Source organism: Prolixibacter bellariivorans ATCC BAA-1284, from assembly GCF_000621705.1.
Classification (GTDB): domain Bacteria; phylum Bacteroidota; class Bacteroidia; order Bacteroidales; family Prolixibacteraceae; genus Prolixibacter; species Prolixibacter bellariivorans.
Window position 1 is genome coordinate 288,357 of the sequence record NZ_JHXO01000011.1, and the last position, 57,671, is coordinate 346,027.

Here is a 57,671-nt window from a genome sequence, read left to right on the forward strand (position 1 = left end):
GATGCTTCGAAAACGCACCAATCGTATATCATCAGTGATATTTTCAAATACAAGGGATTTATCGTGGGAAGCGCTGCTTATAACAACGAAATGTTCCCGAGTGTGGAAGCGTTGGTGACCAAAATTGAGCACATGGGCATCAAGGAGCACCTGTTGGGTGTTTTTGGCTCATTCTCCTGGAACGGTGGTGGCGTGAAAAACCTGATGAAGTTTGCCGAGAACATTAAGTGGGATGTGGTTTATGAGCCGGTGGAAGAGAAAGGCGCTTTGAAAGCGGATAAATTCCAGATGTGTATCGATTTGGCGAATGCGATGGCAGACCGCTTGAACGCAGAGTAATTTATTTTGAACCCGATAAAAAAGGCTGTCTTCAGAGATGAGGACAGCCTTTTTCTATGTTCAGGTGTGGCGTTATTAAAGGGTTACGCCCGATTTGAAAATGGCCATTTCGCGAAAACCGCTTTTTTCATGGTTTAGCTTTTCGCCGCTGGCCACGTTGATGATATATTGTACAAATTCGTCAAGTAATTCTTCCATGGTTTGCCCGTTGACTAACTCTCCGGCGTTGAAATCGATCCAATGCTTTTTCTTTTCGTAAATCGGGGTGTTGGTTGAGATTTTCATGGTGGGAATAAAACTGCCGAACGGTGTTCCCCGTCCGGTGGTAAACAGCACCATTTGGCATCCGCTGAAACCAAGTGCCGACGTAGCTACCAAATCGTTTCCGGGAGCAGATAAAAGGTTCAATCCTTTTTTGCTAAGTGGATCACCATATTTCAGCACATCCACGATGTTTGCATTTCCGCCCTTTTGCGTACAGCCCAGCGATTTTTCTTCCAGTGTGGTAATCCCGCCGGCTTTATTTCCCGGCGACGGATTTTCGTATACCGGTTGGTTGTGTGCAGCAAAATAATCTTTGAAATCGTTGATTAGGCTGACGGTCTTACCGAAGATGGCTTCGTTTTCAGCTCGTTCCATGAGTTGCTTCTCGGCACCAAACATCTCGGGTACTTCAGTGAGAATCGTAGTTCCGCCGGAAGCGGTTAGGAAATCGGAGAAAGCGCCCAACAACGGGTTCGCGGTGATGCCGGAAAAACCGTCGGAACCACCGCATTTCAATCCAATGTTTAATTCGGATAGGGGTAGTTCAACGCGTTGGTCACGACGCATAACCTCGTAGAGTTCCTTCAGTATTTTGACGCCTTCCTCAATCTCATCCTCTACTGCCTGGGCTTTCAGAAAGCGGACACGTTCTTCATCGAAATCGCCCAGCGAATCCCGGAAGTCTTCCATCTGTAAATTTTCGCATCCTAGACTCAGGACTAGTACGCCACCGGCATTCGGGTGTTTGGCCATATTTCCCAATACTTTTCGGGTATTGGCATGGTCATCGCCCAACTGCGAACAACCGTAATTGTGCTTGAATACCTGAACGGCATCAATGTCATTCGGGTGAACTTCTGATTTGAAGATGTCGAGAATTTGTTGAGCCTGACCGTTCACGCAGCCAACCGTTGGTATAATCCACAGCTCATTCCTGATTCCGGCTTTTCCGTCCTTTCGTAGGTAACCCTTAAACGTGCGCGAGGGCTCACCTTCGGAAAGCTTTCTGAAATTTGGATGATACGTGTACTCCAGGTTTCCTGATAAGTTTGTCTTCAGGTTATGGGAATGTACATGTTCACCAACTTCAATCGTAGAGGTGGCGTGACCAATGGGTTCGCCGTATTTCAGAATCAATTCGTCCGTTTCAATTTTTTGAATGGCGACTTTGTGGCCGGCCGGAATTTCCTGCAAAACGGTAATCTGCTGGCCGTCGACTTGCAGTTGCTCACCTGAACTGTGCGGTTGGAGGCAGACGACTACATTATCTTTTGGCGAAATGCGAATAAACTTTTCCATCTGTTGTTTTGTAAAGCCGGGAAATACTCCCGGACTTTTTCATTCATCACAGTTAATCAATCATTCAAAACATGTACTCAGGCAACTTTCTTCTTCGGATTTCTTCTGCCCAGTACTGATTTTACAGCTTGCTTCATGCCTGTCTGTTCAATCAGGTAGAGGTAGCCGGCTACCGCTTCGGTGAGTCCGGAAATCTGGTTCAAATCCTGTTTCCAAAGTTGTTTCAGATTCAGTACTTTGGTCGTTAGCTGATGCATTCCTTCCGGAGTTCCATCATAAGCTTCCCATACTTCACCGTAGAAGTCCAGAATCCATTGGTCATCATTCAGTGTATATGCAACTCCCTCAACGCTTCCTTTGTAGTAGGCAATGGTTGCTGCCAGCGAGAAAACCAGCTTTTGCGGTAAGCGACCTTCTTTTTCAAAATAATCGAGCAGTGAAGGCAGATTACGAGTTTCCCATTTCGACATGGAGTTGAGGGCAATGCTCTTCCATTCGTGGCGGATATACGGATTGTAGAAACGTTCCAGAATTTTTGTTGCAAAAGCTTCCAGTTCAGTTCGGTTTCCCTGAATTCCCACCAGAATCTCATCATAAACCATTTCCTTCATGAAGCGGCCGATTTCGAGGTTTTCGATGCTTTCGCGAACGGTTGGCAGGCCATATAGCAGCGACGTAGCGAAACTTCCGGTGTGGCATCCGTTCAGCACACGTACTTTCTGTTCGCGGTAGCGGGTCATGTCTTTTACAAATTTTACCTCCAGACCTGCTTCCTGTGCCGGAAATTCTTTTTGCACCCATTCCGGTCCTTCAATGATCCACAGGTGAAAGTATTCGGCTTCGGTGACTAAATTATCTTCGTAGCCCAGCTCTTGCTGAATTTCCTTAATGTTTTCTTTCGGGAAACCGGGAACAATACGGTCGACCAGTGAATTACAGAATGCGCATGAATTTTCGAGCCATTCGGTAAAGGCCGGTTCGAGCTTCCAGTTTTCAGCATGTTGTAACACGTACTTTTTTAGGAAATCGGCATTCCGGTCTATCAACTCGCAGGCAATGACGATTAGTCCTTTGGCCGGATCGCCTTTAAATGTTTTGAAACGCTGATATAGCAGTGCGGTCATTTTTCCCGGGAAGGATTTCTGAGGTTGCATCTCCAGTCGGTCATTTTCATCGAATACAATGCCCGCTTCTGTCGTATTGGAAATGACAAAACGGAGTTCCGGATTGTCGATTACTTCCCGGTAGGAATCGAATTCGGTGTACGGATTGATTCCCCGATTGATGCAGTCAATCAGTTCGGTTTCTTTTACCGGCTGACCGTTTTTCATTCCTTTCAGGCATACATGATACAAACCGTCCTGTGCATTGAGCATATCCACCATTCCCCGCTCAATGGGTTGAACAACGGTAATTCCTGCGTTGAAACCGGCCGTTTTATTCATTCGGTTCACCATCCAGTCGGTAAATGATCGTAAAAAGTTGCCTTCTCCGAATTGTAGTATCCGTTCGGGATAAATAGGAAGGTCGGCTACATTGCTGCGGTTCAGTTTTTTCATTCTCTCTTTGATTTATTGATTTCGTGTTCGTACACGGAATTGCATTTTAAAAAATCCGTGTGCGAACACGGAGTCAGCTGCTAAAGTATAAATTTATGTTGTTGCTCCATCACTAATGGTGAGAGCGTATTTGTATTTTATTTATTATCAATAGAATAAAAATGATAATTAATGATAAATTAATTTTATCATCTGTCGCAGGATGTTTATTCAAAATGTGAACGCATATTATTTCTAAATTAGGAGTAGAATTATGATGAAATGGTTTATGTTTTGACTGGTGGTCCCGGATTTGGAAAAACCGCGCTTGCAGAGAAGCTTGCGCTGAAAGGATACCAAATCGGTCCTGAAATTGCACGTGTATTGATTGATGAGCAACTAAAAAAGGGGGGAGAGATTTTACCCTGGCGGAATTCCCGGGAGTTCGAACGTCGGGTGATGGAGTCGCGCATTCGTTTTATTCAGCAGATTCCTGATAAAGAGATTGCTTTCGCCGATCGGGGCTTGCCGGACCAGGTCGCTTTTTCACTGTATAAGGGGAAACCAGTTTCGGAGCCATTAGCTGCGGCAGTAAAGAACCATCGGTATGCCGAAACTGTTTTTATTACACCTCCGTGGCGCGAGATATACACGGAAGATGACATCCGGAAGGAAACGTTCGAAGAGGCTTGCCGAATTCATGATTGGATTGTAAAAGCTTACCGGGAAGCAGGCTACCATTTGGTGGAAATCCCGAAAGGCAGTGTTGACGAGCGGGTGAAGTTTATTGCCGATTTTGTTTCATCGGCCATTTGATAAGTGAATTTCCTTTGTATTAAAACATAGTAAACGATAAAAACGAAGCGCATGAAAAGAACCGATCGTCGCGAATTTTTGAAACAGACGGCCATAAGTGCCGGAGCTCTCACTGCCATCCCTGGAATTATTGCGGCTAGCGCGCAATCTGCCAATGCGCAGGTGGAAACAGAGATATTGTCTGAAGTTTTCTTGAAAAAAAATGATGTGATTCTTTTTCAGGGTGACTCCATTACGGATGCCGGAAGAGAAAAGAAAGATCAGCGGCCAAACGATCCATGGGGATTTGGTCCCGGTTATGTTTTCCTGGCAGCATCGCGACTGCTGGATCAGTTTGCCGAAAAAAATCTGACCATTTACAACTGCGGCATTAGCGGAAACAAAGTTTTTCAATTGTCCGATCGTTGGGAGACTGATTGTTTGGAACTAAATCCCAAACTACTTTCTATCCTGATTGGCGTGAACGACTATTGGCACATGCACGATGGTAAATATGACGGTACCATCGAGGTGTACGAAAACGATTACCGCGAACTGCTAAGGCGAACAAAAGCTGCTATGCCTGATGTGAAACTGGTGATTGGTGAGCCTTTTGCCGTTTTGGGATGCCGTGCTGTGGATAACACGTGGTTTCCCGCATTTGATGCCTACCGGAAAGTTGCCCGTAAACTGGCTAAAGAGTTCGATGCGATTTTTATTCCGTATCAATCGGTTTTTGATGAAGCGTCGAAGAGAGTCGAGCCGACATATTGGACGGCAGATGGCGTTCATCCCACAGTAGCCGGTTGTCACCTGATGGCGGCCGCCTGGTTGAAAGCGGTCTTTGGAATGGAATAAGAAATACAAAAAAATCCCCGGCCAAAACAACCGGGGATTTCCATTGGTAACAAGTGCAAGTTATTTTCCAAGGAATGCTTTTACCTGTTTGTATACGTTTTCGCCGTTGAATCCCAATTCTTCATCAAGCACGGAATAAGGTGCAGAGAATCCAAACGAGTTGAGGCCCCAGACAGCGCCATCATCACCAACAAGTCCTTTCAGGGTAACCGGCAAACCAGCTGTCATCCCGAATTTCGGTACATCAGCAGGAATTACTTCTGACTGGTAGGCTTTGTCCTGTGTGCGGAAAAGTCCTTCGGAAGGTACCGAGACTACCCGAACTTTCAAGCTGTCGCGTTCGCGTAATAAAGCTGCACCACTCACGAGCGTAGCTACCTCTGAACCGGAAGCCAGTAAAATAACGTCCGGGTTGGCGTCATTTTCAACAATGTAAGCTCCCTTTTCAGCTTCCAGTGCATCGGTGTAACGATTGCTGTTGGCCGGTAAGTCTTTTATATTCTGACGAGATAGAATCAATGCGGTAGGCGTGTCAGTATTTTCCAGCGCCATTTTCCATGAAACAGTCGTTTCAGGTCCATCGGCCGGACGCAGAACCAGCATGGAATTTTCGCCGTGGTGATTTTTCAATTGTTCGAGCAGACGAATTTGTGCTTCCTGTTCCACCGGCTGGTGAGTTGGACCATCTTCTCCTACACGGAAAGCATCGTGTGTCCATACATATTTTACCGGAAGTTCCATCAGAGCTGCCAAACGAACTGCAGGTTTCATGTAATCGGAGAATACGAAGAAAGTTCCGCAAACCGGAATCACACCACCGTGAAGAGCCAAACCATTCATGACACATGCCATGGTCAATTCCGAAACACCTGACTGCAGGAAGGCTCCGGTGAAATCATTCTTGGTAAACGGATGTGTCTTTTTCAGGAATCCATCGGTTTTATCGGAGTTCGACAAGTCGGCGGAAGCCACAATCATATTTTCGATTTCATCCGCGAAAGCGGCTAAAACGGCACCTGATGCTGCGCGAGTTGCCGTGTTGGCTTTTTGTTCCAATGCGGCAAAATCAAATTCAGGAATATCACCGGAGAGGAAGTTTTCCAGTTTCTCGGCCAGTTCCGGATTGGCTTTTTCCCATTTTTCTTCTTCTGCTTCAAACTCTTTTACCCACTGACGAAGCTCATCCTGACGCTTTTTGTAAAGCTCCTCCACTTCAGGGAAGATTTGGAAAGGCTCTTTCGGATCGCCGCCCAGATTGGCAACGGTTTTGTCGAGTGAAGCGCCTGCTGCGGAAAGTGGTTGTCCGTGAGTCGAAACTTTTCGTTCGAAATTTTCGCCACCTTCGGTAACCGCACCTTTTCCCATAATGGTTTTACCAATGATGAGGGTCGGTTTTTCCGTCTCTTCATTGGCGGCTTTTAGTGCTGCACGGATTTCATCGGCATCGTTGCCTTTGATGGTTATGACCTTCCATCCCCAGGCTTCGTATTTTTTTGCGGTGTCTTCGTGACTAACTTCATTGGTTTCGGAAGAGAGCTGGATGTCGTTGGAGTCGTAAAACATTACCAGATTGCTCAATCCGAGGAAACCGGCCAGGCGACCTGCTCCCTGAGAAACTTCCTCCTGAATACCACCATCAGAGATGAATGTATACGTTTTATGTGCCATCCATTCGCCAAAACGAGCCACGAGGAAGCGCTCGGCAATAGCTGCTCCAACGGCCATGGTATGTCCCTGTCCCAGCGGTCCGGAAGTATTTTCCACACCCCGCTCGGTATCCAGTTCCGGGTGTCCGGGAGTAACCGAACCCCATTGACGGAAATTCTTCAGGTCTTCCATCGAGAATTTTCCCGAAAGGGCGAGCACAGAATAAAGCATCGGAGACATATGACCCGGATCGAGGAAGAAACGATCGCGGAACGGCCAGTTCATGTCGTCCGGGTTATATTTTAGAAATTCAGAATACAAAACGTTGACGTAATCAGCTCCGCCCATGGCACCGCCCGGGTGACCCGATTTTGCTTTGTCGACCATAGCGGCCGATAAAATTCGAATGTTGTCTGCTGCTTTATTGGTTAAATTGTTCTTCATCTGATTGTGGTTAAAATATTTTCGACGTAAAAATAGGAATTTTTGATTATTAAAATGGCAACAATAGGTGTAAATAATACACTTTACTTTTGTCGTTTTTATAGACTGATTTTAATATGCGTCCATATAAAAAAGAAACACCCCAAAACAGTTAAGGTTTGGAGTGTTTCCTATCTAAATCATTAAAGATTGTTATTTCTGTCCGGGAAGAATGCGAACCATGAAGATGCCTTCAATTTCGCGAAGTTTATCACCAACTTCGGGATTCAATTCATTTCGGTCGATATCAATGATGTTGTAAGCAATTCCGTTGCGATTGCGGTTCATCATGTCGGCAATGTTCACACTGTAGCCAGCCAGCAGGGTGGAAATCTGGCTTACCATGTTCGGAACGTTCTTGTTCGCGATAAGGATGCGGGCACCACCGTTACGGTTCATGATTACATCGGGGAAGTTCACCGAATTACGGATATTTCCGTTTTCGAGGTAATCACGTACTTCGCGGACTGCCATTACTGCACAGTTGGTTTCCGATTCTTCAGTGGAAGCACCAAGGTGCGGAATGGCAATCACATTCTTCATGTTAATGACATCTGCATCGGGGAAATCGGTTACATACCAGCCTACTTTTCCACTTTCGAGCGCGGGTTTCAAATCGGCATTCGAAACGAGTCCGCCACGGGCAAAGTTCAGGATGCGTACCCCGTCTTTCATCATGGCAATTTTCTCTGCATCGATGAAATTTTTGGTTTTATCCATCAGTGGAATCTGAAGAGTCACGTAGTCGGCCTGTGCCAGCAGTGCTTCGATGCTTTCGGCACGGGCGATATTCTGGTTCAGTTCCCAGGCATGCTCAACGGAAATATAGGGGTCGAAACCAATTACGTTCATGTCGAGCGCTTCGGCTGCATTGGCAACCATTACTCCAATGGCACCAAGTCCGATGATAGCCAGTGTTTTTCCTTTGATTTCGTTGCCGGCAAAGTTCGATTTTCCTTTCTCTACCAAAGCAGCCACATTGTCTCCTTCACCTTTCAGTGTTTTGGCCCACTCAATTCCGCCGGCAATATTACGGGAAGAAAGAAGCAAACCGGCAATCACCAGTTCTTTTACTGCGTTGGCGTTTGCACCCGGGGTATTGAATACAACAATCCCTTTGTCGGTACATTTGTCTATCGGAATGTTATTGACCCCGGCTCCGGCCCGGGCAATGGCTTTCAACGAGGAAGGAAGTTCCATGTCGTGCATTTTGTAACTGCGCAACACAATGCCTTCCGGATTGGTTACCTCTCCGCCTACTTCGTAAGCATCAGCCGGAAAAAGTTTTAATCCTCTTTCGTCAATTTTGTTCAGTGTCTGAATTTTGTACATGTTGAGTGGTGTTTCGTGGGACGTATTTTACTGTGGAATGACAAAGGTCATAAAAAGTATGGAATCATTTAAGCGAATAAATGATTAATTGTCCATCCTTAAGAATTTTTTTACCTAGACGAAAAAACTCAGACCAAGGCTGAAAATTAATCCCGAAACCGAGATGATGGTCTCCATCACTGTCCATGATTGAAGCGTCTGTTTCTCGTCGATGCCAAAGTACTTCCCTACCAGCCAGAATCCACTGTCATTTACATGTGAAAGGATGGTTGCCCCGGCAGCAATGGATAGGACAATCAATGCCCGGTGAGGTGCCGAAAGATCGAATACTTCCAAAACAGGAGCCATGATGCCGGCGGCCGTAATCATAGCTACAGTAGAACTACCTTGCGTAATACGAACGACTGCGGCCAATAGCCAGGCCAGTAATAACGGAGGAAGAGCTGAATTGGCGATGGAGTTGGCCAGCATTTTCCCGATACCTGAATCGATAAGTACTTGCTTGAATACACCGCCGGCTCCGGTTATCAGGATGATGATACCGGCCGGGCCCAGTGCTTTGGTACTGATGTCCAGCAATTCTTTTCCGGATACCCCTCGTTTGGTACCCAGAAAATAAAGTGAAAGCAGCGTCGCCAATGTTAGGGCTGTAAACGGATGCCCCAAAAAAGCGATAATGTCTGTCGTTGTACTGGCGCTGATGATTTCTTTGCTTACCAGCACGCCGGAAATGGTGTTGGCCAGAATCAACAGCAACGGAACACCAATTAGCGCAGCGATAATGCCAAAACCAGGTAATTGTGTAGTATCAGTTGGTTCTTCCTCTTCATTACTGAAAGCGAGCGGAGAACCGGAAATCCGTTTACTAATATATTTGCCGAATACCGGTCCGGCGATGATGGCTGTGGGTACTCCAATGATAAAACCAAGTAGAATCACCCAACCCAGGTTGGCACCGACAATTTCGGCAACAGCCACCGGTCCGGGGGTCGGTGGAATAAAACTGTGTGTAACGGCAAGTCCCGCCAGTAGCGGTATGCCGTAATACAGTACCGGTTTACCCGTATCGCGCGAAAGCGCATAGACAATGGGTACCAAAATGATGAAACCCACATCGAAGAAAACCGGAATGGCCACGATGAAACCGGTGAGCACCATGGCCCACGGAGCTCGTTCGTATCCGAACTTCCCGACCAGGTAATGAGCGAGCGAACGTGCTCCTCCACTATGTTCGAGCAATGCTCCGAAAATAGCTCCAAGGCCTACCACGGTAGCAACAAAGCCAAGTGTACCGCCCATGCCATTTTGTATGCTCTGAAGCACACTGGCGGGTTTCATGCCGGTGGCCAGACCGACATACATGCTCGTAACAATGAGCGCGATGAAAGCATTGATTTTGAATCGGAGGACGAGAAGTAAGAGGAGGGCAACCGCCGAAATGACAATCGCCAGAAGCATCAACTGGCTCATATGAATTAGTTTATCAGGTTGAAAATCGGTTCTTGTTACCGCCGCCTGGAAAAACGGCTGAACAGAAATACACCTAAAAATAGGAAATATAACAACCCGCCCATAATGGCGAAGATGAATCCAAGCTCATACAGCGAGGGAAGGGCCGCCATGCGCACCAAACAAAACAAGGACAGAAAAAACCAGGTAAGGGAATGGAACCAGCGCAACACAAAGTTCATAAACTTATCGGTCCGGGTTTTGACCGGGAGCGGTCGGGGGGCGTAACGTAAATAGATGATGGCAATTGCCATGCATCCGATGAAGAGCCAGGTCCAATTCATATTGCAGGTTTTTCCCGCTAAGATATAATGGTTTTGGAAATTTTGATGTGTGAGTGGAATTGATTGTCGCCAATGTGAGATGCTTCGGGTATGATTATGGCTGGGGGAAAATTAAGAAATGATGGGAGACAATGCATTGTGAATTCCATTTATGCAGAATGGCTGCATCTTTTATCGATTGACTACTCTCATCTTTGTCTGTTCCGTAATTAATTCGGCCGTGTGGATTCTTGTTCCCGTTTAAATTCTTCTGTCCTCTTAATTTGTTCTTCCAGATTCCATTCAAAGTTGAACCGTTTTTTTAGAAATTCGGCGATGGGACCGAGCCCTATCGCTGCCCTTCGTTTATCGATATTCACGGGATCGTATACGGGCCATACATTGAAGGTTTTCGTTTCGGGGTAATATTTCATCTGCCCTCCATAGATTTGCAGGTCGCCTCGTTCTGTCGCAATTCTGTCTTCTGCTCTGTCCAGGAATCGTGGTTCCAGTTTATGGTCTTTTACCGCTTGTTTCATCAGTGGAAGATACTTCAGCCGGGCAGCATTATCTGAATGTTGAATGACATTACATATGGTCCAATTGTCCTATTCTCCAATCATTTCTTTGGTTGGCCAACCGTATTGATCGAGCATGTTTTTACTATCTGCTCATTTATCTTGTGGTTCTGCTTATAGATCGTCTGATACTTGTGAAACTGTTTTGAATCGGCACCATAAATTCTCATTAATGAATCCCTTAAATGGATGGGAGCTTGTTCTGTCTGCCAAACCTTATCCAGCACAGCCTTGAGATTTTCGGTCGTTTGAAGATTTTGTGCTTTGCTGAAAGTTGAATAGGCCATTGTTAATCCTGGAATGACAATGAATCGTGTTCTCATAAATCTTTTTGTCTTTAGGTTGATAGTGCCCCTGTAGAGATTGCCTCAAACGTCAGGGGTTACGGCGTTTCAATCGACTCCTGTCAAAGAACCGTTGAAGAATAAATAGTAATTAACTTTTCTTCTTCCCTATAATCTTCTGACCGCCTTTATATATGATGAATGAATCAATGTTGCCACTATCATTTTCAATGAACTCTATTTCAGCATCAAAAACTTTAGGAAAGAATTTGGTTTCTGATTCAGGATAAACCTGAAATTTCTGCCGTCCTGTGGCTTGTGTCATTAATTTTCCATTCTCAAAAGTAACACTGATGTTAAATCCAGGTCGTATTTCGTAAACACCAATGTAACGCTTTAATATTTCCGGACTTACTTGTATTTCATTGTGCAACGGAATCGGTTTATCCGTTTTTATTCCCTTTGTCTTATTTATCCGATTGGAGAAACTTGCTTCCATCTGATTTCCTTCTTCCTGAAATTGAATTTTAGACAAACTATTTTCGAAGAAAAAGGTATTTCTCTTTATTGGATATAATCTCTTTTTACTACTTCCGGTTCTTTGACTGTACAGATTATTATCATGTAGCGTTATAATTCTGGTTGTGTGGTCTTCAAACTCATACACACCAACTAATTTTTTAAGATATTCATTGTCAACAGCTATTGCATCTTTCTGGGTGGGATATGGTTTATTAATGGCAAGTGCTGCCATCCTGGTTGAAACCTGCCCTGGATCATGACAATCACAATTTGAAAAGACTGCAACAAATACATCTTCATTTGGAAGATAGATTGAGTTGGTAGCGTAGCCGAAAATCCCACCACTATGTTCAATGGTTGGACTCCCATTAATGTCATTCAGGCCCCAGCCATAACCATAATTTATTTTCTTACCGTTGTTTAATTCATAATTGGTGAACGCTAAATCTATTGATTCCTTTTTTACCAGTTTGTTGGAGCGAATTGCCCGGTTCCAAATAAGGAGATCTTCGACCGTTGACATCAGGGCGCCAGCAGCATACGGTTGTGTAAAGCTCAGGTAGTCGGCATTCTTATAGTCTCCCCGTTTTTGGTAACCATAAGCTCTGTTTTTAATGATCTTGGAATGACTGCCGTAGAAAGTGTGGTGCATTCCAAGTGGTTCGAAAATATTAGACTTGACAAATTGTTCATAGGTTTGCCCTGATACCTTTTCAATAATGTAGCCAAGAATAAAATAGGCGGAATTATTATATCTCCATTCCTCCCCGGGAGCAAAATCCATGGGCTCATTCTTGAAAAAATCGATGAACTCTTTTGGTTTAAAGTCTTTTCTCCAAACTGAAAACCAGTTCTTCATCGATGTATAACTTTTTATTCCGGAGGTGTGCGTTAGTAAATGATGAATACTAATGTGATAACCATGAGTAGGGTAGTCCTTGATGAATTTGGTGATGTCATCATCCAGATTCAGTTTTCCCTGCTCCATCAACATTAATATGGAGACAGCAGTAAACTGTTTTGTTATCGACCCTATTTCATACACCATCTCCGGCTCTGTTTTAACGCCTAATTCTAAATTGGCCATACCAAAGGCCTTTTGATAGATGATTTTGCCATGAATTGCTACTAATGCCGTTGCTCCAGGCCCCGATGGCGGGAACTCCTTTTCGAGCATTTTATCAAATTGTTTTTCGAGTTTTTGAGCATGAGCTGTAGTTGACAATCCAGAGAAAAGAATAAGTATGTATAGTGTTTTTTTCAGGTAGTTCATTGTTTTTTATTGTGTGTAGCGGATAAGCTGGTGATTTTAATTACGATTCAAATTATATGTCTGGCTTGTTGGTGAACACCACGTTTTATCACAAAAAAGAGGCTCCAATGAATCAGCCGGTGGCATTTGGCGTAGTCCATTGGAGGCTATATGATTGTTGGTCGTTCTTATGGCCTACTTCTTTTCAGCAGTCGGCCAATCGATATTAAACCGTTCCTTTAGATAGGGTTTCAAAGGACCTAATCCAATTTCGGCTCTGCGCTTGTCCACCTTTTCAGGCTCCTTTATGGGGTAAGGTTTCCGCACCATATTATCGAATTTCATTTGCGTACCATACAATTGTTCTTTTCCCTCTTCTACCAGCAACCGGTCGCACATTTTGGCATATCGGAGCGGTTGTGCTTCTCCATTTTTAAAGGCCTTTTCCAGCATCGGAAAGTATTTGGCCCGGAGCTCGTGACTGGCATGGTTGATGATAAGCGCTGCTCCTGCTGCGGCAACCTCTGTCACCGCTGATGCTGTTGGCCAGCCGTATTGGTCCAGAAGTTTCAACAATTGCTCTTCGTTTTCCTTTTTGTTCTTCTCTTCCATAGCGAGAACAGGAAAAATGGCCGGTGTACTAAAATACCCTCCGTTCTTCATGTACTTCCTTCGTTCAATATTTCCTGCGTACATCATCCCCTGGTCTTTGATGATCATTCGGAACAATTCCCGGGCAAATGGCTCATTTTTGATGGGACCGTTTTTCGCTTCATATTTTTTGAACTGCGCATCTTCAACTTTCTCCCATCTCGGGTCATCAATGACGCTTAAAAAATCGGGGTTGTATAATGGTTCCAGTGAGGAGTCGTTTTGAAGTGCGATGTTTAGGAAATAGAAAGTGGTGTCTCTCATTTGGGAGGTCCATAAAAGCGCGGTTGTTGACGCAATCTTATACGACATTTCTGTTGAAGGATGCTGCGCCATTGCTTCGCCGTACTTCATTAAAGCGGGCATTAAAAGTCCTTCATTTTTCAGGCTGTCCGCCGTACTTGTGTTGTTTTGTCCAAAGGCTGCCTGAAAAAAGAGCAGCGTTAACGAAAGTGCGATTAGTTTTTTCATTGTCAATTTTATTTATGTTTTGTGACAATGATAAAGTGTTTGGGTAGTTGAAAAATAAAAAATCGGCAAATTGCAGGTTTAGCTATGGATTCGACGATTTTACAACTTTGAGTATAAAATCAGCTTTTGTCCATTTGTCTTTTCCGGCTGTTTTGTGAGTTGCCGTTTTCATTACAGAAACAACACGCAACGAACTACCCGGATTTATCCTGATTATTTCATTGACATGTGAAGATGTGTTATCAGGTATTCATTCCATCCCGTTTGCGTCTAACGAACCACTTTTAGTCACCTGAATGGCTTCACCCGCATCTGGCGGAGCACGCTGAATGACTGAAAGTGGCTCAACAGATGGTGACGAAGCGCCTTTAGTAACCGGGATCACTTTGTCAAATCGTGATGAATTACCTCTGGCAACTCAGGCGCTTCATTTCAATCGAATGAAGCACTCGTATCTGTCCAGACTGTTCGTGCACGCTGCATGAAGTGCTCGTATTTGTACAAGACGTTTGTGCACGCTGCACGGAATGCTGGTATGTGTACGGGACGCTCATGCGCACCGCTTGAAGTGCTCATATTGATGCAGGCTGTTCATGCACGCGGGATGAAGTGTCTTTATGTATCCAGACTGTTCTTGCACGCTGCATGAAGCGATCGTATTTGTACAAGACGTTTGTATGCGCTGCACGGAATGCTGGTATGTGTACGGGACGCTCATGCACGCTGCTGAAGTGCGTCAGTTTCGGGAAGATACTTGTCACGCAGCAACGGATACCTCCCGGAAAGCCAGGTACTTTATCTGATGACGGTGGAGTATCTCTGTGGGCTGTAAGGATGTCATCCCCCCGAGGGATGACATCCTTTAATCAGTATTGGTAAAATCTTACAATTGTAGCGGATTAATCCTTTATAGGGTGACCCTAAGCCCGATATGGAAGCTTCTCCCCGGTTCGTAGTAGAGATTTCCGGTTTCGGCTCCCCTGTTTTTATAGGCCCGGCTCAGGTGTTCCACATAGTTTACATCGAAAATATTGGTGACCGAAGCGTTGATGCTGACTGCTTTTACAGGGCTGTACGAAAAATCCCAGTCGAATACCGAGAAGCCGGGCGTTGTGCTTTCGGCAAAGGTTTTCGAAACCCGGTTTTGGTCGGCAGCAAAGCGACCATGGAGGCGCGTTTGCACTTTTTTAGTTTCGAAAGCGATAAAGCTGTTGACCGTAAACGGCGGTATCTCCGGAAGTGGCTCGTTAAGCGTACTGTTCTGCGCATAGGTGTAAGCAGCCGACAAGGAATAGGTAAAATTGTTCAGGAACCTCACTTCAGCTCCGGCTTCGAAACCGGTCATAAAAGCCTTATCGATATTGGTAAACACTTTGGTCCCGTAAGGCGGGTTGCACGCCATAAACTTTTTATGAATCGAAGTGTCCAGCTTCGCGCTGATGTAGTTGGTTAAATATGAATAAAAGGCATCGCCGTAGACCTTCAGATTATCGCTCTTGTATTCGAGACGCACATCGCTCTGGTGATTGGTTTCCGCTTTCAGATTGGGATTTCCAAGGTATTCGTAGGCATCGGTCCCAATACTGAGGTGGTTGATGAACACTTCGCTCAAATCGGGTGCCCGCTGCGCAATGGCAATGGCCCATTGAAAACTCCAGTCGCGGTTGATGTACCAGTTGAGCCTGCTACTGACCGAAGGAAGGATCTTGGCTTCAGGCTGAACGTCGTTGTTGTATTGTGCTTTGAAATCGTCGGCCGGATCGTTGATTTGGTAAGAAGCCCTGTCTGCACGTAATCCGGATATCCATGAAACACTTTTGCTGATTTCAAATCGGTTTTCAGCAAACAAACCTACATTGTCCTTTTTGCTGTCTTGCCAGATTTTATCAACGGCGTTCATCGGAGATGGCAACGTGACTCCTGTACACGGATTGATGATTACCTTGCGGTTCCGATTGCCCTGTTTGGCAATTTCTTTGAAGTCGGCTCCGGCGTAGAGCGTATTCCGGCTTCCGGTGGTCAGTTTAAATTCGGTTCTTCCGCCATAAACCTGTGCCTTCAGGGGCGACACCGCTTCCACCATTTTCCAGGAAGGCCGCCTTCGTGTTGACATTTGGTGGTCAACCAGTGAAGTGTACAGTTTTACCTTTAAGTTTTTGACGACTTTCGATACATCTGCCAGGTTATAATCCAGCGAGCCGATGGTGCTTTTGTCGAAATCGGCATCCATGGGCAGGCCTGCATATAACACATCGCTGGCTTTACCTTGTCGGAATGCAAGCTGCAGCCTTTGCTTGGCGCTGATGTTCCATCCGGCTTTCAAAGTGTAATCCCACCGGCTGAAAGATGAAGGGATAACAGTTCCGTTGCCGCTTTTGTAGCTTCCGTAATCTTTGTACCCGGCATTCATCAGGAAGTCGAACTTTTTTCCTGCATAAAGCGAATTGATATTCCCGTAGTAATTGTTCCCGTTCGACTGGTAGCCAAGGTCGATTTTCGTATCAACTGGTCTATTGGGATGGTATACCGGTCGCTTGCTGACAATATTGATCAGTCCCCCGAACGACTGGTACCTCATGTCGTAAGGGCCTTTTACCACCTCTATTTTTTCAATATCCTCGGGTGAGATTTGAGAAATCGCCGGGTCCATGCGGTTGGGGCAGGCATTAGCCGAATTCACACCGCCGTCGAATTGAACATTTAGTTGGCTGTATTTGAACCCCCGGAGAACCGGGTCCATTCCGTAATTCCCCTTTTTAATAATTCCAAATCCACTCTGGTTTCTGAAAATCGCCCCTACATCGTGAGGACTTTCAATTTGAATGGATTTTAAGTCGATATCGGTTCCCTTTAGGTTTTGCTGAGAGACAACAAGGACTTCTTCAATGGCAATGGTGTCAGGTTGGGTTTGAGCGTGGATAGTTGCAATACCAATAAGCAGAAATACTGCAACCAGGTACATTTTTTTCATAAGAATAATTGATGAATAATATTAGTTGAAAAATCAGGGTAACTTTGATGCCCTAGTAATGTCATTTGGCGCCAAAATGTTCATGACGTTGCGTGAAATTTCTGTATATCGGCAAATCGTTCACGTCAGGGATTGAAATGGTGAGGTTGTTTCGACCGCAATAGCGTTGTGATTCATCAGGGGAGAACAACAGAAACTCTTTTAACGATAGAAACAACAGAAACCGTAAATCCATCCTGAAACCAGTCTAATGTCTCTCATCTAGTATCTAACATTTTCCCACAAAAAAATCCCGGAAAGAGACTTCTTCCCGGGATGAATATGTTTGATTATCGTGTTTTACACGTTGTAAGTCGACGATGCAGTGTCGCCACCGTGACCAGTCCAGTTGGTGTGGAAGAACTCGCCACGTGGTTTGTCAACACGCTCGTAGGTGTGTGCTCCGAAGTAGTCGCGTTGTGCCTGCAACAGGTTGGCGGGCAAACGCTCACTGCGGAAACCGTCGAAATAGTTCAGGGCAGTGGTCATAGCCGGGGCGGGTACGCCGTTCATCACAGCGGTTGCTACCACACGGCGCCATCCTTCCTGGGCGGCTTCAATTTTTCCTTTGAAGAAGTCGTCGAGCAGGAGGTTCTCCAAATCACCGTTCTTGTCGTATGCTTTCTTGATATCGCCCAGGAATTTCGACCGGATGATACATCCACCGCGCCACATCAGGGCAATGCCTCCGTAGTTGAGGTTCCAGTTGTGCTCTTTGGCTGCCTCGCGCATCAGGTCATAACCTTGTGCATAGGAGATGATTTTGGCTCCGTACAACGCATCTTTCAAATCTTTCAGGAACTGCTCACGGTCGCCTTCAAAGTTGGCTTTCGGTCCGCTCAGCGCTTTCGATGCGGTGACACGCAAATCTTTTTGTGCCGAGAGGCAGCGGGCAAATACAGCCTCGCCAATCAAAGTCAACGGAATGCCTAAATCGAGTGCCGAAATTCCGGTCCATTTTCCGGTACCTTTCTGTCCGGCGGTATCGAGAATTTTCTCTACCAGCGGATCTCCCTGCTCATCGCGGTAGCCGAGAATATCGCGGGTAATTTCGATGAGGTAACTGTCCAGATCGCCTTTGTTCCACTCGGCAAATACGTCGTGCATTTCGTCGTAGTTCATGCCCAGCAGGTCTTTCATAATCTGGTACGCCTCGGTAATGATCTGCATGTCGCCGTATTCAATACCGTTGTGCACCATTTTCACAAAGTGACCGGCACCATTTTCACCTACCCAGTCACAGCAAGGCGTTCCGTCTTCTACCTTGGCGGCAATCGACTGGAAAATGTTCTTCACAAACGGCCATGCTTCGGGCGTTCCACCGGGCATCATCGACGGGCCGTGCAGGGCACCTTCTTCGCCGCCGGAAACGCCTGTTCCAATGTAGCGCAATCCTTTGCTTTCGACATATTCGGTGCGACGCATGGTGTCGGGGAAGTGCGAGTTACCACCATCGATGATGATGTCACCTTCTTCCAGGTGTGGAATGATTTGCTCAATTAATGCATCAACCGGATTACCTGCTTTTACCAGCATCATCACCTTGCGCGGGCGCTCCAGGTTGGCTGTCAACTCTTCGATGGTGTGGCAGCCGATGAAATTTTTCCCGGCGCCGCGGCCATTCATGAATTTATCTACTTTTTCGGTGGTACGGTTATATACAGCAACAGTAAAACCTTTGCTTTCCATATTGAGCACGAGGTTTTCGCCCATTACTGCGAGGCCGATGAGGCCAATGTCTGCTTTTTCTTTCATGTGTTTTTATGTTTTGAATACGATTAAAGTGCTTTTATTTATGTCGTTTTAAAACCGAACGTTTTAAGTTGTTCCATTGTTTCCGGCGAACTGTTAAGAAGCGTTATCTGGTATACCGGGAATTCGCGGCGGACCGGATAGTCGCCCCGTTGTTTCTCAAAGCTTTCCGGCGAAAGCCGCAACCGTTTATCATCCTCGTGAATGTCATAAGTTTTCAAAACAGCTTCTTTCAAAACTTCTTCGGTACTTTTACCAGATTCCTCGATGGTGATTTCGGTCGATGCCGGAAGCTCCACATTTTGGCAGGTCCAGTCGTCAATGCCTAGACCGAAAATGCGGCTAACAGCCTGTACACTCATGGCGGTACCGTTGGCTTTCCCGTCTTTGGAATAACCAGCGATGTGCGGTGTGGCGATGTCAACCCTATCGAGCAATTCGCGGTCGATGTCGGGTTCATTCTCCCAGCAGTCGATTACCGCACCGGCTATTTGGTCAGCTTGAAATGCTTTTTTCAGCGCTTCAGTTTCCACTACTTCGCCGCGGCACGAGTTGATGACGAATGGTTTCTTTTTCGCTTTCGCGAAGAAGGCGTCATCGGCCAGGTGAAAAGTTTTGTCTTCACCGGTCATGTTTAGCGGTACATGCAGTGTGATGATATCGCTTTGTTCCAGAATCTCGTCCAGCGATACGAAGTCCCCTTTTCCTTCCGCTCGTTCGCGGGGCGGGTCGTTCAGCAAAATCTTCATGCCGTACGCTTCAGCAATGCGGGTCACTTTCTTGCCGACATTTCCGACGCCGACAATGCCAATGGTTTTTCCGCTTAGCGAAAAGTTGTGTTTGTGACTAAGAACTGCCAACGCTGAACTAATGTACTGTTCCACCGAGCCCGAGTTACAGCCCGGGGCGTTGGTCCATTTAATGCCAGCCTCGCGGCAGTATTCAGTATCGATGTGGTCGAACCCGATGGTTGCCGTGGCAATAAATTTTACGTTGGAACCTTCCAGCAGTTGCCGGTTGCATTTGGTGCGTGTCCGGGTAATCAGCGCATCGGCATCTTTCACTACTTCCGGAGTTGTTTGGCTTCCCGGCAGGTAAACCACTTCGGCAAATGGTTCCAGTGCCCCTTTGATATAGGGTATCTTATCGTCAATTATAATTTTCATCGTTGCTTCACTTTTGTGTGAATAACAGGTTAATCGGGTTACGGGTTCGCTGGTTATTTGCCGGAATAAAAGTTGCTGACCATTTTGTCCATAGCGCGACTGGTTCGTGCAGCGCTTTCTCCAGTCGACGCTGCTTTTCCGCTACCGCGAAGTTCGTCCACAATGGTTTGTAGCAAATTTTGCTGAACGTGATCCGGGGCAGGGAAAGGGAATTCTTGCTTCCCGGATGCCGTCTCGATGATAACCGGCGTAAACTCAAAAGTCGACAACCGGATGTTTCCGGTACTGCCGATAATTTCGATTTCGTCGAGCGTCTTCTGCTCTGAAGTGGTGAAGCACCACGTTCCGGTTCCGGCCACACCTGTTTCGTGCAACCAGTTGCCCAGGACCATATCTTCTGCGGGATAGGCTTTAGCCTGGTTGAATGCTTGTCCGCGTACATCGCGGATAGGACCAAACCAATCGTCGAGAATATCAAGTTGATGCGCTGCTAAATCGAGGAACAAACCTCCGCCGGCTATTTCAGGGATGACTCGCCACGGCAGATTTCCCTCGCTGTATTCTTCTTCGTGAAAAGTCCGGTAAAAGCGAATGTTGACTAACCGCACATCGCCAATGGCTTTGGCCTCCAACAATTCTTTCACTTTCAGAAATCCGGGTAACCGGCGACGATAATAGGCAACAAATAGCGGCATTCCGGTCTCCTTCGAAACGTGGTTCATCTCTTCACATTCCTGAAAGTTGAGGGCCATCGGCTTTTCTACATAAACCGGTTTTCCGGCTTTCATGGCCTGTATGGCATATTTAGCATGCGTCTCGGGCGGAGTTGCCACATAAACGGCATTCACTTCCGGATCATTGATGAGTGCATCCGCATCGCTATACCATTTGGGCACATTATGTCGCTTCGCATAATCTTCCGCCTTTTCGGCCGAACGGCGCATCACTGCGACCAACCTGGAGTGCTCAATCTTTTGCAGTGCCGGACCACTTTTGACTTCCGTCACTTTTCCGCATCCGATAATTCCCCACTTGATTTCTTCCATGACTGTTTTTGCTTGGCAATTTGTAATTAATCCTTGAACCGGTCTTTGTAAGCCCATAGTCCCAGCGCCGGGTTCGAGATGTAAAAAATTTCTTCGCCGTTAGGCAACTGGTTCCATCCGTCTTTTAACTGATGAGGATCGTATATCTGAATCATTTCATCCAGATCTTTGTATTGGAATCCCACACTTTCAATCTCTTCGCGGGTCAGGTTTTCCTGGTTATTTCCCGGGCAGTAGGTAATGGTGAATCTGCCTTCGGAACTACCGTGAATGAGGTGTGCTGCGGCACTGAGGTTCTTTCGTAGCTCAGAGTTTTTCTCAACCATTTCCAGGGTGTGTGGAGTGCCGTGATAACCGTATTTCCTAATCAGTTTGTCAATTTCCGGGTCTTCGCCGAATTCTTTCAGGGCTGGAGCCAGAACGACTAACTCGGCATCGTCGGCCAATGCCATCCGGGTACGGTAAACCGCTTTATTGCCCAACCATGTCGATTTGAATTCGGTAGGGTCTAGATAAACAACTGCTTTTTTGATGGGCTTGTCGAGCATCTCGAAATTGACTTTCACCGAAAGGGCTGCGGCTTTGTCGAAGGCTTCAAAATCGTCGCCAATGAACAGGCCGCGAACTTTCAGCTTACCATCGCCGTCGGCTTCCACCACAGTTAAAACGTAGAGGATGGGCAATTCGGATGCGACTTTTTCGCTGGCGTAGTTAAACACGCGGCGTACCGGTGTGTCAGAGCGTCCCATCATTTTTTCCATGCCGTAAACGGCCCCGAGGAAATGGCTCTTGTTGATTCCTTCTGCTCCTCCGGTTCCAACAAAAATATTCTTGTTGTAGTTGGCCATACCGACTACTTCATGAGGAACGACCTGTCCAACGGAGAGAATCAAATCGTGGCCGCCGTCGCGCAGTAATTTGTTCACCTGCACCGGCCACGCATAATCAATGGCTCCTTTGGACACTTCCTTCACATATTCACCGGGAACTTCGCCTAAGGTAACCACGTCGTTTCGCCAGTCGTGCTCACGAAACAGTTCCATCGGAGTGCGGCCGAACATGTGACTGATTTGCTTTTCAGTCATGGGACTGTGCGTGCCCAAAGCCGGAAGTATATCGGTGAGTTTGTCACCGTAATATTGCCAGGCAAATTCGGTCAACTCACCGGCGTGTGACGGATATCGGGTATAGTCTGGCGGAATGGCCAGCACTTTACCGACATCCCCGATTTTATCAAGCGCCGTAAACAGGCCTTCCTGCAGGTCAACTGCACTCAATTCCTGTTCGGGCGATCCTGTTTCGTAGTAAATCATGTTTTTTATTTAAGGCTCAGGCGAAGGCAGAGGCACAGCACAGTACCAGACCTAAGCAGATTATTTTTCATGAGAATAAATCGAGTCATCTCTTAACTCTCGCATTCCCTTCCCAAATACTCCAAACCATCTCTTCATCGGCAGGCTGAGCGTAATCCGTCAGGAATGTCGTGGCTAATGCACCGGTAGCCCATCCAAACTGCGGCCATTTTTCGGCTTCCCAACCTTTCAGGATACCATATAACAGACCACCAACAAAACCGTCGCCACCGCCAATACGGTCGAGTACGTTGATTTTTCGTGGCTCGATGATTTGCCATTCGTTGCCGGCCAGCATGACAGCTCCCCACAGGTGTTCGTTCGTGCTGACTACCTGACGGAGAGTTGTAGCGAATACCGATGCATTCGGGAATGATTTTTTTACATTCGAAATCAAACCTTTGAAGCCTTCAATTTCAGCTTCGATTCCCTGACCGCCGGCTTCCGGACCTTCGATACCAAAGCAGAGCTGAAAATCTTCTTCATTCCCGATGAGGATATCGGCTACAGAGGCAATTTCTGTAAAGTTTTTACGCAACTCTTCGGCCCGGCCTTTCCAGAAGGAAGCTCGGTAATTTAAATCGAAAGAGATGCGGGTTCCGTGTTTTTTTGCAGCACGGGCAATCTCCAGACAGAAAGCGCTGGTTTCGGGTGAAAGGGCGGCAATTAATCCCGATAGGTGAACGATTTGAACACCTTCCTCACCAAAAATGCGTTCCAAATCAAAATCCTTTACATTCAGGGTACGGCCTACTTCACCGGACCGATCGTTCTGAACACGTGGTCCGCGGGAACCGTAACCGCTGTCGGCAATGTTAAACTGGTGACGGTATCCCCATGGATCGCCCTGAGCTACTTCCGGCCCTTCGTAATCCATGTGCCGGCTTTTCAGGTTGCTTTTAATGAATTTGGCAATCGGACTTCCTTTTACGAACGTGGTTAGGACTTTTACGGGTAATCCCAGGTATGAAGCAATGCTGGCCACATTGGTTTCGGCGCTGGTAGCCTGCATTTCGAACAGGTGACTACTATGTACCGGTTGTCCGTTTACCGGCGTAATGCGCACGCCCATGCTGGTTGGAACCAGCAATGAATATTGACAATTTTGTTTTAGTTGAAGATCCATTACGTGTGGTTCGTTTTGGGATGATTGGTTGTTTATCATCCAATCATCAGTCATTCATAATTTAATTTTCTTATACGCCGCTGTACGCGTTAAATCCTCCATCAACGGGAATAACGACTCCTGTTACGAAGGAAGAGAGTTCCGAAAGCAGGAACAATACAGTACCCTGAAGATCTTCCGGTTCACCGAATTTTCCCATGGGGGTGTTGGTGACAATCTTTTGCCCGCGTTGTGAATAATCACCGGTTTTTTCATCCAGTACCAGGAAGCGGTTTTGGTTGGTGATGAAAAAGCCAGGAGCTACTGCATTCACCCGGATGCCCATTTTTGCCAAATGAACTGCGAGCCATTCGGTAAAGTTATTTACTGAAGCTTTGGCTGCCGAGTAGGCTGGTATTTTCGTTAAGGGGTGATAGGCATTCATCGACGAGATATTCAGCACTACGCCTGATTTTTTCTGTAGCATATCGCGTGTGAAAACCATGGTAGGTAACACCGTTCCCTTGAAGTTGAGTGAAAATACCTTGTCGAATCCTTCCATTTCGAGTCCGTAAAAGGTATTTTTCAGATTATCCAGGTCAGTATCCTGCATTTGTTCCACGCTGGTAGTTGCCTGCGGAGAATTTCCACCGGCACCGTTGATCAAAATATCGATGGGGCCCAGTTTCTCAATAATGACTTCTCTAGCTGATTCCAATTCCGATTTATCGAGCACATTGGCTTTCACACCAATAATTGTTGCGCCGGTATTTGCAGCCACGTCACTGGCGACCTCTTTTGCTCGTTCTTCATTATAATCGACAATGGCAACTTTTACCCCAACCGATGCCAGTGCGTAAACAATGACATTTCCAATTACACCGGCTCCACCTGTGATGGCACACACTTTCCCGTGAAGGTCGTCGAACGTAAAATTTTTCATGAATTTATATTTCTTGGTTAGTAGCACCTTCATTTGAAATCATTATCGGTGCCCGGTTACATATAAATATTCTGCTTCTTAGGAGAATTGTTGCGGATTAAACCGCGCTGTAATACTGCAGATTCTCCCGGGTAATGATATCGATGGAAGTGAAATTCTCCTTTTCCACCGGCTGTTTTCTCAGCACATTGTCAAACAAAGCATTTAGTGCCCGGTATCCCTGTTCTTCCGGATTCTGACAAAGGAGGAAATCGATGGCTTCTTTTTCCAGCATTTTCACATTGGGCGGAATCAGGTCGTAGCCCACAATCCGCGGATGCAAATTCAGCGAGGCAAAATAACCGGCAATCAAGTGTACCCGCGAATTGGTTACATAAATGCAATCAACTTTTTCGGGGCATAAGCTTTTGGCAGCCATTTGCTCTTTCAACTCTGTTTCACTTTCCTGAATCTCTATTTTGATAATATTCTGTTGAATCGATTTCTCGTTGAAAAAGTCATAAAATCCTTGCTCGCGCTGGTGCAGATGATTCTGGTTGTCCAGCTCGCGACCTATGTGAACCAACAAAAATATTCTCTCTTCCGGCAAACCATAATTGAGTAACTTTGCAGCTAAATGCCCACTTTGAAAGGAGTTTTGTCCTATGAAACTCACCGGGTTGGTGTCCTTGAGATTGGAATCGATATATACATAGGGAATTCCCAATGCATCGAGTTTCGATGTGAATGATTTGGCTTCGCGGCTTATCCAGGGAGCGAGCAATACACCAGCCGGCGGATTTTCCAGGATTTTGGCGGTATTTTCAGTAAACGATGCAGCTCCCTCGGTATCGAAAAGAAAGAGTTCCAATTTCACGCCAAATTGAGTTAGCTCGTCGGCAGAGCGTTTAATGCCTGACATCGGCCGCGTCCAATATGAATCTCCCGATGGCGCTTTGGGTACCAAAACTGCAAATACGGTCTCTTTTTTTGATGCCAGGGTGCTGGCCAAAAAATTAGGACGATAATCCAAATCATTAACAATGGCCAGAATCTTTTCTTTGGTAGCGGCCGAAACTTCACCACGGTTGTGTAATACCCGGTCAACTGTACCAATAGATACACCTGCTTTTTCCGCAATGTCTTTTATGCGGATTATTTTTCGTTCCTGTTTGATAAGGCAAAAATTTTAAGGTTCAATGTTCAGTTCAACAAACAAATCTATGAAAAAAAAGATTTATCGTGTACGATAACGGATTAAAACTATTTTAAAACATAAAAAGGCGATCTAATCGGGTTTTAAATTTTGAGTTCGAAAAAAAGTTACTACTTTCGTGAACGAACACGGAAAATACATCCTGTTTAATATATTTGAAAACTAGCTGATTATGAAATTGGGAAAATATAGCTTTGGTATTGGTGATCGGTTCGCCAAAGAGGGTGAAGCTCAGCTTCGGGCCATCCTGAAAGCGCAAAATGCGGGCATCGATATTAGCCCGGTTTGGAATAAGTCCAATCGAGAGCATTCCATCGTTCATTCAAAACCGGAAGACACCCGGAAAGAAGCTGACGCAGCTGTGGCAGCTTTGGGTTATCAGGGAGCGTATTTTGTCGATGCTGACCATATTGGACTGGGAAACGTTGAGGGATTTCTTGAATCGTCCAACTTTTTCACACTGGATGTGGCTGCTTTTATTGGCAAGGCCTCTTCCGCTGATGATGTGGATGATTTCCTGGATGCCTGCGAAAAGTACAAAGGGGAATGGCAAATTCCCGGCATTGATTCTCCGTTCAAAGTGGATGAAGAGTTTTTGAGGGAAATGGCCGACCGTTTCCTTGCAGCCATTGCTGAAGCAGGAAATATTTACCGGTTCATTAAAGCGCGTAAAAAGGGCAATGACTTTATTACCGAAATTTCGATGGATGAGGTGGAAGCTCCGCAAACACCTATCGAGATGTTCTTCATCCTGAAAATAATTGCTGACGAAGGTATTCCTGTGCAAACGATTGCCCCTAAGTTTACAGGGCGTTTTAATAAAGGTGTCGATTATGTGGGCGATGTGAAACAGTTTGCCCGCGAGTTTGAAGAAGATGTTCTGGTGATCGACTTTGCTGTGAAAGAATTCGGTCTTCCTGAAACCTTGAAATTGAGTGTGCATTCTGGCTCCGACAAGTTCTCTATCTATCCGGTGATGGCTGAAATCATCAGGAAATATGATAAGGGATTACATGTAAAAACTGCCGGAACTACCTGGTTAGAAGAGGTGATTGGTCTGGCGCTGGCTGGCGGAGAAGCATTGGTACTGGCAAAGAACATTTATAAAAAAGCCTTGGAGCGCAAGGATGAGTTGTGTGCACCTTATGCCGATGTGATCGACATTGATGAAAAGTTGCTGCCATCGGTATCCGAAGTGGACAACTGGAGCAGCGAGCAATATGCTAACGCGTTGAGACATATCCCCGGTCACGCTGAATATAACCCGGGATTTCGCCAGTTGATACATGTTGGATACAAAGTTGCGGCTGAATATGGTGAGACCTATACAGGCCTTATCGAGAAGCATAAAGAACTGGTGGGGAGTTGTGTCGAGGAAAACCTGTTCGAACGCCACCTGAAAAGACTGTTTAATTTGTAAAGAGAGTATTGTATGAAACCTTTTCTTGGGGACGATTTTTTGTTACAAACCGATACTGCAAGACAATTATATCACGAACATGCGGCTAAAATGCCCATCTTCGATTACCACTGTCATATTTCTCCAAAGGAAATTGCTGAGAATAAATCATTTCGTAACCTAACGGAAATCTGGTTGGCAGGCGATCATTATAAATGGCGTGCCATGCGCACCAATGGTGTAGATGAGCGTTTCTGCACGGGTGACGCAACCGATGAGGAAAAATTTATGAAGTGGGCGGAGACCGTGCCGCATACTTTACGTAATCCACTATATCATTGGACGCATTTGGAATTGAAAAAGCCTTTCGGGATTAATAAAATTCTGAATCCGAATACGGCGCAGGAAATCTGGGACGAAGCCAATGATAAGCTGAATACGCCGGACTTTTCCTGTCGTGGAATTATCCGGAAAGCCAATGTGCACACCATTTGCACGACGGACGATCCGGTTGATTCATTGGAATATCACCGGCAAATCAAAGAAGATGGTTTTGAGGTGAATGTGTTGCCGGCCTGGCGCCCGGATAAGGCAATGGCTATCGAAAATTCTGAAGCTTTCAATGCATATATCGATCAACTTTCGGCGGTTGCCGGAATGGATGTCTCAACCTTCGACCAGTTGATGGAAGCGCTGGATAAACGTCATGCTTTCTTCCATGAAAATGGATGTCGCTTATCGGATCATGGACTGGAAACGCTCTACGCTGAGCCATATACAAACGCCGAAATTGCGGCAATTTTCAGCAAAGTACGCGGAGGTGGAAAAGTCAACCAGGAAGAGCTGCTGAAATTCCGTTCGTCCATGTTGTATGAATTTGCTGCTATGGATCACAAGCGTGGTTGGACGCAACAATACCATTTGGGCGCAATGCGTAACAATAACCGCCGTTTGTTTGAGAATTTGGGACCAGATACTGGCTTCGATTCCATCGGCGATTATTCGCTGGCAACTCCCATGTCTCGCTTCTTTGATCGCCTCGATTATGAAGGAAAACTCACGCAAACCATTCTGTATAATTTAAATCCACGCGATAACGAGGTTATAGCTACCATGCTGGGAAATTTTCAGGACGGTTCTGTACCCGGAAAATTCCAATTTGGTTCGGGATGGTGGTTCCTCGACCAGAAAGACGGTATGACCAAACAAATGAATGCTTTGTCGAATCTTGGATTACTGAGCCGTTTTGTCGGTATGTTAACTGATTCCAGGAGCTTTCTGTCGTACAGCCGGCACGAATATTTCCGTCGCATCTTGTGTAACCTGCTCGGAAATGATGTGGAAAACGGTGAAATGCCGGCTGATATGGAATTGCTTGGGCAGATGGTGGAGAATATTAGTTTTAACAACGCAGTGAATTATTTCCGCTTTTAGCAAGAAAATACAAACCAAAAAATATTAACCAATACAAGAATAAAAGTTGCTTAACGATGGATAATAAAGTGGTCACTTTTGGTGAGATCATGTTGAGATTGGCTACTCCCGGATATCTGCGGTTTAGCCAGGCGAAGGAGTTTACGGCCACCTTTGGAGGGGGCGAGGCAAACGTAGCTGTTTCGCTGGCAAACTACGGCATCTCGGTTGATTTTGTGAGTCGCTTGCCCAAAAACGATATTGGGAAAGCGTGCCTGATGGATTTGCAGAAATATGGCGTTGGCGTCAACAAAATGATTTGGGGAGGAGAGCGTCTGGGAATATACTTCCTCGAAACAGGTGCTGTTAGCCGCGCTTCGAAAGTGGTTTATGACCGGGCACATTCGGCCATTTCTGAAATTGAGCCGGGAATGATCAATTGGGAAGAAGTGCTGAAAGATGCACGATGGTTTCACTGGACCGGGATTACGCCGGCTATCTCGCAGGGAGCTGCCGATGTGTTAGCCGAAGGAATTGCGAAAGCCAACGAAATGGGTGTAACCGTTTCGTGTGATTTGAACTACCGGAAAAATCTCTGGAAATACGGAAAAACAGCCGGGGAAGTGATGCCGGATTTGGTGGCAGGTACTGATGTTGTTCTGGGAAATGAAGAGGACGCTGAAATGGTTTTGGGGCTCAAACCCGAAGGTGTTGATGTAACCGGAGGTCATGTTTCCGGAGCAGCTTACGAATCGGTGTCCAAACAAATCATGGCACAATTTCCGCGAGTGAAAAAGGTGATTACCACGCTGCGCGGTTCTGTTAGCGCGAATCATAACAGTTGGTCGGGAGTGCTATGGAATGGGAAAGAGCTATTCGAAGCACCAACCTACCAGATAACACACATTGTCGACCGTGTTGGTGGTGGTGATTCATTCATGGGAGGCTTGATTTATGGCCTGCTGACCTGGCCGGAAGATGAACAAAAAGTATTGAACTTCGCGGTAGCTGCTTCTTGCCTGAAGCATACGATTTATGGCGATTATAACCAGGTGACCGTTGAGGAAGTGATGAAGCTGATGTCGGGTGATGCTTCAGGTCGTGTATCCCGGTAGGAATTAGAAATACAAGGAAATTAAAAGATAGAAATGGCTAGATTTTCAAGGATTGAAGTTGCGCTGAAAATGAAGGAAACTGGAATTATTCCGGTTTTTTTCCATTCGGATGCGGGCGTGTGTAAACATGTATTGAAGGCTTGTTACGATGGTGGCGTACGGGTTTTTGAATTTACCAACCGCGGTGATTTTGCACACGAAGTATTTGCTGAACTGAATCATTGGGCCGCTGCAGAAATGCCCGATATGATATTGGGCGTTGGTTCCGTTGTGGATGCAGGAACAGCTTCCCTCTACATTCAGCTGGGAGCTAGTTTTATTGTGTCTCCTATTCTGAATCACGATATGGCGAAGGTGTGTAACCGCCGGAAAATTCTCTGGTCTCCGGGTTGTGGATCGTTAACCGAAATCAACCAGGCGGAGGAATATGGTGCTGAAATCTGTAAGATTTTCCCGGGTGCACAGGTGGGCGGCCCCTCGTTTGTGAAGGCGATAAAAGGCCCGTGCCCATGGACAAGCCTGATGCCGACAGGTGGTGTTGAGCCTACCGAAGAAAGCCTGAAAGCCTGGTTTGGTGCCGGTGTCACTTGCGTGGGAATGGGATCGCAACTGATAACGAAAGAAATTATTCACAAAGGAAATTATTCGGAATTAACGAATAAAGTAAAGCAGGTATTTGAAATACTGGATGAAATCAGGGAGTGAGGCACCGGCTTTTTTTCTTTTGAAAACCAATAATCATGATAAAATCCAAACCAATATTTTCCTTTCTGCTGCTGATAGGATTATTCATTTTTTCGTCGTGCCAGCAACATCAGAAAGTGACAGTACTGAAACTGGGGCACAGTTTAGCTCCGACGAATTCGGTACATAAAGCGATGGTTTACATGGATAAGCGGTTGCAGAAGTTATCCGGCGGCACCATGAAAATCGAAATCTATCCTTCCAGTCAGTTGGGAGGAGAGAGCCAGTGTCTGGAGCTTTTGCAGATTGGCTCACTGGCGATGACCAAAGTTTCGGCTGCCGCACTCGAAGGTTTTGCGCCGGAATTTCAGATACTTAGTCTTCCATACATTTTTAGGGATAAGGTACATGCATTCAAGGTCCTTGATGGTCCGATTGGAAAGGGAATGTTGAAGCAGGCCCAGAAGTTTTGGCTGCGTGGCTTGTGCTATTATGATGCCGGAAGTCGTTCCTTTTACACGAAGAATACCCCGATTTATTCTCCCGCTGATTTGAAGGGGCTAAAAATCAGGGTGATGAAAAGTAATACGGCGGTGGAGATGGTGAAGCGTCTGGGCGGTTCTCCCACACCTATTTCGTTTGGAGAATTATACACGGCCTTGCAGGGCGGTGTGGTGGATGGGGCAGAGAACAATCCACCCAGTTTCTATCTCTCGCATCACTACGATGTATGTAAATATTACTCGCTTGACGAGCATACCATGGTTCCCGATGTACTGCTTATCAGTACAATTGTATGGAATAAACTGACACCTCAACAGCAAAAATGGCTGCAGGAAGCGGCGAATGAATCGGTTCCTGTTCAGCGTAAGCTTTGGGCCGAATCGGTAAAGAAGAGCCTGGAAGCGGTAAAAAAAGCCGGGGTGAAAATTATCCATCCGGATAAACAGCCTTTTATAGATAAAGTGAAAGGTATGTACGAAGATTATCGCAACGATTCAACTTTGTATTCACTGATTAAGCGGATTCAGGCTGTTGATAAAATGGATTTATCAGGAACTGATAATGGAAAATAGTTTTTCCGGCAGTAGATATTTCATGACTAAATGTACTCGAAATGAAATTGCGAAGAATTATAGATAAAATGCTGGAACGGGCAGTAATCATCCTAATGGGAATACTTGTATTGGATGTGCTCTGGCAAGTGGCCAGCCGTTATGTTTTTCAAAATCCCAGTTCTTTTACCGATGAACTTGCCGGATTCCTGCTTATTTGGGTTGGATTGCTTGGCGCTGCCTGGGCCGCAGGAATGAAGCACCATCTGGCAATCGATTTGCTCGCTCAGAAATTTTCCCCTGCCCGTAGACGGTATCTCGATATTTTGATTAATCTGCTAGTGATGCTATTTGCCCTTTCGGTGATGGTAATTGGAGGAATATGGCTGGTATACACTCGTTTCTATCTAGGACAAACATCAGCTGCCATGCAGATTCCTATAGGGTATGTATACATGGTTGTACCGTTGAGTGGATTCCTCATCAGTTACTTTAGCATAGATGAGATTGTCCGGCTGATTAAAAATCCTAACGCTGATAATATTTGATTCATGGAAACATTAGGAATATTCGTTCTGGTTATCTCATTCATCATTTTTCTGGCTATTGGTGTGCCGATTGCCTTCAGCATTGGATTGGCAGCCTTGCTTACTCTTCTTCTCAGCGTTGGCGCGTTGCCCGCAGTAACTACTCTTGCTCAGCAGATGGCTACCGGGCTGGATAGTTTTGCCTTGCTGGCGATACCGTTTTTTATATTGGCGGGGCAGCTTATGAACCGGGGAGGAATTGCGATACGATTAATTTCTTTTGCCAAGGTACTGGTTGGACGACTTCCCGGCGGACTTGCATTTGTAAATGTGTTGGCGAATATGCTTTTCGGAGCTATTTCCGGCTCGGCTGCTGCTTCGGCTTCGGCTATTGGTAGTATCATGGGCCCTGAAATGGAAAAATCGGGATATGACAAAAACTTCAGTGCAGCTATTAATATTACCAGTGCCACAACGGGGTTGAGTATTCCGCCAAGCAACATATTGATTGTCTATTCACTGGCTTCGGGAGGAGCCTCGATTACGGCACTCTTCCTTGCGGGATATATACCCGGAATTCTTACCGGGGTAGCGCTCATGATTGTTGGTGCCGTTTTCGCGGTCCGGAAAAAATATCCGCTTTGCGAAAAATATACTTTTCGCCAGAGCGTGAAGATATTCATTCAGGCCATTCCAAGTTTGATGTTGTTGGTGGTTGTGATTGGTGGAATTATCGCTGGCGTTTTTACCGCGACTGAAGCTTCGGCTGTAGCAGTGTTGTACTGTTTTATTTTGGCCATGGCTTACAAGGAAATAAGCCTAAGCGATTTGCCCGGAATTCTGCTGAAATCGGTAGGAACAACAGCGATTGTTCTTTTGTTGGTGGCGACTTCGATGGGACTTTCCTGGGTGATGTCGTATCAGAATATCCCGCAGGGAGTAAGTAACGCGCTGCTTAGTGTTTCGGGTAATCCCATGATTATTTTGCTCATCATCAACTTTATTCTGTTGTTCGTTGGAGTGTTCATGGATATGACACCGGCCGTGTTGATTTTCACACCGATTTTTCTGCCGGTAGTTACCTCGCAGTTGGGAATGGACCCGATTCACTTCGGAATCATTATGGTAATGAACCTTTCGGTAGGACTCTGCACGCCACCTGTTGGTTCGGTACTGTTTATCGGTTGTAGTGTGGCGAATACGAAAATAGAGAATGTTATCAAGCCTTTATTGCCCATGTTTGTCGTGATGATTATCACATTGTTACTCGTTACTTATGTACCGGAATTGAGTTTGTGGTTACCTCACGCATTTGGATTTTAAGATACAGATGATAGATTGATTCATAGAAGGAAAGGGAGGAGCGTAAAAATTGGCTTCTCTCTTTTTCTTTCTGGAAAAATGAAGTCGTCTTTCAGAGTTTGCGAGCCAGTTCTTTTATCCAGATTTTCAGGTTTTCGCCTATGTCTTCCTGCTCCATGCCAAAGAGGACATTGGTTTTAATAAATTCGAGTTTGTCTCCGATATCGAAAAGCTCTCCCTGCAACTTTACGCCAAAGATTTTTTCATTTTGCAGAAGTGCCTGCATGGCATCGGTGATTTGAATCTCATTGTTTTTTCCAGGTGGCGTTTTTTCCAGGTAACTGAAAATTTCGGGCATAAAAATATAGCGGCTGGCGATGGCCAGATTGGAAGGTGCTTCCTGAACCGCAGGTTTTTCAATGAGTTGCTTTGCCTGCCAAATATTGTTCTGTAGATGGGTGCCATCGAAAATGCCGTAACGACTCACCAAATTCCTTTCAACTTCTTCGAGTCCAACCACCGAACTGTTATATTTTTCTGCTACCTCGACAAGTTGGCGGGTAACCGGTATTTTACTGCGAAAAATGGTGTCTCCCAGCAAAACAGCGAAAGGTTCATTACCCACGTGATCGCGGGCGTGCAGAATGGCGTCTCCCAGTCCATTCATCTCTTTTTGCCAGACAAAGTGAATGTTGGCCATGTCGGTGATGCGGCGAATGGCATCGAGCTCTTTGAACTTTTTCTTTTGCTCCAGTAAATGCTCCAGCTCGAACGAACGGTCGAAATGCTCTTCCACGGCCCGTTTTCCACGGCCGATAATCATCAAAATGTCTGTAATTCCTGAAGCGACAGCTTCTTCAACTACATATTGAATAACCGGTGTATCAACTATCGGAATCATCTCTTTGGGCTGCGCTTTGGTGATGGGCAGGAAGCGGGTTCCAAATCCGGCAGCTGGTATAACGGCTTTTCGTATCATGATTCTAATGCTTTTCCGGTTTTATAAATAGAAGGTATCCGGAATAGTTCAAATTTAGGTTGACCTATTCCGGATACGAGTTGGTTGCCTACAGCGTTCCGTTCCATTTGGCGACGGCCTCCATATTCATCGGATTGATGATATTCCGGGCTTCGGCTGTGTAGAGAAATTCCAGCTCTTTACTAAAGTATTCAGTGATTTTTCCACGAACCATTTTCATCGTGCTGTTCATTAAATGATTTTGCTCGGTAAAGGCTTCCGGAAGAACGGCGATGGTTGTCGGAAGCCATCGTTCAGGAAATTCACCTTCGTATTTTCCACCTTTGCGGTATGCATCCACTTCCTGTTTAATAATCTCCAGCGTTTTCTGGTTGCCTTCTTCCGTTCCGGGTTCGATGTTCATTTTTTGCAGTTTCCGGTTAATGGCAGCAATATTGGGCACTAACATTCCGGAAGTATAAGGATTCTGATTATTGTAGAGCATGGCCTGATCGATGAATTCCGACTGGTCAACCAGCGCTTCTTCAATACCTTCAGGACTGAATTTTTCACCGTCATTACCAATTAGCAGGCTCTTGAAACGTCCGAGAACATACAAAAACCCATCCTTGCTCATGTATCCCATATCGCCGGTATGCAGCCAGCCATCTTTTAAGGTTTCGGCTGATGCTTTTGGATTTTTCCAGTAACCAACCATGACATTATCGCCTTTGATGACGATTTCGCCTTTTTCGCCAATTGGTACTTCTTTTCCTTCATCATCGCTGATTTTCAGTTCCAGGTCTTTCACCAGTCGTCCGGAGGAACCGAATTTAATGGCATGCAGTGCATTCGAAGAGATAACCGGAGAAGCTTCGGAGAGTCCGTAGCCTTGACAAACGGGTACCCCGATGGCTGCAAAAAAGCGCTGAAGTTCAATATCGAGTAGAGCACCTCCACCAACGAAGAATTTCAATTCGCCTCCAAAGGCTTCCCTGATTTTGGAAAACAGAATTTTGTCGTAAAAAGCAACTGCTGGTTTCATAAATGCACGCCAGCCTTTGCCTTTGTTCCAGCCATCACCATTATAGGCATAAGCAACTTTTAGTCCTTGTTTGAAAAGCTTTTCCGCTGTTTTTCCTTTTGCCTGAATATTTTTTTCGATGTTTTTCCGGAAATTCTTCGAAAGCGCCGGAACACTCATCATAATGTTTGGTCTCAGCTCTTTGATGTTGTTCGGAACATTTCGCAACGTTTCCATTGGCGAACGGCCTATTTGCACTGAACCAATACTGGCACCATTGACCATGAAACTGTAGAGACAGGCAGTGTGTGCAAATGAGTGGTCCCAGGGAAGAATGGCTAATGTCCTGAAACTCTCATCGATGTCCATTAATGAATTGGATTGTGCCACATTTGCTGCGTAGTTCAGGTGTGACAACATAATGCCTTTTGGATCGGCAGTCGTTCCGGAAGTGTAGGAGATATTGGCCAAATCATCGGGTTGGATGCCTTGCCAGATGAGGTCAAATGTTGCTTTCTTTTCCGGATCGTTGAGATAAGCTTTTCCTTCTTTAATTAGATCGTCATAACTGAGGTCATTCGGTCCCTGATTTTCTTTTCCGTCGATGTAAATAACTTTTTCAAGAGACGGAACCTCCTGGCGAATGCTCTCGATTTTCTCTGCTTGTTGTCCCGAAACAATGACCATTTTAGCACCGGAATGTTCCAGCCTGAATTTAAGTTCGGAGGGTTCCAGCTTTACCGACAATGGAACGTTGATAGCGTTGCAGTATAAGATGCCCAATTCGCTTACCAGCCAGGCATTTCGACCTTCGGATAAAAGTCCGACCCGATCACCCATTTCGAGCCCTTTGGAAAGTAGTCCGGCTCCGAATTGATGAACTTGTTCCTGAATTTCACGGTAAGTGGAAGGTTGGTATTTGTCTTTCGTTTTTTCCCAAAGAAAGGGATTGTTAGGAAATTTAGCGACGCTTTGCTCAAAGAGCTCAATCAGTGTCTTCATAGGTTGTTTGTTTTTTCCATCGGTGAAAACCGGAGTAAAGGAATTTTTTTGTTAAGCAAGATCCAAAACTATGGAAATTTCCGGTAATCAGAAAACTGTTTTAAAGCCTGAAATAAACGTGAAACTGCCTGAATGTGATGTATTCAGGCAGTTGCTTGTGAGGATGTTATTTATTTCGTTCCGAAGCGATAGACGGTTTTCGAATGGAATTGTTCACCGGGTCGTAACTCGGTGGAGGGAAAATCAGGGTGATTGGGGGAATCAGGATAGTGCTGTGTTTCCAGCGCAACACCGGCATATTGACCAAATTGTTCACCGTTTTTTCCTTTTATGTTTGGGATGTAATAACCGGTGTAAAGCTGGATCCCCGGCTCGGTTGTCAGTACCTCAAGGGTTCGTCCGGTCGATTCTTCCGACAGTGCAGCTGCTTTTTTCAACTTTTCCCCATCACTATCCAGAACGAAGTTCAGATCGTAACCATCTTTCAGCTCCTTAATTTTTGAGCCCAGTTCGTGTTCTTTAGTGAAATCGAATGGTGTTCCGGTCACGTTATTTATTTTCCCGGTAGGGATGAGTGTTTCATCCGTCTCTGTATATTTATCGGTATAGAGTTTCAGATTGTGGTGCAGAATATTTTCCCGGTTTCCAGTCAGATTGAAGTAGGTATGGTTTGTCAGGTTAACCACGGTTGGATGGTCGGTCTCAGCTTTGTACTCAATACTGAGCTCATTTTTGTGGTTCAGAGTATAGATAACGGTTACATCCAGGTTACCCGGATAGCCTTCTTCCATGTGAACACTTCTGTATTTTAGTTCAACACCAACCAGGTCGGGTTTTTCAATTTTGTGTGGAGCCCACACTACTTTGTCAAAACCGGTTAGTCCGCCATGCAGGTGATTGGGACCATTATTTACAGCTAACGTGTGTTCCTGTCCGCCGAGGGTAAATCTGCCTTTAGCAATCCGGTTGGCATAGCGGCCGGCAATGCAACCAAAAAATGGACATTCGGTTCGATATACCTCACTCAGATAATCTTCAAGTGCCGAAAAACCGAGTGCAATATTCGCGGTATTTCCGTCTTGGTCGGGTGTTTCGATGGAGGTGATAATGCCTCCGTAATTAGTTATTTTAATGGTTATTCCATTATCGTTTCTTAATTTGTATAGAAATACTTTTTCTCCTTTCGGGGTTGTTCCAAATACTTCTCTTTTTAATTCCATAGGTATTTCGGATTTGATTTTTGAAATTCCTTATAAAAATAAACATACCAGTGGGGACCAGTAGTGTTTTTGATGAATTTTTTGAACTTTGTAATTTATAAATTTATCTGCTTAATCCATGAATCAAGTGAAATTGAAGCACATATTCCAGATTGATGAAACGGCTGGAATTCCCAAATACAGACAAATCATTAGTTCGGTTTATAAGGCAATTGAACAGGGAAACCTGAAAAAGGGTGACAAAATTCCCTCGCTGAATGAAATATGTCAATCGTTCGACTTGTCGCGTGACACCGTGATGGTTGCGCTAAATGAGTTGAAAGCCAGGGGTGTTGTATCTTCGGTTCCTGGTAAGGGATATTATATCGACAGTACGGTCCTCGATTATGAGAAGCGGATATTTGTCCTTTTCGACGAACTAAATGTCTTTAAAGAAGATTTGTACAATTCGTTTACCAGCCAGCTGGACAACAAAACCAGCGTTGATATATACTTTCATCACTTTAATTTCAACCTGTTTGAAAAATTGGTAACGGAAGCGACCGGAAAATACAGCGCCTATGTTATCATGCCGGCCACCTTCGATAACACGAATCAAGTAATTCGCCATCTTCCAAACGATAAGGTTTATATTCTCGATCGGGAAAAAGCTGATCTGAAAGGATACCCTGTAATTTATCAAGACTTTGAACAAGATGTTGTTGATGCACTGCAGGATGGCAAAGATTTGCTGAAAAAATACGATCGGCTGGTGATGCATTTTCCAGGAGGGAAGGAACCGGAGGGTAGAGTAGATGGTTTCAAGCGCTTTTGTGAAGAAAACGAAATTGAATACGAGGTGATTTACTCGCTTAGCAACCGGAAAGTTAAAAAGGGAGAAGCCTACTTTGTGATGTCGGATCGGAACCTGGTGAGAATGGTTAAGAAAGCAGCCGAAGCGAAATTGGAATTGGGTGAAGATTTGGGGTTGGTTTCTTTTAATGACACGGTTTTGAAGGAAGTTGTTGCTGGTGGAATCACGACGATATCTACTGATTTTAAGTTGATGGGGGAAACATTGGCTGAACTTGTGGAGCGGAAGAAATCGGGTAAACTGCGAAATCCGTCAGCTCTTATTCGTCGAAAATCATTATAAGTTAATACCTGACTAATTTCTCAGGCAAAACATTTTGCCATGTGAGGAAGAATTGATAGTTTTACCAACCGGTACCTACCAGTATGAATTAATTAGGTTTAACTCGAATGAATATTGAAGAACTAAAGAAGCAATTTGTCAGTAAATACGGTGCGGGGGAAGTATCTGTATATTTTTCTCCGGGGCGTGTAAATCTTATAGGAGAGCATACCGATTACAACGGAGGTTTTGTATTTCCTTGCGCTCTCACTTTCGGAACTTATTGCCTTATCAGGAAAAACGATAAAAAGAGCTTTCACTTTGCTTCATTGAATGTAGAGAATGAAACGGATATCACCTTCGATAAACTAACTCAACCAATCGGAAACGAGTGGTTCAACTATCCACTGGGCGTTATTGCCCAGTTTGTGAAAAAAGGAAAAACGCCTGATACAGGTGCCGATTTGCTCTTTTGGGGAAATGTTCCTAATGGTGCCGGACTTTCCTCCTCAGCTGCACTCGAAATGGTGACCGGAGTTGCCATCAACGATGTGTATAGTTACGACGAAGAGCGGGTGGAACTGGTCAAAATGGGACAGATGGCAGAGCACGAATTTGCTGGTGTGCATTGCGGAATTATGGATCAGTTTGCTTCCGGAATGGCACATAAAGATCATGCTCTTTTCCTGAACTGCGATACTCTGGATTATGAACAGGTGCCGGTCAAATTGGATGGAGTGAAGATTGTCATCGGTAATACGAATAGTCCACACAAGCTGGATTCAGGGATGTACAATAAACGGGTGGCTGAATGCAAAGCTGCGGTGGAATCGATAAAACCTTTCAAGCCGATTAAACAATTGGGAGAATTATCCTGGGATGATTTTCTGGGACTTCAGGATAAAATTGATGATGAGGTGGTTCGCAAACGGGCTCGCCACGTCATCTCTGAGATTAAACGCACCCGTGATGCGGTAGATGCATTGAAAGCCGGAAAGCTGGAAGAGTTCGGTCACTTGATGAATGGCTCACATGACTCGCTTCGAGACGACTATGAAGTCACCGGAAATGAGCTGGATACCATGGTGGAGGAAGCCCGAAAAATTGAAGGAGTGATTGGTTCCCGCATGACGGGGGGAGGATTTGGCGGCAGTACGGTTTCGCTGGTGAAAGATGAAGCGGTGGATGCCTTTATTGAACAGGTTGGCCGGAATTACGAGGCACGTACTGGTTTGAAACCAGAATTTTATGTTGCTGAGGTTGGAGAAGGAAGTCACAAGATTTGCTAACGTAAAAATCAAGGTGAAAAATGTCTAATTTTAATTTAACCGATCATCCGCATCGAAGATATAATGCTCTGACTGGTGAATGGGTTCTGGTGTCACCACATAGGGCCAAGCGTCCGTGGCAGGGACAGGTGGAAAAGATCCAGGAAGAGACCCGGCCGCAATATGATCCAACCTGTTATTTGTGTGCGGGTAACGAACGTGCAGGAGGTGAGAAAAATCCGGATTACGAATCCACTTATGTGTTCAGAAACGATTTCAGTGCGTTGCTGGAAGGTACCCCGGAAGGAATCGTGGAAGAGGGGGAACTGTTTCGGGCGGAAAGTGAGCGTGGCGTTTGCAAAGTCATCTGTTTCAGCCCGCGACACGATTTGACCATCCCGGAGATGGAGGTCGAAGAAATTGCCAAAGTCGTTGATGTGTGGCAGAACGAATACAATGAGTTGGGTGCAAAAGATTTTATCAATTATGTCCAGATTTTTGAGAATAAGGGGAGTGTGATGGGATGTTCGAATCCTCATCCGCACGGACAAATCTGGTCATCCACCTCCATTCCGAACGAGCCGGCCAAAGAACAGATGGCACAACTTCAGTATTACAATAATCACCGGCGAACGTTACTTGGCGATTATCTGAAGAGTGAGCTGGAAAAGAAAGAACGCATCCTGGTCGAGAACGAGCACTTTGTAGCATTGGTTCCGTACTGGGCAGTCTGGCCATTCGAAAGCATGATTATCAGTCGCAGAGCAATCCAACATCTTGGACAATTTACTTCGGAAGAGAAATTGGCTCTGGCCGATATTTATAAACGACTGACGGTAATGTATGATAATCTGTTCGAGGTATCTTTCCCTTATTCTGCAGGCATACATCAAAGTCCGACCGATGAGGAACCTCACCCGGAATGGCATTTTCACATGCATTTTTATCCTCCGCTGTTGCGTTCAGCTACAGTGAAGAAGTTCATGGTCGGATACGAAATGCTGGCCACGCCTCAACGGGATATTACGGCAGAAACCAGCGCAGAGCGTTTACGGTCACTGTCGGCCGTTCATTATAAAATGAGATAGAAAATCATAAATCGATACTAAATCCAATTCATATGTTTACATTTTGGGATTATATGGCTTTCATTCTCTATGCCGTCGTGATTTTAGGTGTAGGGCTCTGGGTTTCGAAAGAAAAGAAAGGCCATAAAAAGAATGCCGAAGACTACTTTTTGGCAAGTAAAGGATTACCCTGGTGGGCCATCGGTGCATCGGTGATTGCTGCCAATATTTCGGCTGAGCAATTTATCGGGATGTCCGGTTCGGGATTTGCCATTGGTCTGGGAATTGCCTCCTACGAGTGGATGGGAGCTGCAACGTTAATAATCGTTGGAAAATATTTCCTTCCTATTTTTCTCGATAAGGGAATTTACACCATGCCGCAGTTCCTCGAAGTGCGTTATGATAGTCGCGTGCGCCTGGCACTCGCTATTTTCTGGTTACTGGTTTACGTATTTGTGAACCTTACTTCAGTGATGTACCTCGGAGCACTCGCTTTAGAAACCATCATGGGCGTGCCGTTGCTATACGGAATCATTGCCCTGGCGCTTTTTGCCGCACTCTATTCTATTTATGGTGGGTTGAAAGCCGTAGCCTGGACGGATGTTATTCAAGTTGTATTTCTGGTTGCCGGTGGGTTGATTACGACCTGGATGGCGCTGGATGCCGTTGCAGACAAGTTTGGTGTCGATGGTCCGTTGAATGGATTTGTAGAATTAATGAAGCAAGCCCCGGAAAAATTCAATATGATTATTCACCGTGGAGAATTGCTGGTTCCGGATGGCAGTACCGGAGGGACACGCGATGCTTTTCAGGACCTCCCCGGAATTTCCGTATTGGTTGGTGGATTGTGGGTCGCTAATTTGGCCTATTTCGGTTTTAACCAGTACATTATTCAACGCGGACTGGCAGCCAAAAGTGTAGACGAAGCCCAGAAAGGGATGATCTTCGCAGGTTTTCTGAAGATTCTAACGCCACTAATTGTTGTGATTCCGGGCATTGCTGCCTTTGTTCTGACACAGAATACCAATATTGTAATTGAGCCTTCCGATAAGGCGTATCCCTGGCTGCTCCATACATTTATTCCTACCGGGATTAAGGGATTGACTTTTGCAGCTTTGGCAGCGGCAATTGTATCGTCACTGGCGTCGATGCTTAACTCAACTTCGACCATCTTTACGATGGATATTTACAAAAAATATCTGCGTCCGGAGGCTTCACAAACGCATTTGGTAACCATTGGTCGTATTACCTCTTTTACTGCGTTGGTAATTGCTGTTTTTGTCGCACGGCCTTTACTTGGCGGACTCGATCAGGCGTTCCAGTTTATTCAGGATTTCACCGGAATGATTACCCCTGGCGTGCTGGCGATTTTCGGACTGGGAATGTTCTGGAAGAAAGCGCGCGCAAATGGGGCGCTGATTACAGCTATTCTTACCATTCCGATGGGATTTGCCTTCAAAGCATTGATGCCGAATCTTCCGTTTATGAACCGGATGGGTATTGTATTTCTGATTCTGGCTGGCATTTTGATTTTAGTGAGCTTGCTCGAATCGAGAGCAGATGATCCGAATGGATTAGCCATGAAAAAAGATTACTTCAAAACATCGAAAGGATTTAATATCGGGGCTATCATCATCAGCCTCATTCTGATTGTTTTCTATACCGTTTGGTGGTAGTAAACCGAATGACGGGCTTAAAGTTAGGCAGCTTCGTATTTCGGGGCTGCTTTTTTATTTCCAATACCAATAATTTTTAAATTTACTGCCCATGAAGGATACAACTCCACTCTACGATATTATTGGTGATGTACATGGCCACGCAGAACTGTTGAAGAAGTTGCTCAGTAAACTCAACTATGAGCAAATTGACGGGATTTGGCAGCATAAGAAACGTATGGCTGTGTTTGTGGGAGATTTTATCAACCGCGGACCAGAGATCAGGGAAACCCTGGAAATTATCAGGGGAATGGTCGAAGCCGGAACAGCTCACGCTATTTTGGGAAACCATGAATATGCGGCCATTTTGTATCATATAAAGGATTCCGGAGGCACGTACCTGGGACGGCATATCTCGGGCAATCGGAACCAGATTATTAAAACACTGGGCCAGTTTAAGAATGACAAAGAGCTTTGGAAAGACCATCTCAGATGGCTTCGTACGCTGCCGCTTTTCCTTGAGCTCGGTGAGATAAGAGTGGCTCATGCTTACTGGAATGATGCCGAAATTGGTTACCTGAAAGAGATTCTTCCACAGGATAAGCTGAGGAAGCGTTTATTGCGCGAAATACATGAGAATGGACATCCGGCAGCCGAAGTGATTTATCGCCTGTTAAAAGGCCTGGAATACCGTACCCCGGCTGATTTAATATTGAAAGATACGCGTGGCATGGCCCGCCGGACTTTCCGTATGAACTGGTGGGAATCGCCAGCCGGGAAAACCTTCCGAAGCCTGTCTTTCGGCAATAAGTTTGTTTTGCCTGATTATTCCATTCCTCAGGAAATTATGCCTCGGTTTGAACCCTACCCCGAAGACCAACCACCTGTATTCTTCGGGCACTATTGCCTTTCCGGTTGCTGTGCTATTCCACAATCTAATTTATGCTGCGTGGATAGCTGTGTGGCAACAACCGGAAAATTGACTGCCTATCGGTGGAAGGGCGAGAAGAAATTAACAGAGGAGCATTTGATTTCTGTTCAGGATTGATGGACTGCTCCGGTTCACTTACATCTTCTGTGAATTGTTGAATGGAATGGGAGCGGATTTCTGAAAAAGAGATATGTAGGAATTTATAAAAACAAAAGCCCCGGAACAACTCCGAGGCTTTCGCGGTCTGGACGGGACTCGAACCCGCGACCCCATGCGTGACAGGCATGTATTCTAACCAACTGAACTACCAGACCAATAAGTTTCTTTCTATTTTATTGGCGGTCCGGACGGGACTCGAACCCGCGACCCCATGCGTGACAGGCATGTATTCTAACCAACTGAACTACCGGACCAAAATCGTTTTCCTTTATTTTTTTATGGCGGTCTGGACGGGACTCGAACCCGCGACCCCATGCGTGACAGGCATGTATTCTAACCAACTGAACTACCAGACCAGGTATTTTCAGGAAAACGTTCACAAAATATGAAAGAACCGGGCATTGCGCCCTGCCTTATTTTTAAAGGCGATGCAAATATATAGCTTGTTTCTTTAACTGCAAATCTATCCCCCAATTTTTTTACCAATATTTTCAGGAAATAAAACGGGAAACGATTTGGTGAAGATACTCAATCTTTTCCTTGTGAAAACATTGAAAAATGAACACTTCCGTATTTACGCAGTTCTGAAAATTGAGGATGCGACTCAAAACTGTTCGTTTTTCCGTGTTCGAGGATGAAAATTCCATCGGGTGTCAGCAACTCATGCTGGAATATGAGCTCGGGTAAGGTTTCCAGGTTGGGAAGAGCATAGGGCGGATCGGCAAATATCAAATCATATTTTCCTGCACTCTTTTCAAGGAAACGAAATACATCGCCTTTTATCAGGTGAACTGCCTTCTCAACACCGAGTGTTTTAACCGTTGCCTGGATAAACGAAAAGTGACGGTAGTTTTTTTCAACGCAGGTAACTTTTCCGCATCCGCGTGAAACGAACTCCAGCGTGATGCTCCCCGTTCCTCCAAACAAATCGAGAACGGAAATTTCGTCCAAATCTATTCGGTGAATCAGAATATTGAAGAGGTTTTCCTTGGCAAAATCAGTGGTTGGTCTTGCTTTAAAGCTGGAACCAGGGCTGAAATGCCTTCCTTTGAATTCTCCGCCGATTATTCGCATCGATATAAACTTAACAGGGGTGCGTAATAGTGTTCGGGAATTTCGTTAAAGGTGTAGCTGTATTGATAGGTCGTATCGAGTTTGGCAAAGGCCACCTTTCTGATGTACTTCTTCAGTAAATGGTAATGTGGTGCCATCCGCGAAATATATCCCGAAATAATCACATTTGCTTTCTCCGGATTTAATTTGAGTTGCTCAAATATGTACATCACATAGTACAGCACATCATTTTCATCCCGGTAGGAAAAATTGTTATATAATCTGAGTTTCGGCCCTTCGATGACCATTAAATCGAAATCGTGCCGGAAAAAATTAAGATGAACCTCGACCCGGTCAGTCTGCGATTTGTTGCGTTTTAAAGCACTTTCAATAATCGGGTAGAGATGATGCCTGATTGTTGCTTTGGGAAACTTCGAGAGGAGGAATTCGCGGAAGTTGACCGGAATTTCATAAAGTGACCAGGCTTCTGCCTTGTGCAGATGCGTCTTTTCTATGGCAAAATTATTTTCCAGCGGATGATTGAAAGCGAAAAATTTCTCGGCGGTTCCCCGCGAGTACATGCCTTCAGGAACCAACGTCGATTTACGGGTCGAATAAATGATATCGATGCTTTTATATTCGAGGCCGAAAAGCTCTTCTTCTTCAATCACATCCCTCAGCCGGTTTAATAAAAGACGCGGCCTTTTCAGGAAAACAGGGTGGTTGCGTAGCAGGACATATTTTCCCTTAGGAATATCGAGTATACAAAAAGAAAATCCATCCAGACTGATCTGGATGGATAAATGATATAGTAAAGTTTGGGTACTATCAAATGTTTTGTCGATAAAACGAATATCTCGCATTAGCTAAACATTATTCCCAGTTTCCTGCATTGTTGTTTGCTTCGGTAAGTGAACCAACTTTTAAGCCGGGGTACTTTCCGTCAACCCTGCTTTTTTCATTCAGATTGATGATCTCCTGTCCGTACTCTTTTTCCAACTGATTCAGAATAATATTGTTGTGTGCACGTGCTTCAAAAACAGCAACGTCAACACCTGAACCCGTTTTTACGCGAGTGGCGCCCAGGAAGAACTTTTTGCCATTGGTGTATGGAATAATCGGTAATTTGTCGATTGGATAACTCTTTCCGAAAACCGAATCCAATACAGCAACCTTTACGGTATCACGGATGATTTTGCCTTCTCTCAATGCTTTGTCTTCTGTCCAGCCCGCGTCAATCATCGAGTCCGTTAACGAACCAATTTTACGTACCAACGGCAATGAATCATGTTTCACAAATGTGAGCAGCGTATCCCAACTGCCGGTGAATTTATTATTCACATCTTTGTAAGCCAGTTCTGCCTTACGAATGTCTTTCAGCTTATCTACAACTGCTGCATAGCGTTTATCTTTCTCTTTCTTGAAATCAATCGGCCGGCGAACAGTATCGTAAATCAAATAAGTCAGCACTATCGCTAAGATGATAAGAACAACTTGTAGTAATGTTTTCTTCATTTTTTTCCGAATGAATTTGTTGGTTTGCCTGCAAATTTAAAAAAAAAAATAAATCTTGAGCCGTGGAACTGGCTTAATTTCTGTGATATGTTAAAAAACCACGTTAAGAATTCAATATACGAAGTATTAGGTTTTGAACCAACTGAAAGCCAGCGGAAAATGATTGATCTGCTTTCCGGTTACATTACTTCGCCGCATGCCGATCTGGTTTTCCTGCTAAAGGGTTACGCGGGTACCGGAAAGACTTCTGTTGTCAGCGCGTTGGTAAAGGTTTTGGGCGGAATGAAGATTCGTACCGTGCTATTGGCACCTACCGGAAGAGCTGCAAAAGTACTGTCACATTACGCGCACACAACAGCATTAACGATCCATAAAAAAATATACCGTCAACAATCGACTACTGATGGTACCGGACGTTTTTTGCTGGACCGAAATCTTCACAAAGACACTGTTTTTATTGTTGATGAGGCTTCGATGATTTCCAATCTGGGGCAGGAGAATTCGATTTTCGGTTCAGGCCATCTGCTTGACGATTTGGTAGAGTATGTGTATTCAGGTAAAAATTGCCGGTTAATTCTGGTGGGCGATGTGGCGCAGTTGCCTCCGGTGGGATTGGATATGAGTCCGGCACTTTATTCGCAAGAGCTTGAATATTACAATCTGGAAGTGTTGATGAGTGAGCTTTCCGATGTGGTGAGACAGGAGGCCGATTCCGGAATTCTTCACAACGCTACGAAAATCAGGAATCAGCTGGACCAGGACGATGAATATGGATTCTGGTCCATTGAAACGGAAGGATTCGACGATATTATCCGGTTGAGTGGGGATGAACTGATAGAGGAAATTTCTTCGTGTTATGGTAAATACGGAATGGAAGAAACCATGATTGTTACCCGCTCCAACAAACGGGCCAACAAGTTTAACGAAGGCATCCGCCGAACCGTTCTTTACCGTGAAGAAGAGCTTTCTACCGGGGATTTGCTGATGGTGGTAAAGAACAATTATTACTGGGCAAAGGAGATTGAAGAACTGGATTTTATTGCCAACGGCGATATTGCTGAAATCATCCGGATACGAAAATATGAGGAATTGTATGGCTTCCGCTTTGCGAACGTAACACTGCGGTTTATTGATTACAAAGACGTGGAAATTGATTGCAAAATTTTTCTGGATACGTTAATGCACGACGGAGCGTCGTTTACATCGGCTGAAAATAAGAAGTTGTTTGAAGGGGTTGCGCAAGATTATTTAGACATCCGGAATAAGCGGCAACGGTGGGAAAAGATTCGGGAGAATGAGTATTTCAATGCGTTACAGGTGAAGTTTGCGTATGCGGTAACCTGTCACAAAGCGCAGGGCGGGCAGTGGAAGGCCGTTTTTGTCGATCACGGTTATCTTACCGAAGAGATGATCGATCGCGAATACCTGCGTTGGATGTACACCGCTTTTACTCGCCCAACCGAACGACTTTACCTGGTTAACTTCCGAAAAGAGTTTTTTGGAGAATAAAACAACGGATTTTTTCGTTGCATTCATGTTTTAAGGATTCTTCGTGTGGAATTAACCCTGGGCGAATATATTTTAGGATTTTTCTATCTAAAATAACGTTGAGCAATCATGTTTGGGTTTTCTTTTAATTAGAATGTGGCCGGGCAAAATTGCTATAGACGTTTTTTTTTATAGATGCTGGCTGAGCGAATGTGTTTCGGCCTTATTCTATTTAGGAGGGCGGTGAGCAAACGTGTTTAGGGTTATTTTGAGTTAAATTGAACGCTAAACAAAATTGTTTAGCCATAATCTGGACAAATCCGGGGCTTCACAGACTGTTTTGGAGATTTTTGGTCGCGGAGAAGGTTTCAACCGTTTTTGTTTTCTTGGAAAACAAAAACGGGAACTTAAAAAAGCTCCCGTTCCTTGATTTATTTCTTATCGTCGAATTTCTTTAAAATATCTTTTACCGCTGCACGGTTGATGGTAAAGCCCATCATTTTCAGCTTCACGTAATCCTGGCTGAAGAAATAGTAGCCAAATTCCGGTGCGTTCGGGTCGTTATTGCGCGAGCCCGAGCTGGAATCTTTAATCAGGTACCAGTCTTTGCCGTCACCATTAAAATTGGCGAGGTAACCGACCAGGTGCATACCATGATCGTCGGTGGTGCTTTCGTTGGCAAAACGGAATTCACGGGCGTCATCGTTGATGTATGCCGACGGAATATCGAAATCGGGTACAATCGCACATTGTGTTTCACGTGAGAATCCTGCCTCAGAAACATCGCCGCCAATACTCATGGTATAACCTTCGCGAATCGCGTCGTGGATGATTTTCATGAAGACATCGAGCGGAACATTATAGTAATCTTTGTTGTGCCACCAGTTGTCCGGTACTTCGTATTCCACTTTCTGCCAGTAAGGCTTTTGCTTGTACGAAAGTATTTCCACGAAATCATTCGGATCGAATTTCAGGTAGTCCTTCATATATGCCGTTGGGGTCATATCTTTACCATTGACCATGAAATGTGTGGGAGGAACGCCCATGTAGTGGTTCATGATATCTTTGATGGTTGCCAGCACCTGTTTTTCATTCCACGCATTGTTCTTCTTCACCGATTCGAGGTAGCTTTTCATCTCGGCGAACATTTTGGCATGTGAGTGAAATTTGTGACCGTCAATCAGGCCGGTATAAGCCGATTCCGGCATCAAGCCGTACTGCTTTGCCAAGCGGGCATCTGCATTTCCTTCTGAACCTTCGTCGAATAGCGAGTTGCCCCGTTTTTCGACATAACGGCGTGCTTTTGCTACATACTCCCAGTATACCATGTACATTTCCGACAACTTCACTTTTTTACCAGTGGTGCGGTAAATTTCCGATTCGTAAAATGAAAGGGTAGAGAAGTCCCAGCAGGTACCGGTGTTTCCCTGAGAAATCGGTGGATTGGCCCAGTAGCGTTTGTAAAGGTCTACTTTGTTGGGAAGCTTCATTCCCGACTGGTCCATCTCGAAACGATGGTAAGGCGGTTTTTTAACCAGCGAGTCGTTTACCGCATTCACATCTTTCATGATGGTTTGGTAATAATAGCCTTTCCCCTGGGGAACTTCAATCATTTTGCCTTTGTCGCGATCCTGTGCAAACAAATTGGCCGAAGCCAGCAAAACAACTGCTAAAAGAATTATTCTTTTCATGCAAGTTTATATTTGATTATCGTTTTCTCTGCAACAGGTCAGAATGGGCGGCATTAGCCGGAACATTATGACTTGTTCGGCAGAGCTTATTTTTAAAGGTTCTAAAAATAGAGATTTCTGATGAAAGAAAATGCTCAGAGTATTTCAAATGTTGCCCCATCTTCGGCTGCATAGGTCTCCGGAAAAATGCTCCTTGCATCATTCACAATGGGCTCAATATCGTAGTAACGAGCGGAAAAGTGCCCCAGAATAAGTTTTTTTGCCGCTGCCTTTTGTGCCATTGTGGCTGCTTCGCCGGCCGTGGAATGATACGTTTTGTGAGCCCAATCTACCATATCGTTGGCGAAAGTGGCTTCGTGGTAAAGTAAATCGGCTCCCTGGATTGAGTCAATAGCTGGTTCGTGATAAATTGTGTCGGTACAAAACGCGTAGGAGCGTGGTTTCCCCGCTGGTAGGGTTAACTCTTTATGGGGAATGATTCGTCCATCGGGAAGCGTAAAATCACTTCCTTCTTTAATTTTTACCCGCTCCTTTAGCGGAATATCAAATTCCTCCAGTTTATCCTTTCGGAGATGCGGAAGTTTTGGTTGTTCGCTAAAGCGGAAGCCGCAACAGGGAACACGATGCTTCAGTGGGAATGACTCGACTTTAATCTTTTTGTTCTCAAAGATTACCTGTGGGCGTTTGAAGTTAAGAGGATGAAAAACAACGCGGAAATCCATTTCGCTGCGAAAGAAAGCGGTGTGACAGTCGAGAATTTCCTGTAAAGGTGAATGCGCATAGATGTGCAGATCTGTTTTCCGTCCAAGCAACGACATCGTGGAAAGTAATCCGGGTAACCCGAAAATGTGATCGCCATGAAGGTGTGAAATGAAAATTTGGTTAAGCTTTCCGATTCTGGCTTTGTATTTCCGGAGCTGAATCTGTGTGCCTTCGCCGCAGTCTATCAGGTACGGCTGATTGTTCAGAGTAACAACCTGAGATGTAGGGAAACGCCTGGACGTAGGGAGGGCCGAACTGCTTCCGAGAATGGTAACGGTAAACGGAATCATAAAATGGTATTTGACCAAATATAAAAAGAAAGCCCGGCTTGTTCAAACCGGGCTTATTCTTTATATCTGAAAAGACTTATGCATCTTTCTTGAGCAGTTTACTGGCTTCCTTCTCATCGGTTGTGATGGTCAGAACCGTGTCGAGCATTGCCAGTTTTATCAGCTTGTCAACCATCGGTGTCAATCCGCATAAGACAAATTGTCCCGATACATTTTCACAAAGCCGGTTGCCTACTAACAGGGCGCTCAGACCCGAAGAGTCGCAATATGTACACTCACTGATATCGAGGACGATGTTCTTTTGTCCATTTTCCGTTGCCAATACCAGTTCCGATTTTAAATCGGGAGCGATAAGACTATCGAGTCTTTCGTTGTGCACCTGTATAACGGTGTAGCCTTCTTTATTCTGCGTACCAAAGTTCATAGATGCAAGATAAGAAATTATGATGAATTACAATTTCTTAATCATTGTCTTTTTTTTCGTCTTTCTCCATCTGAGTTTTCAGTGCAGCCAGTTCGCTGATATCACCAAGGGTTGTTTTCTCCAGGTTGTCTTTGACATTTTTCATACCCTTCTGAGCCTGCTTGGTAGCAGTTTTCTTCTTGGCGTTATCTTCAGCTTTCTTCACATCTTCGTATACACGCGAGTGTGACAGGATGATGCGCTTAGCTGATTTGGAGAACTCGATTACTTTGAATTCCAGTTTTTCGTCGAGTTTCACCTGCGAACCGTCTTCTTTTACCAGATGACGAGGAGTAGCGAAACCTTCAACACCGTAAGGCAGTGAAATAACCGCTCCTTTGTCGAAGATATCGATAACGGTACCTTCGTGGATAGAATCAACCGTGAAGATGGTTTCGAATACATCCCATGGGTTTTCTTCCAGTTGCTTGTGTCCAAGGCTCAAACGACGGTTGTCTTTGTCGATATCGAGAACGACAACTTCGATGTCGGCGCCGATAGAAGTAAATTCTGACGGATGTTTGATTTTCTTGGTCCAGCTCAGGTCGCTGATGTGGATCAGACCGTCAACACCTTCTTCGATTTCAACAAATACACCAAAGTTGGTGAAGTTGCGAACGCGTGCGGTGTGCTGCGAACCAACAGAATATTTCTCGTCGATTTTCTCCCATGGATCCGGTTTCAGCTGTTTGATACCCAGAGACATTTTGCGCTCTTCGCGGTCGAGGGTCAAAATCATAGCGTCTACTTCGTCTCCTACTTTCAGGAAGTCCTGTGCAGAACGCAGGTGCTGTGACCAACTCATTTCTGATACGTGAATCAGACCTTCAACACCGGTAGCGATTTCAACAAATGCTCCGTAATCAGCCAGAACAACCACTTTACCTTTCACGATATCGCCTACTTTCAGTTCGGCACTAAGGTTATCCCACGGATGTGGAGTCAGCTGTTTCAGACCAAGTGCAATACGTTTTTTGTCATCATCGAAGTCAAGAATAACCACGTTGATTTTCTGATCGAGCTGTACGATTTCGCTCGGATGCGAAACACGGCCCCAGCTCAGGTCGGTAATGTGAATCAAACCGTCTACGCCACCCAGGTCGATGAATACACCGTAAGAGGTAATGTTTTTGACGGTTCCTTCGAGAACCTGACCTTTCTCGAGTTTCGAGATAATCTCTTTCTTCTGCTGCTCGAGTTCAGCTTCGATAAGTGCTTTGTGAGAAACAACCACGTTACGGAATTCCTGGTTGATTTTAACCACTTTGAATTCCATGGTTTTTCCAACATAAATGTCGTAGTCACGGATGGGCTTCACGTCGATTTGCGAACCGGGAAGGAAGGCTTCGATACCGAATACGTCGACAATCATACCACCTTTGGTGCGGCATTTGATGTAACCGGTAATTACTTCGTCTTTTTCCAATGCGGCATTTACGCGATCCCAGCTGCGCAGTGCGCGGGCTTTTTTGTGAGAGAGTACTAACTGACCTTTTTGATCTTCGAGGCTTTCAACATATACCTCTACGGTGTCACCCACTTTCAGGTCAGGGTTGTAGCGGAATTCGTTCAGTGAAACGATACCATCCGATTTGTAGCCGATGTCAACAACGACTTCTCTTTTGTTCAGTGAAATTACTTTTCCGTCAACAACTTCTTTTTCCTGTAATACAGAAAGAGTGTCGTTGTACAGAGCAGTCATTTCATCTTTTTTCTCGCCAGTGGCTTCCAGAGATGTACCTTCAAAGGCATCCCAGTCGAAATCTTCGTCAGCCTCTTTTGAGGTAACTTTGCTTACTTCCACCTTCTCGGCTTTAGTTTCTTCAGCAGCCTGGTTTACTGCTTCGGTTTGTTCCAGATTTTCTTTGTTTTCGCTCATGTAATGTTAAGCTTGTAACTTTTTATAAATTAGACATTATTTTGAATGCGCCGCAAAATTAGAACATAAACCCAACAAATCAAATCTTTGGGTTTCTTTTTTACTGAAAGTCGGAGGTTTGCAGCGATATTGATGAGATTATTATCCGGTAGTCTTCCTTTCGTGTCCTGGTCATGCGTCGCTTTACGTAATGTATCTTTATTTTGTAACTTTGCTACTCCGCGACTGCCTTGGCTTCAATCTCTTTTAGACCTGGAACAAGGTGGCTGACGTGATGGTTTACTAAAACAGTTGGTTTTGTGAAAAAAATTCTGGTAACCGGAGGAGCCGGTTTCATCGGTTCGCACTTGTGCAGCAGGCTGCTCGATGAAGGCAACGAGGTGATTTGTCTCGACAACTACTTCACTGGCTCAAAACGCAATGTACTTCCCTTGCTCGATAATCCTTACTTCGAACTGGTTCGCCACGATGTGACGATGCCTTATTTTATCGAAGTGGATGAGATCTATAATTTGGCCTGCCCTGCTTCACCGATTCATTACCAGGTGAATCCCATCAAAACCATCAAAACTTCGGTGATGGGCGCCATCAATATGTGCGGCTTGGCCAAACGTATTAAAGCGAAGATTTTGCAGGCCTCTACCAGCGAAGTGTATGGCGATCCGCAAATTCATCCGCAAACAGAAGATTACTGGGGTAACGTAAATCCCATTGGACCGCGCTCGTGTTACGACGAGGGTAAGCGTTGTGCTGAGTCGCTGATGATGAATTACCATTTGCAGAATGATGTTCGCATTAAAATCATTCGCATTTTCAATACCTACGGGCCGCACATGAATCCGCATGACGGCCGCGTCGTTTCCAATTTTATTGTTCAGGCATTAACCGGAAAAGATATTACGGTTTACGGCGACGGACATCAGACCCGGAGCTTTCAGTATGTGGATGATCTGATTGAAGGAATGATTCGGATGATGAATACGCCCGATGATTTTATCGGTCCGGTAAACGTTGGAAATCCAAACGAATTTTCGATGCTCGAACTGGCTCAGGAAATTCTGAATATCACCGGCTCATCTTCAAAAATCATTCATCTTCCGGTCCAGCAGGATGACCCGGAGCAACGACAACCCGACATTTCACTGGCGAAAGAAAAACTGAATGGCTGGGAACCAACGATTCAGCTGCGGGAAGGCTTGGAAAATACCGTTGCCTATTTCGAGGAAATGCTCCGGCACGGTGAGTTGAAATAGTGATTTTCGGGCTGAACAATATGTTTCAGAATACTCTTCCTGTGATCTTTTTCAAATACTCGTACCTTTAGCCTGTCGGAATTTATCATTGGCAAAGATGATATTGATATTCAGCTATTGCTGGAAATAATCCGACAATTATTACCAGACCGAAAACAAAGAAAGTATATGAAGGGAATTATCCTGGCAGGCGGTTCAGGCACACGTCTGTATCCAATTACTAAAAGCATTTCGAAGCAGTTGCTGCCCATCTACGATAAACCGATGGTGTATTATCCGTTGTCGGTTTTGATGCTGGCTGGCATCAGGGAGGTGCTCATCATTACCACACCATCCGATAAAAATTATTTTCAAAATTTGCTGGACGACGGTAGTCAGCTGGGCCTGCAGATTTCGTATGCCGAGCAGCCTTCGCCTGACGGATTGGCACAAGCGTTTATTATTGGTGAGGAATTCATTGGGAAAGATGACGTTTGCCTGATTTTGGGCGACAATATTTTTCACGGTTACGGGTTTAGTCAAATGCTCGAGGATGCTGCGGCATATCGGGCGGGAGCCGTTGTTTTCGGTTACTATGTGAACGATCCGGAGCGTTATGGCGTTGTGGAATTTGCCGAGAATGGTAAGGTTCTTAGCCTGGAAGAAAAACCGTCCGAACCTAAATCGAATTATGCAGTGACCGGACTTTATTTCTATCCAAACGATGTGGTGGAAAAAGCAAAAACATTGAAACCATCGGAGCGGGGCGAACTGGAAATTACAGATTTGAATCGTTTGTACCTTGATGAAGGCAAATTGCGTGTGAAGCTGTTGGGACGAGGCATGGCCTGGCTCGATACCGGAACGCACGAGAGTCTGATTCAGGCATCGAATTTTATCGCCACCATTGAGCAACGCCAGGGATTGAAAGTGGCCTGTCTCGAGGAGATTGCTTACAACAAAGGTTGGATCAGTCGCGAAGAGTTGCTCGCATTGGCTGAACCTTTGAAGAAAAATCAATATGGCCAGTACCTGTTGCGTTTGGCCAATCAAAAAAATGCACCTTTTTAACTGATTTATGGAGATTGAAAAGACGGACCTGCCGGGATTGTTGATTGTAAACCCGAAGATTTTCCTTGATGAGCGCGGATATTTTTATGAAAGTTACAATCAGCAAAAATACCACGAGGCGGGAATCGATACAATATTTGTTCAGGATAATGAATCACGTTCGGTAAGAGGAGTGGTGCGTGGATTGCATTATCAATTAGCTCCTCATGCACAAGCGAAACTGGTTCGCGTACTCGAGGGAACTGTTTTTGATGTGGCAGTAGATATCCGGAAGGATTCGCCCACTTTTGGACAATGGTTTGGTGTGGAACTTTCCGCTGAAAATAAAAAGCAGCTGTACATACCGGAAGGTTTTGCCCACGGATTTTCGGTATTGAGCGAAACCGCTGTGCTGGCTTATAAATGCAACGAGTTTTATCATCCGGAATCGGAAAGAGGAATTGCGTTGGACGACCCCGATCTCAATATTGACTGGAAAATTCCCTCTCAGGAATTCATTGTTTCGGAAAAAGACAAAAAAAGCCCTCGCTTCCGTGATGCAAAAATGAATTTTATCTTTGCTGATAATCAAATCTAAAATAGAGTAGCCAATCATTCCGAGAGATTCATGTGTCGCAGGTTTTAGGATATCTTGCGATTCCGATTTTCTTTCGGAAAAGAAGTAATTATTATGAAGATTCTTATAACCGGATCCTCCGGTCAGTTGGGAAGTGAATTCAAAGAGTTAGACAAGGAAACTCCGCAACATCAGTTCCTGTTTACCGATGTAGATGAACTGGATATTACCAATCCGGATGCGTTGGCAGAATATTTTTCCAAAGAAAATCCGGGGCTGGTGGTAAACTGTGCGGCCTACACCGCTGTTGATAAAGCAGAGGACGAACCGGAGAAAGCCGGGCTTATCAATCGCGATGCTGTCCGGAATCTGGCGTATGCCTGTCATGCGTCTGGTTCCCGTTTTATTCATATTTCAACCGATTACGTGTTCGACGGAAAAAATTTCCGACCTTACGTGGAGAATGATCCGGTGAACCCGGTTTCGGCTTACGGACGGACAAAGATGGAAGGCGAAGGTGAATTGCTCCTGGCCGGAATCAAAGGTGTGGTGATTCGCACATCGTGGTTGTATTCGTCGTTTGGAAATAATTTCGTGAAAACGATGATCAGGCTGGGTAAGGAACGGGACGAACTGAACGTGGTTTTCGATCAGATTGGAACGCCTACTTATGCCCGCGATCTGGCGAAAGCCGTCATCGCGATAGCCGATAAACTGATGAATGATCCGGCTGATTTTAAACGCGGGATCTATCACTTTTCAAACGAAGGAGTGGCCAGTTGGTACGATTTCACGTTGGCGATTCACGAATTGCACGGAGGAATCGATTGTAAAGTCTTCCCGGTAGGTTCGGAAGAATTTCCAACCAAAGCACCACGTCCTCATTATTCTGTTCTGAACAAAACGAAAATAAAATCAACCTTCGGCCTGTCAATTCCCCATTGGCGGGAGAGCCTGAAGGAGTGTATAACAAAACTTAAATAATATCCGGATGAAGCAAAATGACGTTCTGGAGATGGTCAAAGCCAAAGCAAATGAATGGCTGACCGGAAATTACGACGAAGAGACAAAAGCGGAAATAAAACGCTTGCTCGAAAATGATGATAATACCGAGTTAATCGACGCTTTTTACAGGGACCTTGAATTTGGTACCGGCGGATTGCGCGGCATCATGGGAGCGGGTTCGAACCGTATGAACATTTATACGGTGGGAGCTGCAACCCAGGGTTTGAGCAATTACCTGAAAATTGCTTTTGCGGATTTGGAGCAAATCAAGGTGGCTATCGGTCACGATTGCCGCAACAACAGCCGCCTGTTTGCCGAAACGGCTGCAAAAATTTTCTCAGCGAACGGTTTCAAGGTGTATCTCTTCGAAGATTTGCGTCCAACTCCGGAGCTCTCATACGCTATACGCGAATTGGGTTGTCAGAGTGGAATTATCCTGACAGCCTCGCATAATCCGAAAGAATATAATGGTTACAAAGCCTACTGGGACGATGGTTCGCAGGTCGTTTCTCCGCACGATGTGAACATCATCAAGGAAGTGGGAAAAGTAAAAGTAGACGATATTCGTTTTGACGGAAGTGAAGAGAATATCATCAGCATGGGTGCTGACATGGATGAAAAGTTCCTTAGCAAAGTAGTAACGGTTTCGCTTTCGCCGGATGTCGTGAAGAGGCAGAAAGACCTGAAAATCGTTTATACGCCCATTCACGGAACCGGTGTAAAACTGGTGCCGATGGCACTTAGTCGCATGGGCTTTACGAATGTGATTCACATTCCCGAACAGGATGTGGTCAGTGGTGATTTCCCAACGGTTGTTTCTCCAAATCCGGAAGAACCGGCTGCGATGAAACTGGCGATGGAAAAAGCGGCAGAAGTGGATGCCGACATTGTGATGGCTACCGACCCGGACGCCGACCGTATTGGTGTGGCAGTGAAAAACGATAAAGGCGAGTTCTTTATCGTGAACGGAAACCAAACCGTGTTGCTGTTCCTCTACTACATCATCACCAAACGGAAAGAAAAAGGAGACCTTGTCGGGAATGAGTTCGTGGTAAAAACCATTGTGACTTCTGAACTGGTTGCCGAAATAGCCCGTCGCAACGATGTGGAGTATTACGA

At 45.2% G+C, this 57,671-nt stretch carries 49 protein-coding genes and 3 tRNA genes (2 of these 52 cut by a window edge); 21 read left to right on the forward strand and 31 right to left on the reverse strand.

Annotated elements, in window-relative coordinates:
• On the forward strand, positions 1-339 hold the final stretch of the coding sequence (locus T426_RS0116005) for an FprA family A-type flavoprotein (protein ID WP_234406675.1). Its footprint begins 867 nt before the window's first position; the window shows 339 of its 1,206 coding nt (coding positions 868-1,206); its start codon lies beyond the left edge, outside the window; the stop codon is at positions 337-339.
• Positions 340-414: 75 nt separating this feature from the next.
• Here T426_RS0116005 and T426_RS0116010 read toward each other — a convergent pair whose 3' ends face one another.
• Together T426_RS0116010 and T426_RS0116015 are read right to left on the reverse strand one after the other, a co-directional pair.
• The gene (locus T426_RS0116010; RefSeq protein WP_025864435.1) at positions 415-1,902 is read right to left on the reverse strand and encodes a UxaA family hydrolase; all 1,488 of its coding nucleotides are present in this window, start codon (positions 1,900-1,902) and stop codon (positions 415-417) included.
• 77 nt (positions 1,903-1,979) lie between these two features.
• Positions 1,980-3,461: a tagaturonate reductase gene (locus tag T426_RS0116015; protein ID WP_025864436.1), complete on the reverse strand. Its 1,482-nt coding sequence runs from the start codon at positions 3,459-3,461 to the stop codon at positions 1,980-1,982.
• A 261-nt stretch (positions 3,462-3,722) separates the two neighbouring features.
• Between T426_RS0116015 and T426_RS0116020 the strand changes: the two genes are divergently transcribed.
• Both T426_RS0116020 and T426_RS0116025 read left to right on the forward strand, forming a co-directional pair.
• Positions 3,723-4,256, forward strand: coding sequence for an AAA family ATPase (locus T426_RS0116020; RefSeq protein ID WP_025864437.1), 534 nt, complete (start codon positions 3,723-3,725; stop codon positions 4,254-4,256).
• 51 nt (positions 4,257-4,307) lie between these two features.
• Positions 4,308-5,093, forward strand: a complete 786-nt coding sequence (locus tag T426_RS0116025) for an SGNH/GDSL hydrolase family protein (protein ID WP_025864438.1) — start codon at positions 4,308-4,310, stop codon at positions 5,091-5,093.
• 60 nt (positions 5,094-5,153) lie between these two features.
• Here T426_RS0116025 and T426_RS0116030 read toward each other — a convergent pair whose 3' ends face one another.
• The 16 genes from T426_RS0116030 to T426_RS0116105 all read right to left on the reverse strand — a co-directional run bounded on the left by T426_RS0116030 (position 5,154) and on the right by T426_RS0116105 (position 25,615).
• Positions 5,154-7,184 (reverse strand): transketolase family protein, encoded by a 2,031-nt coding sequence (locus tag T426_RS0116030; RefSeq protein WP_027585963.1) that lies wholly within the window; start codon positions 7,182-7,184, stop codon positions 5,154-5,156.
• A 192-nt stretch (positions 7,185-7,376) separates the two neighbouring features.
• Positions 7,377-8,555, reverse strand: a complete 1,179-nt coding sequence (locus T426_RS0116035) for a phosphoglycerate dehydrogenase (RefSeq protein ID WP_025864439.1) — start codon at positions 8,553-8,555, stop codon at positions 7,377-7,379.
• A gap of 114 nt (positions 8,556-8,669) precedes the next feature.
• Positions 8,670-10,025 carry a GntT/GntP/DsdX family permease gene (locus tag T426_RS0116040; protein ID WP_025864440.1) on the reverse strand — a complete coding sequence of 452 codons (1,356 nt, stop codon included), beginning with the start codon at positions 10,023-10,025 and terminating at the stop codon, positions 8,670-8,672.
• Between the two features lie 35 nt (positions 10,026-10,060).
• Positions 10,061-10,348 carry a hypothetical protein gene (locus tag T426_RS0116045; protein ID WP_025864441.1) on the reverse strand — a complete coding sequence of 96 codons (288 nt, stop codon included), beginning with the start codon at positions 10,346-10,348 and terminating at the stop codon, positions 10,061-10,063.
• Between the two features lie 209 nt (positions 10,349-10,557).
• Entirely contained in the window at positions 10,558-10,923 is a 366-nt protein-coding gene (locus T426_RS26025; RefSeq protein ID WP_308788847.1) for a DUF6624 domain-containing protein, read from the reverse strand.
• Between the two features lie 23 nt (positions 10,924-10,946).
• Positions 10,947-11,228: a hypothetical protein gene (locus tag T426_RS26030; RefSeq protein ID WP_174820390.1), complete on the reverse strand. Its 282-nt coding sequence runs from the start codon at positions 11,226-11,228 to the stop codon at positions 10,947-10,949.
• Positions 11,229-11,340: 112 nt separating this feature from the next.
• Entirely contained in the window at positions 11,341-12,984 is a 1,644-nt protein-coding gene (locus tag T426_RS25245; protein WP_082229553.1) for a serine hydrolase, read from the reverse strand.
• 174 nt (positions 12,985-13,158) lie between these two features.
• A complete protein-coding gene (locus T426_RS25250) occupies positions 13,159-14,085 on the reverse strand; it encodes a DUF6624 domain-containing protein (RefSeq protein WP_025864444.1) in 927 nt (308 codons plus the stop codon).
• A gap of 907 nt (positions 14,086-14,992) precedes the next feature.
• Positions 14,993-17,056 (reverse strand): TonB-dependent receptor domain-containing protein, encoded by a 2,064-nt coding sequence (locus T426_RS24025; RefSeq protein WP_025864445.1) that lies wholly within the window; start codon positions 17,054-17,056, stop codon positions 14,993-14,995.
• Positions 17,057-17,395: 339 nt separating this feature from the next.
• Positions 17,396-18,850: a decarboxylating NADP(+)-dependent phosphogluconate dehydrogenase gene (gene gnd, locus T426_RS0116075; protein WP_027585965.1), complete on the reverse strand. Its 1,455-nt coding sequence runs from the start codon at positions 18,848-18,850 to the stop codon at positions 17,396-17,398.
• Between the two features lie 38 nt (positions 18,851-18,888).
• Entirely contained in the window at positions 18,889-20,013 is a 1,125-nt protein-coding gene (gene pdxB / locus T426_RS0116080) for a 4-phosphoerythronate dehydrogenase PdxB (RefSeq protein WP_025864446.1), read from the reverse strand.
• A 53-nt stretch (positions 20,014-20,066) separates the two neighbouring features.
• A complete protein-coding gene (locus tag T426_RS0116085; RefSeq protein WP_025864447.1) occupies positions 20,067-21,059 on the reverse strand; it encodes a Gfo/Idh/MocA family protein in 993 nt (330 codons plus the stop codon).
• 26 nt (positions 21,060-21,085) lie between these two features.
• Positions 21,086-22,372, reverse strand: coding sequence for a nickel-dependent putative hexonate epimerase (locus tag T426_RS0116090; RefSeq protein WP_025864448.1), 1,287 nt, complete (start codon positions 22,370-22,372; stop codon positions 21,086-21,088).
• Between the two features lie 85 nt (positions 22,373-22,457).
• Entirely contained in the window at positions 22,458-23,591 is a 1,134-nt protein-coding gene (locus T426_RS0116095; protein ID WP_248622593.1) for a sugar kinase, read from the reverse strand.
• A 16-nt stretch (positions 23,592-23,607) separates the two neighbouring features.
• Entirely contained in the window at positions 23,608-24,459 is an 852-nt protein-coding gene (locus tag T426_RS0116100; protein ID WP_025864450.1) for an SDR family oxidoreductase, read from the reverse strand.
• Between the two features lie 97 nt (positions 24,460-24,556).
• On the reverse strand, positions 24,557-25,615 hold the full coding sequence (locus tag T426_RS0116105) for a LacI family DNA-binding transcriptional regulator (RefSeq protein ID WP_025864451.1): 1,059 nt from the start codon (positions 25,613-25,615) through the stop codon (positions 24,557-24,559).
• 211 nt (positions 25,616-25,826) lie between these two features.
• Between T426_RS0116105 and T426_RS0116110 the strand changes: the two genes are divergently transcribed.
• Genes T426_RS0116110 through T426_RS0116140 form a run of 7 tightly spaced genes read left to right on the forward strand, consistent with a single transcriptional unit; the run spans position 25,827 to position 33,170 of the window.
• On the forward strand, positions 25,827-27,074 hold the full coding sequence (locus T426_RS0116110; protein WP_036984477.1) for a tagaturonate epimerase family protein: 1,248 nt from the start codon (positions 25,827-25,829) through the stop codon (positions 27,072-27,074).
• 12 nt (positions 27,075-27,086) lie between these two features.
• Positions 27,087-28,487: a glucuronate isomerase gene (gene uxaC, locus T426_RS0116115; protein ID WP_025864453.1), complete on the forward strand. Its 1,401-nt coding sequence runs from the start codon at positions 27,087-27,089 to the stop codon at positions 28,485-28,487.
• 56 nt (positions 28,488-28,543) lie between these two features.
• Positions 28,544-29,581 (forward strand): sugar kinase, encoded by a 1,038-nt coding sequence (locus T426_RS0116120; RefSeq protein WP_025864454.1) that lies wholly within the window; start codon positions 28,544-28,546, stop codon positions 29,579-29,581.
• 33 nt (positions 29,582-29,614) lie between these two features.
• Positions 29,615-30,286: a bifunctional 4-hydroxy-2-oxoglutarate aldolase/2-dehydro-3-deoxy-phosphogluconate aldolase gene (locus tag T426_RS0116125; protein WP_025864455.1), complete on the forward strand. Its 672-nt coding sequence runs from the start codon at positions 29,615-29,617 to the stop codon at positions 30,284-30,286.
• Positions 30,287-30,321: 35 nt separating this feature from the next.
• On the forward strand, positions 30,322-31,341 hold the full coding sequence (locus T426_RS24030) for a TRAP transporter substrate-binding protein (RefSeq protein ID WP_051538823.1): 1,020 nt from the start codon (positions 30,322-30,324) through the stop codon (positions 31,339-31,341).
• Positions 31,342-31,382: 41 nt separating this feature from the next.
• Positions 31,383-31,868, forward strand: a complete 486-nt coding sequence (locus tag T426_RS0116135) for a TRAP transporter small permease (RefSeq protein ID WP_036984478.1) — start codon at positions 31,383-31,385, stop codon at positions 31,866-31,868.
• A 3-nt stretch (positions 31,869-31,871) separates the two neighbouring features.
• On the forward strand, positions 31,872-33,170 hold the full coding sequence (locus T426_RS0116140; protein WP_027585966.1) for a TRAP transporter large permease: 1,299 nt from the start codon (positions 31,872-31,874) through the stop codon (positions 33,168-33,170).
• 91 nt (positions 33,171-33,261) lie between these two features.
• Here T426_RS0116140 and galU read toward each other — a convergent pair whose 3' ends face one another.
• From galU to T426_RS0116155, 3 genes are all read right to left on the reverse strand, one after another.
• Positions 33,262-34,128, reverse strand: a complete 867-nt coding sequence (gene galU / locus T426_RS0116145) for a UTP--glucose-1-phosphate uridylyltransferase GalU (RefSeq protein ID WP_025864458.1) — start codon at positions 34,126-34,128, stop codon at positions 33,262-33,264.
• Positions 34,129-34,216: 88 nt separating this feature from the next.
• Entirely contained in the window at positions 34,217-36,133 is a 1,917-nt protein-coding gene (locus T426_RS0116150; protein WP_025864459.1) for an AMP-dependent synthetase/ligase, read from the reverse strand.
• A 170-nt stretch (positions 36,134-36,303) separates the two neighbouring features.
• Positions 36,304-37,353, reverse strand: coding sequence for an aldose epimerase family protein (locus T426_RS0116155; RefSeq protein WP_025864460.1), 1,050 nt, complete (start codon positions 37,351-37,353; stop codon positions 36,304-36,306).
• Positions 37,354-37,471: 118 nt separating this feature from the next.
• Here T426_RS0116155 and T426_RS0116160 point away from each other — a divergent pair, with 118 nt between their 5' ends.
• The 5 genes from T426_RS0116160 to T426_RS0116180 all read left to right on the forward strand — a co-directional run bounded on the left by T426_RS0116160 (position 37,472) and on the right by T426_RS0116180 (position 43,505).
• Positions 37,472-38,488 carry a GntR family transcriptional regulator gene (locus tag T426_RS0116160; RefSeq protein WP_036985468.1) on the forward strand — a complete coding sequence of 339 codons (1,017 nt, stop codon included), beginning with the start codon at positions 37,472-37,474 and terminating at the stop codon, positions 38,486-38,488.
• Between the two features lie 107 nt (positions 38,489-38,595).
• Positions 38,596-39,756: a galactokinase gene (locus T426_RS0116165; protein ID WP_025864461.1), complete on the forward strand. Its 1,161-nt coding sequence runs from the start codon at positions 38,596-38,598 to the stop codon at positions 39,754-39,756.
• Between the two features lie 20 nt (positions 39,757-39,776).
• Positions 39,777-40,823: a UDP-glucose--hexose-1-phosphate uridylyltransferase gene (locus T426_RS0116170; protein WP_025864462.1), complete on the forward strand. Its 1,047-nt coding sequence runs from the start codon at positions 39,777-39,779 to the stop codon at positions 40,821-40,823.
• 32 nt (positions 40,824-40,855) lie between these two features.
• Positions 40,856-42,478 (forward strand): sodium/sugar symporter, encoded by a 1,623-nt coding sequence (locus tag T426_RS0116175; protein ID WP_036985469.1) that lies wholly within the window; start codon positions 40,856-40,858, stop codon positions 42,476-42,478.
• A gap of 91 nt (positions 42,479-42,569) precedes the next feature.
• Entirely contained in the window at positions 42,570-43,505 is a 936-nt protein-coding gene (locus T426_RS0116180) for a metallophosphoesterase (RefSeq protein WP_025864463.1), read from the forward strand.
• A gap of 123 nt (positions 43,506-43,628) precedes the next feature.
• Here the strand turns inward: T426_RS0116180 and T426_RS0116185 are convergent.
• The 6 genes from T426_RS0116185 to T426_RS0116210 form a co-directional block, all read right to left on the reverse strand.
• Positions 43,629-43,702 (reverse strand) — tRNA-Asp (locus tag T426_RS0116185).
• Positions 43,703-43,724: 22 nt separating this feature from the next.
• Positions 43,725-43,801 (reverse strand) — tRNA-Asp (locus T426_RS0116190).
• 25 nt (positions 43,802-43,826) lie between these two features.
• Positions 43,827-43,903, reverse strand: a tRNA-Asp gene (locus tag T426_RS0116195).
• A 172-nt stretch (positions 43,904-44,075) separates the two neighbouring features.
• Positions 44,076-44,621: an RsmD family RNA methyltransferase gene (locus T426_RS0116200; protein WP_025865906.1), complete on the reverse strand. Its 546-nt coding sequence runs from the start codon at positions 44,619-44,621 to the stop codon at positions 44,076-44,078.
• On the reverse strand, positions 44,612-45,463 hold the full coding sequence (locus T426_RS0116205) for a DUF3822 family protein (protein WP_025865907.1): 852 nt from the start codon (positions 45,461-45,463) through the stop codon (positions 44,612-44,614). The genes T426_RS0116200 and T426_RS0116205 overlap by 10 nt, the downstream gene beginning before the upstream one ends.
• A 10-nt stretch (positions 45,464-45,473) precedes the next feature.
• Complete coding sequence (locus T426_RS0116210; protein WP_025865908.1) at positions 45,474-46,115, reverse strand: hypothetical protein; 642 nt, start codon at positions 46,113-46,115, stop codon at positions 45,474-45,476.
• An 87-nt stretch (positions 46,116-46,202) separates the two neighbouring features.
• On the opposite strand from T426_RS0116210, the gene T426_RS0116215 reads away from it, so the two are divergent.
• Positions 46,203-47,624 carry an ATP-dependent DNA helicase gene (locus T426_RS0116215; protein WP_025865909.1) on the forward strand — a complete coding sequence of 474 codons (1,422 nt, stop codon included), beginning with the start codon at positions 46,203-46,205 and terminating at the stop codon, positions 47,622-47,624.
• 410 nt (positions 47,625-48,034) lie between these two features.
• Here the strand turns inward: T426_RS0116215 and T426_RS0116225 are convergent, their stop codons facing one another.
• From T426_RS0116225 to rpsA, 4 genes are all read right to left on the reverse strand, one after another.
• Complete coding sequence (locus tag T426_RS0116225) at positions 48,035-49,294, reverse strand: C1 family peptidase (RefSeq protein ID WP_025865910.1); 1,260 nt, start codon at positions 49,292-49,294, stop codon at positions 48,035-48,037.
• A gap of 134 nt (positions 49,295-49,428) precedes the next feature.
• Positions 49,429-50,346: a ribonuclease Z gene (locus T426_RS0116230; protein ID WP_025865912.1), complete on the reverse strand. Its 918-nt coding sequence runs from the start codon at positions 50,344-50,346 to the stop codon at positions 49,429-49,431.
• A gap of 76 nt (positions 50,347-50,422) precedes the next feature.
• On the reverse strand, positions 50,423-50,770 hold the full coding sequence (locus T426_RS0116235; protein WP_025865913.1) for an STAS domain-containing protein: 348 nt from the start codon (positions 50,768-50,770) through the stop codon (positions 50,423-50,425).
• Positions 50,771-50,807: 37 nt separating this feature from the next.
• Positions 50,808-52,688 carry a 30S ribosomal protein S1 gene (gene rpsA, locus T426_RS0116240; RefSeq protein WP_025865914.1) on the reverse strand — a complete coding sequence of 627 codons (1,881 nt, stop codon included), beginning with the start codon at positions 52,686-52,688 and terminating at the stop codon, positions 50,808-50,810.
• 299 nt (positions 52,689-52,987) lie between these two features.
• Between rpsA and T426_RS0116245 the strand changes: the two genes are divergently transcribed.
• The 5 genes from T426_RS0116245 to T426_RS0116265 form a co-directional block, all read left to right on the forward strand.
• Positions 52,988-53,941: a UDP-glucuronic acid decarboxylase family protein gene (locus T426_RS0116245; protein ID WP_025865915.1), complete on the forward strand. Its 954-nt coding sequence runs from the start codon at positions 52,988-52,990 to the stop codon at positions 53,939-53,941.
• Between the two features lie 168 nt (positions 53,942-54,109).
• Positions 54,110-54,991 (forward strand): glucose-1-phosphate thymidylyltransferase RfbA, encoded by an 882-nt coding sequence (rfbA, locus tag T426_RS0116250; RefSeq protein WP_025865916.1) that lies wholly within the window; start codon positions 54,110-54,112, stop codon positions 54,989-54,991.
• A gap of 7 nt (positions 54,992-54,998) precedes the next feature.
• Complete coding sequence (gene rfbC, locus T426_RS0116255) at positions 54,999-55,568, forward strand: dTDP-4-dehydrorhamnose 3,5-epimerase (protein ID WP_025865917.1); 570 nt, start codon at positions 54,999-55,001, stop codon at positions 55,566-55,568.
• 93 nt (positions 55,569-55,661) lie between these two features.
• Entirely contained in the window at positions 55,662-56,531 is an 870-nt protein-coding gene (gene rfbD, locus T426_RS0116260) for a dTDP-4-dehydrorhamnose reductase (protein ID WP_025865918.1), read from the forward strand.
• Positions 56,532-56,538: 7 nt separating this feature from the next.
• Positions 56,539-57,671, forward strand: the 5' portion of a protein-coding gene (locus T426_RS0116265) for a phospho-sugar mutase (protein ID WP_025865919.1). Its footprint extends 613 nt past the window's final position; only the first 1,133 of its 1,746 coding nucleotides appear in the window; it begins with the start codon at positions 56,539-56,541; the stop codon falls past the right edge of the window.

What these genes read in the sequence shown, in the direction of transcription:
- T426_RS0116010 (WP_025864435.1), bottom strand. Translation starts at nt 1,902, where the DNA reads ATGGAAAAGTTTATTCGCATTTCGCCAAAAGATAATGTAGTCGTCTGC.
- T426_RS0116015 (WP_025864436.1), bottom strand. Translation starts at nt 3,461, where the DNA reads ATGAAAAAACTGAACCGCAGCAATGTAGCCGACCTTCCTATTTATCCC.
- T426_RS0116020 (WP_025864437.1), top strand. Translation starts at nt 3,723, where the DNA reads ATGGTTTATGTTTTGACTGGTGGTCCCGGATTTGGAAAAACCGCGCTT.
- T426_RS0116025 (WP_025864438.1), top strand. Translation starts at nt 4,308, where the DNA reads ATGAAAAGAACCGATCGTCGCGAATTTTTGAAACAGACGGCCATAAGT.
- T426_RS0116030 (WP_027585963.1), bottom strand. Translation starts at nt 7,184, where the DNA reads ATGAAGAACAATTTAACCAATAAAGCAGCAGACAACATTCGAATTTTA.
- T426_RS0116035 (WP_025864439.1), bottom strand. Translation starts at nt 8,555, where the DNA reads ATGTACAAAATTCAGACACTGAACAAAATTGACGAAAGAGGATTAAAA.
- T426_RS0116040 (WP_025864440.1), bottom strand. Translation starts at nt 10,025, where the DNA reads ATGAGCCAGTTGATGCTTCTGGCGATTGTCATTTCGGCGGTTGCCCTC.
- T426_RS0116045 (WP_025864441.1), bottom strand. Translation starts at nt 10,348, where the DNA reads ATGAATTGGACCTGGCTCTTCATCGGATGCATGGCAATTGCCATCATC.
- T426_RS26030 (WP_174820390.1), bottom strand. Translation starts at nt 11,228, where the DNA reads ATGAGAACACGATTCATTGTCATTCCAGGATTAACAATGGCCTATTCA.
- T426_RS25245 (WP_082229553.1), bottom strand. Translation starts at nt 12,984, where the DNA reads ATGAACTACCTGAAAAAAACACTATACATACTTATTCTTTTCTCTGGA.
- T426_RS25250 (WP_025864444.1), bottom strand. Translation starts at nt 14,085, where the DNA reads ATGAAAAAACTAATCGCACTTTCGTTAACGCTGCTCTTTTTTCAGGCA.
- T426_RS24025 (WP_025864445.1), bottom strand. Translation starts at nt 17,056, where the DNA reads ATGAAAAAAATGTACCTGGTTGCAGTATTTCTGCTTATTGGTATTGCA.
- gnd (WP_027585965.1), bottom strand. Translation starts at nt 18,850, where the DNA reads ATGAAAGAAAAAGCAGACATTGGCCTCATCGGCCTCGCAGTAATGGGC.
- pdxB (WP_025864446.1), bottom strand. Translation starts at nt 20,013, where the DNA reads ATGAAAATTATAATTGACGATAAGATACCCTATATCAAAGGGGCACTG.
- T426_RS0116085 (WP_025864447.1), bottom strand. Translation starts at nt 21,059, where the DNA reads ATGGAAGAAATCAAGTGGGGAATTATCGGATGCGGAAAAGTGACGGAA.
- T426_RS0116090 (WP_025864448.1), bottom strand. Translation starts at nt 22,372, where the DNA reads ATGATTTACTACGAAACAGGATCGCCCGAACAGGAATTGAGTGCAGTT.
- T426_RS0116095 (WP_248622593.1), bottom strand. Translation starts at nt 23,591, where the DNA reads ATGACTGATGATTGGATGATAAACAACCAATCATCCCAAAACGAACCA.
- T426_RS0116100 (WP_025864450.1), bottom strand. Translation starts at nt 24,459, where the DNA reads ATGAAAAATTTTACGTTCGACGACCTTCACGGGAAAGTGTGTGCCATC.
- T426_RS0116110 (WP_036984477.1), top strand. Translation starts at nt 25,827, where the DNA reads ATGAAATTGGGAAAATATAGCTTTGGTATTGGTGATCGGTTCGCCAAA.
- uxaC (WP_025864453.1), top strand. Translation starts at nt 27,087, where the DNA reads ATGAAACCTTTTCTTGGGGACGATTTTTTGTTACAAACCGATACTGCA.
- T426_RS0116120 (WP_025864454.1), top strand. Translation starts at nt 28,544, where the DNA reads ATGGATAATAAAGTGGTCACTTTTGGTGAGATCATGTTGAGATTGGCT.
- T426_RS0116125 (WP_025864455.1), top strand. Translation starts at nt 29,615, where the DNA reads ATGGCTAGATTTTCAAGGATTGAAGTTGCGCTGAAAATGAAGGAAACT.
- T426_RS24030 (WP_051538823.1), top strand. Translation starts at nt 30,322, where the DNA reads ATGATAAAATCCAAACCAATATTTTCCTTTCTGCTGCTGATAGGATTA.
- T426_RS0116135 (WP_036984478.1), top strand. Translation starts at nt 31,383, where the DNA reads ATGAAATTGCGAAGAATTATAGATAAAATGCTGGAACGGGCAGTAATC.
- T426_RS0116140 (WP_027585966.1), top strand. Translation starts at nt 31,872, where the DNA reads ATGGAAACATTAGGAATATTCGTTCTGGTTATCTCATTCATCATTTTT.
- galU (WP_025864458.1), bottom strand. Translation starts at nt 34,128, where the DNA reads ATGATACGAAAAGCCGTTATACCAGCTGCCGGATTTGGAACCCGCTTC.
- T426_RS0116150 (WP_025864459.1), bottom strand. Translation starts at nt 36,133, where the DNA reads ATGAAGACACTGATTGAGCTCTTTGAGCAAAGCGTCGCTAAATTTCCT.
- T426_RS0116155 (WP_025864460.1), bottom strand. Translation starts at nt 37,353, where the DNA reads ATGGAATTAAAAAGAGAAGTATTTGGAACAACCCCGAAAGGAGAAAAA.
- T426_RS0116160 (WP_036985468.1), top strand. Translation starts at nt 37,472, where the DNA reads ATGAATCAAGTGAAATTGAAGCACATATTCCAGATTGATGAAACGGCT.
- T426_RS0116165 (WP_025864461.1), top strand. Translation starts at nt 38,596, where the DNA reads ATGAATATTGAAGAACTAAAGAAGCAATTTGTCAGTAAATACGGTGCG.
- T426_RS0116170 (WP_025864462.1), top strand. Translation starts at nt 39,777, where the DNA reads ATGTCTAATTTTAATTTAACCGATCATCCGCATCGAAGATATAATGCT.
- T426_RS0116175 (WP_036985469.1), top strand. Translation starts at nt 40,856, where the DNA reads ATGTTTACATTTTGGGATTATATGGCTTTCATTCTCTATGCCGTCGTG.
- T426_RS0116180 (WP_025864463.1), top strand. Translation starts at nt 42,570, where the DNA reads ATGAAGGATACAACTCCACTCTACGATATTATTGGTGATGTACATGGC.
- T426_RS0116200 (WP_025865906.1), bottom strand. Translation starts at nt 44,621, where the DNA reads ATGCGAATAATCGGCGGAGAATTCAAAGGAAGGCATTTCAGCCCTGGT.
- T426_RS0116205 (WP_025865907.1), bottom strand. Translation starts at nt 45,463, where the DNA reads ATGCGAGATATTCGTTTTATCGACAAAACATTTGATAGTACCCAAACT.
- T426_RS0116210 (WP_025865908.1), bottom strand. Translation starts at nt 46,115, where the DNA reads ATGAAGAAAACATTACTACAAGTTGTTCTTATCATCTTAGCGATAGTG.
- T426_RS0116215 (WP_025865909.1), top strand. Translation starts at nt 46,203, where the DNA reads ATGTTAAAAAACCACGTTAAGAATTCAATATACGAAGTATTAGGTTTT.
- T426_RS0116225 (WP_025865910.1), bottom strand. Translation starts at nt 49,294, where the DNA reads ATGAAAAGAATAATTCTTTTAGCAGTTGTTTTGCTGGCTTCGGCCAAT.
- T426_RS0116230 (WP_025865912.1), bottom strand. Translation starts at nt 50,346, where the DNA reads ATGATTCCGTTTACCGTTACCATTCTCGGAAGCAGTTCGGCCCTCCCT.
- T426_RS0116235 (WP_025865913.1), bottom strand. Translation starts at nt 50,770, where the DNA reads ATGAACTTTGGTACGCAGAATAAAGAAGGCTACACCGTTATACAGGTG.
- rpsA (WP_025865914.1), bottom strand. Translation starts at nt 52,688, where the DNA reads ATGAGCGAAAACAAAGAAAATCTGGAACAAACCGAAGCAGTAAACCAG.
- rfbA (WP_025865916.1), top strand. Translation starts at nt 54,110, where the DNA reads ATGAAGGGAATTATCCTGGCAGGCGGTTCAGGCACACGTCTGTATCCA.
- rfbC (WP_025865917.1), top strand. Translation starts at nt 54,999, where the DNA reads ATGGAGATTGAAAAGACGGACCTGCCGGGATTGTTGATTGTAAACCCG.
- rfbD (WP_025865918.1), top strand. Translation starts at nt 55,662, where the DNA reads ATGAAGATTCTTATAACCGGATCCTCCGGTCAGTTGGGAAGTGAATTC.